At 51.6% G+C, this 57,671-nt stretch carries 51 protein-coding genes and 4 pseudogenes (2 of these 55 running past the window's edge); 42 read left to right on the forward strand and 13 right to left on the reverse strand.

The genetic code is table 11. From position 1 onward, the window contains the following. The 5 genes in view from IJ22_RS23335 to IJ22_RS23350 are tightly spaced (at most 32 nt apart) and all read left to right on the forward strand, a layout consistent with a single transcriptional unit that may run on beyond the window. Positions 1-2,785, forward strand: the 3' portion of a protein-coding gene (locus IJ22_RS23335; protein WP_235594203.1) for a DUF5704 domain-containing protein. 1,040 nt of this gene lie to the left of the window's left edge; the window shows 2,785 of its 3,825 coding nt (coding positions 1,041-3,825); its start codon lies beyond the left edge, outside the window; the stop codon is at positions 2,783-2,785. Between the two features lie 24 nt (positions 2,786-2,809). Then, positions 2,810-3,295 carry a hypothetical protein gene (locus tag IJ22_RS23340; RefSeq protein WP_062410483.1) on the forward strand — a complete coding sequence of 162 codons (486 nt, stop codon included), beginning with the start codon at positions 2,810-2,812 and terminating at the stop codon, positions 3,293-3,295. A gap of 9 nt (positions 3,296-3,304) precedes the next feature. After that, on the forward strand, positions 3,305-3,481 hold the full coding sequence (locus IJ22_RS26410) for a hypothetical protein (protein ID WP_160327402.1): 177 nt from the start codon (positions 3,305-3,307) through the stop codon (positions 3,479-3,481). Between the two features lie 32 nt (positions 3,482-3,513). Beyond that, positions 3,514-3,954, forward strand: a complete 441-nt coding sequence (locus IJ22_RS23345; RefSeq protein ID WP_062410484.1) for a hypothetical protein — start codon at positions 3,514-3,516, stop codon at positions 3,952-3,954. A 21-nt stretch (positions 3,955-3,975) separates the two neighbouring features. Next, a complete protein-coding gene (locus tag IJ22_RS23350; RefSeq protein ID WP_062410485.1) occupies positions 3,976-4,242 on the forward strand; it encodes a helix-turn-helix domain-containing protein in 267 nt (88 codons plus the stop codon). On the opposite strand, the gene IJ22_RS26855 is transcribed toward IJ22_RS23350, so the two are convergent. After that, entirely contained in the window at positions 4,184-5,047 is an 864-nt protein-coding gene (locus IJ22_RS26855) for a hypothetical protein (protein WP_235594204.1), read from the reverse strand. The genes IJ22_RS23350 and IJ22_RS26855 overlap by 59 nt on opposite strands. Before the next feature lie 64 nt (positions 5,048-5,111). Between IJ22_RS26855 and IJ22_RS26860 the strand changes: the two genes are divergently transcribed. From IJ22_RS26860 to IJ22_RS23415, 14 genes are all read left to right on the forward strand, one after another. Beyond that, positions 5,112-5,453 carry a TnpV protein gene (locus IJ22_RS26860; RefSeq protein ID WP_235594205.1) on the forward strand — a complete coding sequence of 114 codons (342 nt, stop codon included), beginning with the start codon at positions 5,112-5,114 and terminating at the stop codon, positions 5,451-5,453. 3,587 nt (positions 5,454-9,040) lie between these two features. After that, positions 9,041-11,539, forward strand: coding sequence for a DEAD/DEAH box helicase family protein (locus tag IJ22_RS26865; protein ID WP_235594376.1), 2,499 nt, complete (start codon positions 9,041-9,043; stop codon positions 11,537-11,539). Between the two features lie 181 nt (positions 11,540-11,720). After that, positions 11,721-12,005, forward strand: a complete 285-nt coding sequence (locus IJ22_RS23360) for a hypothetical protein (RefSeq protein ID WP_062410487.1) — start codon at positions 11,721-11,723, stop codon at positions 12,003-12,005. A gap of 49 nt (positions 12,006-12,054) precedes the next feature. After that, positions 12,055-13,005: a DUF3991 and TOPRIM domain-containing protein gene (locus tag IJ22_RS23365; protein ID WP_062410488.1), complete on the forward strand. Its 951-nt coding sequence runs from the start codon at positions 12,055-12,057 to the stop codon at positions 13,003-13,005. A 164-nt stretch (positions 13,006-13,169) separates the two neighbouring features. Beyond that, positions 13,170-13,460 carry a type II toxin-antitoxin system Phd/YefM family antitoxin gene (locus tag IJ22_RS23370; protein WP_041052551.1) on the forward strand — a complete coding sequence of 97 codons (291 nt, stop codon included), beginning with the start codon at positions 13,170-13,172 and terminating at the stop codon, positions 13,458-13,460. After that, positions 13,438-13,755, forward strand: coding sequence for a type II toxin-antitoxin system RelE/ParE family toxin (locus tag IJ22_RS23375; protein ID WP_062410489.1), 318 nt, complete (start codon positions 13,438-13,440; stop codon positions 13,753-13,755). The genes IJ22_RS23370 and IJ22_RS23375 overlap by 23 nt, the downstream gene beginning before the upstream one ends. Positions 13,756-14,036: 281 nt before the next feature. Then, positions 14,037-14,396 (forward strand): plasmid mobilization protein, encoded by a 360-nt coding sequence (locus IJ22_RS23380; RefSeq protein WP_062410490.1) that lies wholly within the window; start codon positions 14,037-14,039, stop codon positions 14,394-14,396. Positions 14,397-14,410: 14 nt separating this feature from the next. Beyond that, positions 14,411-15,826 carry a relaxase/mobilization nuclease domain-containing protein gene (locus IJ22_RS23385; protein ID WP_062410491.1) on the forward strand — a complete coding sequence of 472 codons (1,416 nt, stop codon included), beginning with the start codon at positions 14,411-14,413 and terminating at the stop codon, positions 15,824-15,826. Next, positions 15,744-16,640, forward strand: coding sequence for a PcfB family protein (locus IJ22_RS23390; RefSeq protein WP_062410492.1), 897 nt, complete (start codon positions 15,744-15,746; stop codon positions 16,638-16,640). The genes IJ22_RS23385 and IJ22_RS23390 overlap by 83 nt, the downstream gene beginning before the upstream one ends. After that, a complete protein-coding gene (locus IJ22_RS23395) occupies positions 16,637-17,542 on the forward strand; it encodes an ArdC-like ssDNA-binding domain-containing protein (protein WP_062410493.1) in 906 nt (301 codons plus the stop codon). Before IJ22_RS23390 ends, IJ22_RS23395 begins: the two co-directional genes overlap by 4 nt. A gap of 38 nt (positions 17,543-17,580) precedes the next feature. Then, complete coding sequence (locus IJ22_RS23400) at positions 17,581-17,772, forward strand: hypothetical protein (RefSeq protein WP_041052546.1); 192 nt, start codon at positions 17,581-17,583, stop codon at positions 17,770-17,772. Then, positions 17,759-19,528 carry a VirD4-like conjugal transfer protein, CD1115 family gene (locus tag IJ22_RS23405; RefSeq protein WP_062410494.1) on the forward strand — a complete coding sequence of 590 codons (1,770 nt, stop codon included), beginning with the start codon at positions 17,759-17,761 and terminating at the stop codon, positions 19,526-19,528. The genes IJ22_RS23400 and IJ22_RS23405 overlap by 14 nt, the downstream gene beginning before the upstream one ends. Positions 19,529-19,533: 5 nt before the next feature. After that, positions 19,534-19,833, forward strand: a complete 300-nt coding sequence (locus tag IJ22_RS23410; protein ID WP_425351434.1) for a glutamyl-tRNA amidotransferase — start codon at positions 19,534-19,536, stop codon at positions 19,831-19,833. A 67-nt stretch (positions 19,834-19,900) separates the two neighbouring features. Continuing rightward, entirely contained in the window at positions 19,901-20,740 is an 840-nt protein-coding gene (locus tag IJ22_RS23415; RefSeq protein WP_062410496.1) for a VirB6/TrbL-like conjugal transfer protein, CD1112 family, read from the forward strand. 2 nt (positions 20,741-20,742) lie between these two features. Here the strand turns inward: IJ22_RS23415 and IJ22_RS23420 are convergent, their stop codons facing one another. Continuing rightward, entirely contained in the window at positions 20,743-20,994 is a 252-nt protein-coding gene (locus IJ22_RS23420; protein ID WP_062410497.1) for a helix-turn-helix domain-containing protein, read from the reverse strand. Between the two features lie 143 nt (positions 20,995-21,137). Here IJ22_RS23420 and IJ22_RS23425 point away from each other — a divergent pair, with 143 nt between their 5' ends. The 15 genes from IJ22_RS23425 to IJ22_RS23500 all read left to right on the forward strand — a co-directional run bounded on the left by IJ22_RS23425 (position 21,138) and on the right by IJ22_RS23500 (position 41,040). Continuing rightward, positions 21,138-21,323, forward strand: a complete 186-nt coding sequence (locus IJ22_RS23425; RefSeq protein ID WP_062410498.1) for a hypothetical protein — start codon at positions 21,138-21,140, stop codon at positions 21,321-21,323. Between the two features lie 29 nt (positions 21,324-21,352). Continuing rightward, a complete protein-coding gene (locus IJ22_RS23430) occupies positions 21,353-21,700 on the forward strand; it encodes a hypothetical protein (protein ID WP_062410499.1) in 348 nt (115 codons plus the stop codon). 47 nt (positions 21,701-21,747) lie between these two features. Beyond that, positions 21,748-22,113, forward strand: a complete 366-nt coding sequence (locus IJ22_RS23435; RefSeq protein ID WP_062410500.1) for a PrgI family protein — start codon at positions 21,748-21,750, stop codon at positions 22,111-22,113. Further along, entirely contained in the window at positions 22,106-24,430 is a 2,325-nt protein-coding gene (locus IJ22_RS23440) for a VirB4-like conjugal transfer ATPase, CD1110 family (protein WP_062410501.1), read from the forward strand. The genes IJ22_RS23435 and IJ22_RS23440 overlap by 8 nt, the downstream gene beginning before the upstream one ends. Positions 24,431-24,597: 167 nt before the next feature. Beyond that, positions 24,598-25,725: a response regulator gene (locus IJ22_RS23445; protein ID WP_062410502.1), complete on the forward strand. Its 1,128-nt coding sequence runs from the start codon at positions 24,598-24,600 to the stop codon at positions 25,723-25,725. Then, positions 25,700-28,783: a hybrid sensor histidine kinase/response regulator gene (locus IJ22_RS23450; protein ID WP_235594206.1), complete on the forward strand. Its 3,084-nt coding sequence runs from the start codon at positions 25,700-25,702 to the stop codon at positions 28,781-28,783. Before IJ22_RS23445 ends, IJ22_RS23450 begins: the two co-directional genes overlap by 26 nt. Before the next feature lie 88 nt (positions 28,784-28,871). Beyond that, on the forward strand, positions 28,872-29,735 hold the full coding sequence (locus IJ22_RS23455; RefSeq protein ID WP_062410503.1) for a hypothetical protein: 864 nt from the start codon (positions 28,872-28,874) through the stop codon (positions 29,733-29,735). Then, positions 29,732-29,974, forward strand: a complete 243-nt coding sequence (locus IJ22_RS23460; protein WP_062410504.1) for a hypothetical protein — start codon at positions 29,732-29,734, stop codon at positions 29,972-29,974. The genes IJ22_RS23455 and IJ22_RS23460 overlap by 4 nt, the downstream gene beginning before the upstream one ends. Next, complete coding sequence (locus IJ22_RS23465; RefSeq protein ID WP_062410505.1) at positions 29,961-34,421, forward strand: NHL domain-containing protein; 4,461 nt, start codon at positions 29,961-29,963, stop codon at positions 34,419-34,421. Before IJ22_RS23460 ends, IJ22_RS23465 begins: the two co-directional genes overlap by 14 nt. Before the next feature lie 72 nt (positions 34,422-34,493). Beyond that, on the forward strand, positions 34,494-34,952 hold the full coding sequence (locus IJ22_RS23470) for an S-layer homology domain-containing protein (protein WP_256380607.1): 459 nt from the start codon (positions 34,494-34,496) through the stop codon (positions 34,950-34,952). 466 nt (positions 34,953-35,418) lie between these two features. Further along, positions 35,419-35,838 (forward strand): sigma factor-like helix-turn-helix DNA-binding protein, encoded by a 420-nt coding sequence (locus IJ22_RS23480; RefSeq protein ID WP_062410508.1) that lies wholly within the window; start codon positions 35,419-35,421, stop codon positions 35,836-35,838. A 118-nt stretch (positions 35,839-35,956) separates the two neighbouring features. Further along, entirely contained in the window at positions 35,957-36,364 is a 408-nt protein-coding gene (locus IJ22_RS23485) for a DUF6075 family protein (protein WP_062410509.1), read from the forward strand. 761 nt (positions 36,365-37,125) lie between these two features. After that, a complete protein-coding gene (locus IJ22_RS25880; RefSeq protein ID WP_201023573.1) occupies positions 37,126-38,361 on the forward strand; it encodes a C40 family peptidase in 1,236 nt (411 codons plus the stop codon). A gap of 589 nt (positions 38,362-38,950) precedes the next feature. Further along, positions 38,951-39,097 carry a hypothetical protein gene (locus IJ22_RS23495; protein WP_036628241.1) on the forward strand — a complete coding sequence of 49 codons (147 nt, stop codon included), beginning with the start codon at positions 38,951-38,953 and terminating at the stop codon, positions 39,095-39,097. A gap of 71 nt (positions 39,098-39,168) precedes the next feature. After that, positions 39,169-41,040: a recombinase family protein gene (locus tag IJ22_RS23500; RefSeq protein ID WP_082660928.1), complete on the forward strand. Its 1,872-nt coding sequence runs from the start codon at positions 39,169-39,171 to the stop codon at positions 41,038-41,040. Here the strand turns inward: IJ22_RS23500 and IJ22_RS23505 are convergent. Beyond that, positions 41,028-42,177: pseudogene (locus tag IJ22_RS23505) on the reverse strand (IS3 family transposase). The gene IJ22_RS23500 and the pseudogene IJ22_RS23505 sit on opposite strands and share 13 nt — an antisense overlap. A 139-nt stretch (positions 42,178-42,316) precedes the next feature. Here IJ22_RS23505 and IJ22_RS23515 point away from each other — a divergent pair. From IJ22_RS23515 to IJ22_RS23525, 3 genes are read left to right on the forward strand one after another with little or no spacing between them, the layout of a single operon-like run. Continuing rightward, on the forward strand, positions 42,317-42,700 hold the full coding sequence (locus IJ22_RS23515) for a GntR family transcriptional regulator (RefSeq protein WP_062410511.1): 384 nt from the start codon (positions 42,317-42,319) through the stop codon (positions 42,698-42,700). Then, entirely contained in the window at positions 42,697-43,560 is an 864-nt protein-coding gene (locus IJ22_RS23520) for an ABC transporter ATP-binding protein (RefSeq protein ID WP_062410512.1), read from the forward strand. The genes IJ22_RS23515 and IJ22_RS23520 overlap by 4 nt, the downstream gene beginning before the upstream one ends. Then, positions 43,561-44,202: an ABC-2 transporter permease gene (locus IJ22_RS23525; RefSeq protein WP_062410513.1), complete on the forward strand. Its 642-nt coding sequence runs from the start codon at positions 43,561-43,563 to the stop codon at positions 44,200-44,202. Between the two features lie 120 nt (positions 44,203-44,322). Here the strand turns inward: IJ22_RS23525 and IJ22_RS23530 are convergent, their stop codons facing one another. The 7 genes and pseudogenes from IJ22_RS23530 to IJ22_RS23565 all read right to left on the reverse strand — a co-directional run. Continuing rightward, a complete protein-coding gene (locus tag IJ22_RS23530) occupies positions 44,323-44,526 on the reverse strand; it encodes a hypothetical protein (RefSeq protein ID WP_062410514.1) in 204 nt (67 codons plus the stop codon). Between the two features lie 120 nt (positions 44,527-44,646). Continuing rightward, entirely contained in the window at positions 44,647-45,432 is a 786-nt protein-coding gene (istB, locus tag IJ22_RS23535) for an IS21-like element helper ATPase IstB (protein WP_062411126.1), read from the reverse strand. After that, the gene (istA, locus tag IJ22_RS23540; RefSeq protein ID WP_256380608.1) at positions 45,432-46,562 is read right to left on the reverse strand and encodes an IS21 family transposase; all 1,131 of its coding nucleotides are present in this window, start codon (positions 46,560-46,562) and stop codon (positions 45,432-45,434) included. Before istA ends, istB begins: the two co-directional genes overlap by 1 nt. Then, positions 46,563-46,649 carry a helix-turn-helix domain-containing protein gene (locus IJ22_RS27035; RefSeq protein ID WP_335338492.1) on the reverse strand — a complete coding sequence of 29 codons (87 nt, stop codon included), beginning with the start codon at positions 46,647-46,649 and terminating at the stop codon, positions 46,563-46,565. Positions 46,650-47,609: 960 nt separating this feature from the next. Continuing rightward, positions 47,610-47,756, reverse strand: a pseudogene (locus IJ22_RS26150) (IS256 family transposase); the annotation flags it as partial. Positions 47,757-47,818: 62 nt separating this feature from the next. Next, positions 47,819-48,968 (reverse strand): IS3 family transposase gene (locus IJ22_RS23555; RefSeq protein ID WP_306274286.1). Its coding sequence is split into 2 segments (ribosomal slippage): positions 47,819-48,698 and positions 48,697-48,968, totalling 1,152 coding nucleotides; the frame shifts between segments, so codons are not numbered across the junction. A gap of 55 nt (positions 48,969-49,023) precedes the next feature. After that, positions 49,024-49,401 (reverse strand): annotated as a pseudogene (locus tag IJ22_RS23565) (UPF0236 family transposase-like protein); the annotation flags it as partial. A gap of 408 nt (positions 49,402-49,809) precedes the next feature. Here IJ22_RS23565 and IJ22_RS23575 point away from each other — a divergent pair. From IJ22_RS23575 to IJ22_RS23600, 5 genes are all read left to right on the forward strand, one after another. Continuing rightward, complete coding sequence (locus IJ22_RS23575) at positions 49,810-50,148, forward strand: hypothetical protein (protein ID WP_062410521.1); 339 nt, start codon at positions 49,810-49,812, stop codon at positions 50,146-50,148. Positions 50,149-50,736: 588 nt separating this feature from the next. After that, a complete protein-coding gene (locus tag IJ22_RS23585; protein WP_145862562.1) occupies positions 50,737-50,916 on the forward strand; it encodes a hypothetical protein in 180 nt (59 codons plus the stop codon). A 126-nt stretch (positions 50,917-51,042) separates the two neighbouring features. Further along, complete coding sequence (locus tag IJ22_RS23590; protein WP_062410524.1) at positions 51,043-51,921, forward strand: Abi family protein; 879 nt, start codon at positions 51,043-51,045, stop codon at positions 51,919-51,921. A gap of 214 nt (positions 51,922-52,135) precedes the next feature. After that, positions 52,136-52,381: a hypothetical protein gene (locus tag IJ22_RS23595; RefSeq protein WP_062410525.1), complete on the forward strand. Its 246-nt coding sequence runs from the start codon at positions 52,136-52,138 to the stop codon at positions 52,379-52,381. A gap of 365 nt (positions 52,382-52,746) precedes the next feature. Next, positions 52,747-53,961: an S-layer homology domain-containing protein gene (locus IJ22_RS23600; RefSeq protein ID WP_062410526.1), complete on the forward strand. Its 1,215-nt coding sequence runs from the start codon at positions 52,747-52,749 to the stop codon at positions 53,959-53,961. A 118-nt stretch (positions 53,962-54,079) separates the two neighbouring features. Here the strand turns inward: IJ22_RS23600 and IJ22_RS23605 are convergent. The 3 genes and pseudogenes from IJ22_RS23605 to IJ22_RS23620 all read right to left on the reverse strand — a co-directional run. Continuing rightward, positions 54,080-55,198 (reverse strand): annotated as a pseudogene (locus IJ22_RS23605) (IS3 family transposase). Between the two features lie 478 nt (positions 55,199-55,676). Next, on the reverse strand, positions 55,677-57,404 hold the full coding sequence (locus tag IJ22_RS23615; protein WP_082660929.1) for a M56 family metallopeptidase: 1,728 nt from the start codon (positions 57,402-57,404) through the stop codon (positions 55,677-55,679). Between the two features lie 9 nt (positions 57,405-57,413). Next, on the reverse strand, positions 57,414-57,671 hold the 3' portion of the coding sequence (locus tag IJ22_RS23620; RefSeq protein WP_054820277.1) for a BlaI/MecI/CopY family transcriptional regulator. Its footprint extends 117 nt past the window's final position; 258 of the gene's 375 nt are visible here — the last part of the coding sequence; its start codon lies beyond the right edge, outside the window — the gene reads right to left on this strand; the stop codon is at positions 57,414-57,416.

Here is a 57,671-nt window from a genome sequence, read left to right on the forward strand (position 1 = left end):
CGAAAAGCTATTCATTCAGGAAAAAGGAGACGCGAAGCTCCGGGAACGATCTATCCTGGTCGGATCGGGCGGTTCCAATTTCGTAGGCATTTATAAAATCCCCTCTCCGGTTACGGTGACATCCCGAATCGAAGCGCCGGACAATGTCGCTTCCTCAGTCACGACGGTGGACGGGGATTTTGTTTTTGAAGCCAAGTCGCAGAAGTCGTTGAAATCCTATGAGATCACCAGCATCGAGAACGCAACATTGGCCGTGCCTAGTGACAAATCCGGAGCGCTCAGCGGACTGACGGCCAGCAAGTCGCTACCGATCAAAATTCCGTTCGCTTCCGGCTCCAGCGTGACCGTCAAAATAACGGTCATCGTGAAAGATACGGACGGGAATACCGGAGACTCCACTTCGGATCATACAGTACGGAAAGGAGACGGTGGCGGGGAACCGCAGCCTGGCGCTTCCCAGCAGGCCGAAGTGATGGAGCCAAGCGTTTCAGCCGTCATTCAGGCGGATTCGCGCGGCGCAGAAAAATTTGATGTGCTGCAAGGCATTCCGACTTCAGAGAGCCTGTATGTGAACGCCTTAGCCAAATCGTACTTGTATCGCAACACGTTCACGGAAACGACCGGCACGAAGCAATACCCGATTCAGGTGAGCAAAACGTACACCCTCACCTGGACGGAGACGCATCCCGGCCCGCCCGATGCAGATGGGAATCCGACGACCATTACCGTTCCGCGTTCAGATACACAGACGGTCACCAAAAACTATTCGATTGAACGCAAGTACAGCTTCTGGACGATTCAAAATCTCGAAGTGTACGGCATTCAAAAGGCGACGGTCTCCAATTATGCGCTTCCTTCGGGAACGGTTACGCTGGAGCCGAATGGCTATGCGCCGCCAACCGTTTCCGCTGCGCATGATGCGTCGCTCAGCGCGCATATTACCGATCCGGTCTATACGAATGTGACGCTTCCCGGGCAAACAATTTCCGGCGGTTCCAGCCGTCCTCCTGTTCCGAATGAGGACTGGAGGTCAACTGCAGAAAGCGCCATCGGCAAGATCAAGGTGAAAAACGACTCGTTCGTTTTTAACGGAAATACAATCATGGACAACCGGACCGTCGAGGAAAAAGCGCCGACGCCGGGGGCGATACCGGCCCCGCCGATGGTCGGGCAAGATGTGCTGTATAGCTCAGGCTATGTCATTGACGCTTCCAAAACGAACAAAGCGAATCAACCGAGCACCGGCACCATCTTTTATACGCTGGTCAAGGGCATTGGCGGCGGGGAAAACAAGAGCTATCCGATCGGCGGCATCAATCCGGTGACGGTGCATACGCCTGTCGTCAATTGGGCGTCCGTATCCGACGACCAGGCGCATAATCAGAAAACGCAGCCAACCGCCGGACGTGCTGCGCTCATTCTGGACCGGCCCTTTACCGTAACGATTCCGACAAGCGGCCCGCACAAGGACATCAAGGGCTACGGCAATCGGGATTATGCCAAGTATATGAGGGACAAGCAGGTACGCTTTCCGTTCGATGTGTACAAAGCGGATCGTACGACGTTCGTCCCCAAGGACACGTGGGTGTCCATCCCGGTCGGCCAGTTGCAGACGACCTTCTACTTGCCCGTTTGGGTGGACGAGGGCCATTACGACGTGTTATTCCGAACGTTTGCCGAGAACAGCCCGGCTACCTTCACGTCCCAAATGAATGCCAACCTGGACTTGTCCAACCATGTGGCTGCGCAAGCGGTTCCAGTGGAAGTGATCGGACGTCTCTATGATTTCCGCATCACCGACATTGCCGATTTTGCATGGGAATCGGTGTTCCGCACCCAAAAGGGCAGCGCGACGCCGACAGGAAACGCCTATTGGGTCGGAACGAAAGGCATTGACGGCGCACCGCGCGGCAATACCCCACCTTACGTGCTGCCGGTACGGCAAGGCAGTCATCCCGAGAGCGGCAAGAAAAACGTAGCGGTCAAAACGGGTTACCATTTCAAATTCGAAGTCATGACGAAAGGCAACATGTTCGGCTCGGGCGACGGCATCCTCATTACACCGACGTTTTATTTTGTGGACAGCAAGGGGAAGAACAGGCAAGAAGTCGATCTGTACTATCATTCAGGCAGTCGGCGGTTTATTCGTATCGGCTCCAGCGACGATGCGGAGAAACGTTATGTGACGCTCGACGCTCGCCTGCGCAATGTGCCGAAGCAGGAGTTGACCGACACCGCCGCAACGCTTTGGTCGCTAAACGGTTCGCCCGGAGACAGGCAGACGTTTATCGATCAATATGTAAAGGATGCGCAGAAGCCGACCTATGTGGGCGGCTACGATATCATGCTGCTGCCGCCTCAGCTTCGGACGTTTGTCGGAAGCACGCAGGTGCCCTCCGGCATCGGTGCGGCCCGCGCCAACGCTTCGGTTCAGCGATGGCGGGGGGACTACAGTTTGCCCGCCGCGCCGTACGTGGTGCCGAAAGGCTTCAATCTGGCCGAGTACGGCCGCACGCACCGGCTGGACGACCATGCGCCCGTATTTCTAAAGGATGGGTATATCATCGTCAATTTCAACATCGAAACGATCCGCGATCAAGACTTGAACCATCCGCATCTGCAATACAAAAACGCGCCGCTGGACAATCAGTGGCGGATGGAAGGGTTTCAGCGCAGCTTCGTCGATCCATACGGGGCAACGTTCTCCCTGCTGGACGGCGACGTCGTCTTTTATCATGCCAATTTGTCCAGCTACGACGACTTTGGGACGGGAGGCACCCATTAAATTCACCAGACGGGAGGGATAAACATGTTGGAAAAGCTGCAAAGTGCCGCGCCAGAGGATACGGCTTATTTTTATTCCGCTTCTGCCGCAGAGGAGATCGAACGTGGCTGCATCGGCCACCTGCGCGGCGATTTTGGGCGGTCGGGCGAGGAGTTCTGGGTAACCTGGTTTCCCCGGCGCTCTCCCTTTGAAACGACTGCTTTTAAAGAAGAATTGGGTAAGGTCTTTCAAGCTATCGGCGATCAGAAGGTGCTGAAAAGCCGCCAGCATATGTTACGATTTTGCAGCGAGCATCCGGAGGCGCGCATCGGCGGTGCTTGGAGCACGGATGTATACGGGTTTTGCATGCAAACGCAGGATCACCGCTACTATTTGCGCTGCTTTCCCTTTGCCGGGGATTACAACTTTTACTTGTACTGCTATGCCCGGCCGGAGCGCTTGGTGGAGCAGCAACAGCAAGCGCCTTCCACGCCTGCCGCACAGAAGAAAAAAACGGAAACGCAACGATAGGAGGACGCAATGAACGATCTCACTCGTTATCGGCTGCTGGACGGAGCCTCGCTTCCGCTTGCGGCCAAGCTGGTGTACTGCTATTTACTGGATTTGGCGGGCGGAAAAAACAGCCGCGTGTGGCTTTCCTCCCGTCGGCTTGTGGCAGATATCGAACTTTCCCCTTCTATGTGTGTCGCAACCTAGAGCGAACACCTACCAGCCGGGAGGAAAAGAATATGCTGGAAAAACTGCAAACGGCCGTGTCGGAAGATGCGGCCTATTTTTATTCCGCTTCAATAGAGAAGGATACGAAACGGGGTTGCATCGGGCATCTGCGCGGTTATTTTGGCAGCAGCGGCGAGACGTTCTGGGCAAACTGGTTCGAGCATTTGCCAGCGCTAAAAACGCCGGCTTTCCGGGCGGAACTGGATGCGGTTGTGCAGGCACTGACGGAGCAGGGATGGCTTCAAAGCCGCAGCCGAATGCATCAACTTTGCATGTCGCATCCGGAGGCCCGATTATCGGGGGCGTGGCATTCCGGTGTATACGGCTTTTGTTTTCAAACAGAGCGCCATCGGTACTACCTGCGTTGTTTCCCGCATGCGGGAGACTACAATTTCTATCTGTACTGCTACGTCCGGCCGGAGCGTTTGTCGGAACGATCGCCGGGGCGATAGCGTCTGCCGAGGAGGAAGTTTATGAATGATCTGACCCGGTATCAACTGCTGGCCAAAGCGAAGGTATCTCCTGCCGCAAAGCTATTGTACAGCTACCTGATGGACCGCGCGGGCGGGCGGCATGGTTCCATCGTGTTGTCCGGCAAAAAGCTGGCTTTGGAGGTGGGCATTTCCCCTTCCACTGTCCGCCGCAATCTGCACCTGTTGCAGCGTATCGGACTCCTTCGGATTACGGCCCGGTACTCCGAAGAAGGCATTCGCCTGACCAATCAAATAACGTTTCTGTAAGGGAGGTGCTCTCGTGACAGCCAAGTTGCAACGTATCGTCGAACTGGCTGCCAGCACGGCTCGCACGGTGACGAATCAGCCTGACCGCTGGGCGGATTTTTTGCGGACGGCGGCTTGGAACTATAAATATCCGTTTCAGGATCAACTGTTGATCTACGCACAACGTCCGGACGCGACGGCTTGCGCGCCGATTGACGTCTGGAACAAACGGCTGGATCGCTGGGTCAAACGCGGCGCAAAAGGGATTGCCCTGATCGAAGATCGGGGCAACCACTTGGGCCTGCGCCATGTGTTTGACGTATCGGATACCCAGAGCAGACGCCAGCCGCAGGTGTCGCTTTGGCGTTTGCAGGACAGCGATGCGGCTCATGTGATGGAGACGCTGGAAAATGCGTTCGGCGCGCCGGATGAGATTGAACCACGTGCGGATCTGCCTGCTGCGTTCCTTGCTGCTGCGCGGAATGCGGTGGATGACAACAGCGCCGATTATGTGGCGGAGTTGATGAAAGAGCGGGAGCACAGTTTGCTGGAAGACCTGGATATTTCGCATGTGGAGTTGTTGTTCAAGCAAACAGCCAGAACGGCCGTCGCTTACATGGCGATGATCCGTTGCGGACTCGATCCCGCACCTTACATCAGCATCGAGGATTTGTCCGGCATCGGTTATTTCAACACGCTTCCTGCGTTGTCCCACTTGGGCGCAGCGATCAGCGATGTGTCCGAGATGATGCTGCGGGAAATTGAATCGACCGTCCGGGCGTTGCGCCGGGATGCACAACGTGCGAATGAGGGGCAATCGTTTCATACCCTTGCAAGACCCGATTCCTTGCCGCACAATGAAGCTACTCGACAAGAAAGGAAGGATGAACATGGAGCTGACGTACACGCAGCAAGGGGATTATCTGCTGCCCAACCTGACGCTGAGCGAAGCGGGGACGACCATCGGGAAGTACGGGATGATGCGCAAGACGTTTCTGAAAACCGAGCGGAAGGGCATGTACGCCCATCTGATGTTGTCGGAGCAGTTGATCCGGCATCTGGCGGACATCGACCGGACGGCGCGGGAGCAGATCGACCGGACGATGCAGGAGATGCTCGCGTCTCACCCGGCACCGGACAAGGCGAGCGATCCGCTGGGCTGGACGGGACACATGAACAACCTGAAGCAGCAGGCGGAGGAACTGATTCTGGCGGAACTGATTTATCATTAAAATGGTTTGATCGGGAAACGGAGGACCGAAGTCTTCCGTTTTTTCACGACCATGCCATCATCAATGACATGCTCCGAGCCGCGCCGCTGCGGGAGAGCAAGTCGGACATTGCAGCGTTTTTCCTTGCTCATGAGGACGAGCGCGAGCGTGTGTTGTATGTGCGCGGTTTGTTTCCGGCAGGCATCACCGAACTGACGCTTGATGAAGGTGTGCAGGCCGGGTTTGAACCGTATCGCAACGTTTTGCATCTGTGGACGGGGACGGCGGATGAACGCACGGCGCAGGGCTTTTACGATTGGGGTGTCATCGCCGGGCATCTCGCCAGCATGATGCTGTTGAACGAATTTGACTTGTCGCGAAAGTTAGAACCCTCCATCGAGCAACAGACGCTGTGGATGGAACAAGCGGAGGACGCAAAAGCCTCCGCTTTTTTCATGCCGCAAGCGGTCATTGACGCCATTTTGCAAAACGGCAGCGGTATTGAGAACGGCAAGTATCGCATTGCGCTGCATTTCCAGCAGTCGCTGTCCGCACAGGAAAACGCCGATTTCCTGAAACGGGAATACGGAACCGGCGGGCGTCTTCCCGCGCTGATCGGCACGGATATTCACATGAATTATGACAGCAAAGGCATCACGCTGACCCGCGGCTCGATCCTAAACCCGGATACGCGAGTCGTGCTGCCGTGGATGAAGGTGCAGAAACGTATCGGCGAACTGCTGGCAGCGGGACGTTACTTGAACCGGCAGGAAGCCGAGCGGTTTCCTGCCTTTGCGGAGCAGCAGGAGGAAAAGCGGCGGGAGCAAATGGCGGAAATGGCCAGGCGCGAATTGCCGCAGCCGGATGTATCGCCCTCGGAGGGGTTTCCTCTACCGGACGCGCAAGCGGAACCGGAACACGCGCCGGTGAACCGGGAACGGGCGCACTACGGTTATGACGCAGGCAGCACGGTCTGGATCGGTGCGGACGAATATGAAATTGTGCAGCTGGAGCAACGAACAGTGGTGCTGCAAGACCGTCAGTTCCCGCTCTTCATCAAAGAGGTGAATCGCCGGGATTTTGAGCGAATGCTGCGCGAAAACCCGCTGAACGATCATCTGATTACCGGAGAGCAGGGGCCGGAACGGTTTGACGAAGCGGCATGGGAAACAGCGGAAGATGCGGTTTCACCGGAAGAGCCGGTGACGGAGGGGCGAGAGCCCATATTGCAGCCAGACACTTCCCTTTCCCCTGATCCTGTGGCCGGCCGCACCGCGCCAGCCCGTCCGTCTGTCCCGGCTGTCAACTACCGGATTACGGATGATGAGCTGGGGCATGGCGGCGCAAAAACGAAGTTCAAATGGAACATGGAAGCGATTCGGCTGCTGAACAAGCTGGAGCAGGAGCAGCGGCAAGCGACAGCGGACGAGCAGGCGGTGCTGGCCCGCTATGTCGGATGGGGCGGCATTCCGCAGGCATTTGACGAAGCGAACACGCAGTGGGCAGCCGAATATGCGGAACTGAAAAATGTGCTGGAGCCGGATGAATATGCGTCCGCTCGCGCGTCAACGCTGAATGCCCATTATACGTCTGTGACTGTCATCAAGGCGATGTACGACTGTCTGGAATCGATGGGCTTTCGCAGCGGCAATATTTTGGAGCCGTCCTGCGGCATCGGCAATTTCTTCGGTCTGGTGCCGGAGTCGTTCCAAGGCTCGCGGCTGTTTGGCGTGGAACTGGACAGCATTACCGGCCGTATTGCCAGGCAGCTATACCCGCAGGCGTCGATCGCGGTCAGCGGTTATGAACAGACGAATTTGCCGGACAGCTTCTTTGATCTCGCCATCGGGAACGTGCCGTTCGGCGGTTATGGCGTGGCGGATAAACGTTACGACAAGCACAAGTTTCTCATCCATGATTACTTTTTCGCCAAGACATTGGACAAAGTGCGTCCGGGCGGCATTATCGCCTTTATTACGTCCAAAGGAACGATGGACAAGCAGAACCCGGCGGTTCGCAAATATATTGCGGAACGCGCCGAACTGCTCGGAGCGGTGCGTCTGCCGAGCAATGCGTTTTTAGCCAATGCCGGAACCGAAGTAACCGCCGACATTATCTTTTTACAGAAACGGGATCGCATGGTTGCCGTTAGCGAGCAAACCGAAGCATGGCTATCCCTGTCCGAGACAGCGGACGGTGTACCGGTGAATCGCTATTTCGCGGACCATCCCGATATGGTGCTGGGCACAATGGTTTTTGACGACCGGATGTACGGCAACCGGCAGGAAACGTCCTGCAAGCCATTCCCGGACGCCAATCTGGATGAGCTGCTGCGCGAAGCGTTGTCGGGCATCCATGCCGAATGGGTGGAGCTGGAACGGGAAGACCAGCCGGAGGAAGAAGAACCTTCGCTCCCTGCCGATCCGTCTGTCCGCAATTTCAGCTTTGCGTTGGTGGATGGACACATCTACTATCGGGAGAACAGCCGAATGCGGCGTGTGGACACTTCTGCTACGGCGGCAGGCCGCATCAAGGGAATGATTCAGCTCAGGGACACCGTGCGCGAGCTGATCGAGTACCAAACCGAAGACTACAGCGATGAGATGATAGAGCAGCAGCAGCGCAAGCTGAATGCGCAGTATGACCGGTTTACGGCGCAATACGGCCTGATCAACAGCCGCGCCAACAACCTTGCTTTTTCGGACGACAGTTCTTACTTTCTTCTTTGCTCGCTGGAAATCATCGACGAGGAAGGGCGGCTGCTGCGCAAGGCGGATATGTTCACCAAACGCACCATCCGGCAGCGCATCCGCGTGGAACAGGTGGATACCGCTTCGGAGGCGCTTGCCGTTTCCATCGGCGCAAAAGCCCGTGTCGATCTGCCGTATATGGGGCAGCTAACCGGCTGGACGGAAGAACAACTGATAAAAGAGCTGCGCGGCGTCATCTTTCCCAATCCCGAAAATCTGGATGAGGAAGGTAAGCCGATCTACGAAACGGCGGATGCATACTTGTCCGGCAATGTGCGGGAGAAGCTGCGTGTGGCCAGACAGTTTGCCGCATACGATGCCGAACGTTACGGCGAAAACGTCAAAGCGCTTGAAGCGGTTCAGCCGAAAGACCTGGATGCCTCCGAAATTGATGTCCGCTTGGGCGCAACCTGGCTGCCGCCGGAAGACATTCGGCAATTCCTGTTTGAACTTGTGGACACGCCGCCGATGTACCAAACCTACATCAATGTCATGTATTCCGAATATACGGCTGCCTGGAACGTCAAAGGCAAAAGCGATGACCGCAGCAACAATATCAAGGCGAACGTCACGTACGGCACAAACCGCGTCAATGCGTACAAGATTCTCGAAGATACGCTGAATTTGCGGGACGTGCGCGTATTTGACACCGTGTATGAGGATGGCGTGGAAAAGCGTGTGCTGAACAAACAGGAAACGGCCATTGCCCAGCAAAAGCAGGAGATGATGAAAGAAGCGTTCCGCGACTGGATATGGAAAGACCCGCAGCGGCGTGAACGGCTGACACGGCTGTACAATGACCGGTTCAATGCCATCCGTCCTCGCGAATACGACGGAAGCCATATCCGATTCACCGGGATGAACCCGGAAATCCGGCTCCGCCAGCACCAGGTCAATGCGGTTGCCCGGGCGCTGTACGGCGGCAACTCCCTTTTCGCTCATTGTGTCGGCGCAGGAAAAACCTTTGCGATGACCGCCGCAGCGATGGAGAGCAAGCATTTGGGACTGTGCAACAAGAGCATGCTGGTCGTTCCGAACCATCTGACCGAACAGTGGGCGGCGGAGTTTTTGCAGCTTTATCCGTCGGCGAATATTCTGGTGGCGACCAAAAAAGATTTTGAAACGAAAAACCGCAAAACGTTTTGCGCGCGGATTGCTACCGGCGATTATGATGCGATCATCATCGGCCATTCGCAGTTTGAAAAAATTCCGATTTCTATGGAACGGCAGCGGCAGCAACTGTACGAACAGATTTCGGAAATTACAAGCGGCATCCGGGAACTCAAAGAAGCCAGAGGCGAGCGGTATGCGATCAAGCAGCTTGAAAAAACGAAAAAGACGCTGCAAATCAAGCTGGAGAAGCTGAACGACACGAGCCGGAAGGATGATGTCGTGACCTTTGAGGAATTGGGCGTAGACCGTCTATTCGTGGACGAAGCCGACTCGTACAAAAACCTGTTTCTTTATACGAAAATGCGCAATGTGGCCGGACTGTCGCAAACCGAAGCGCAAAAGTCGTCGGACATGTTTGCCAAATGCCGCTATCTGGACGAACTGACCGGAGGCCGGGGCATCATCTTTGCGACGGGGACGCCGATCTCCAACTCCATCACTGAGATGTATACGATGCAGCGCTATTTGCAATACGAGCGGCTCAAGCGGCAGGGATTGCAGCATTTTGACGCTTGGGCTTCGACATTTGGCGAAACCGTCACCGCGATCGAGCTTGCGCCGGAAGGAACGGGCTATCGGGCGAAAACCCGGTTTGCCCGTTTTTACAATTTGCCGGAACTGATGAATATGTTCAAAGAAGTGGCCGATATCCAGACGGCTGACATGCTCCAGCTTCCCGTGCCGAAAGCCCACTTCCATAATGTGGCCGTGCCGCCGAGCGACTTTCAGCGCGATATGGTCGCGGATCTTGCCCGCCGCGCCGAGCGGGTGCGGGCGAAGGAAGTAGAGCCGCATGAGGACAATATGCTGACGATCACCAATGACGGACGCAAACTGGCGCTCGATCAGCGGCTGGCTAATCCCCTGCTTCCCGACGACGAAGGCAGCAAAGTCAGCGCCTGCGCGGACAATGTCTTCCGGTATTGGGAGGAACATCAGGAGACGCGGTTGACCCAGTTGGTGTTTTGCGATTTGTCCATTCCGAAACAGGATGGTACCTTCAATGTGTACGACGAGCTGCGGCGCAAGCTGATGGAGAAAGGTGTCCCGGCTGACGAAATCGCCTTTATTCACGACGCTAATACCGAGATCAAGAAAAAGGAATTGTTCGCCAAAGTACGCAGCGGACAGGTTCGGATACTGCTTGGATCGACATTCAAAATGGGCGCGGGAACGAATGTACAAACGAAGCTGATTGCCCTTCACGACCTCGACTGCCCTTGGCGTCCGCGCGACCTGGAGCAGCGCAGCGGGCGCATTATCCGGCAAGGCAATCAGAACAGCGAGGTGCATATTTTTCGCTATGTGACGGAGAACACGTTCGACGCGTATTTGTACCAGACACTCGAAAACAAGCAGCGCTTCATTTCGCAGATCATGACCAGCAAATCGCCTGTCCGTTCCGCCGAGGATATTGACGAGACGGCTCTCTCCTATGCCGAGGTGAAGGCGCTGGCGACCGGCAACCCGTACATCAAAGAGAAAATGGACCTGGACATTCAGGTATCCAAATTGAAGCTGCTCAAAGCCAACCACTTGAGCCAGCGCTATGCGCTGGAGGACCGGCTGCTCAAAGTGCTGCCGCAGCAAATCAAGTCCACGGAGGAACGAATTGCCGGCTATGAACAGGACGTTGCTTTGTATACACGTTCTCTGGCATCCGAGGCGGATGGGGCAGATAAATTCCCCGGCATGACGGTCAAGGATTACACCTATTCGGAGAGGGCGGCGGCGGGCGCGGCTTTGCTCGACGCATGCAAGGGCATGACGTCGCCCGATCCGCAAGCAGCGGGAAGCTATCTTGGCTTTTCCTTGTGGCTGTCCTTTGACAGCTTCCATAAGGAGTACAAGGTCACGCTGCGCGGCGCACTGGGTCATACGGTGACGCTCGGAGCGGATGCAGGCGGCAACATAAGCCGCATCAACAATGCCTTGTCCGACTTGCCTGTAAAGCTGGAGCATGCCCGTGAGCAGCTTGCCACCTTGCGGCAGCAAATGGAATCGGCGAAGGAACAAATCGCGGCTCCATTTGAGAAGGAGCAGGAACTGCAAACGAAAGCGGCGCGGCTTGCGGAATTGAATGCGCTGCTCAACATGGACAAACGGGAAAACGAAGCCGTGGACAGCGTGCCTGACGATGAACCGGAAGCGCCGGAACGGCGGGTGGTGGGCCGTGAGCGATAACGGTCTGACACCGTCGTTCCTACCCCTGAAAGGGAACTTCTTGCTGACCATTACGGAAAAGAACATGGTATCGGTGCGAGCATTTCACAGATCGAAGATATGCCCGTCCGTTAAAGGTAAAATCACATGATGAATTGGACTCCAGCTTCGGGGTCCTTTTCTTATTTCCGGAGGAATGAACATGTTGTATGCCATCCCAAGCGGCGGATGCTTTTGTCCGATTTTGCCGCCTTTTGGTTACGGAACCGGCTTGATCGAGGAGGGAGAAACCGTGCCATCGTTGGAGTTGATATCCAAAGAGAAAAACGGATTTGGCGACACGTATTATTACATCCGCGACTCAAACGGGGTGACCAGTCAAGTTCATGAAGGCGATTTAGACGCATTCATGAAAAAGAAAGGCGTTACGAAGTTGAAGGAAGGCAGAGCTTATACGTACCCCAAAAAGAGGGGTAAGGCACGATGAACAATATACCCATCGGACGCTGCCTGGATTTCCAAAAGGAGCTGCGGCAATGAGCTACGTAAACAAGGAACAGATCGAACGCGCCAAAAGACTGGATTTGCTCACGTATTTGCAAATGTACGAGCCTTCGGAACTGATACGTTGCTCCCGCAATGTCTTCACCACCCGTACACACGACAGTTTGAAAATTTCCAACGGCAAATGGTACTGGTGGTCAAGGGGGATTGGCGGGCGCTCGGCGCTGGATTACCTGATCAAAGTGCGCGGCATGCCTTTTCCCGATGCGGTGCTGCAAATGGAAGGCGTTCATCCCGGCAACATGCTTACGGTTTCGCAATCGTGCCAACAACGCACATCTACGGCGCGGTTGGAGCTTCCAGAACCGTATGAAAACTCTCATCGCGTCATGGCTTATTTGAGCAAACGGGGCATCCACCGCTCGGTGATCGACTACTGTCTGGAAACGGGAAGGTTGTATGAAAGCCGACGCTATCACAACGCAGTATTCGTCGGATTTGACCAGGAAGGGACGCCGCGCTATGCGGCGATACGCGGTACGACAAGCACCCGTTATATGGGGGAAGCCGTTGGCAGCGACAAGCGGTATTCGTTTTCCATTCCGGCCTCGAAAAACAGTACGGAACTGCATCTGTTTGAGAGCGCTATTGATCTCTTATCCTACTGTACACTGGAACATCTCGCCGGCCGGGATTGGCGGCAGGCGCATAAGCTGTCGCTGGCCGGAATATACAGGCCCAGGACAAATGGGGAGGACTCTACTCCTCCGTCTGCCCTAACGCATTACTTGAAGTGCTTTCCCCAAGTAAATCGACTTGTTCTGCACCTGGATAATGATGAGCCGGGGCGATTGGCGGCAGCCACGATACAGAGGCTCCTCTCCCCCACCCTTCTCATATCCGATGAGCCGCCCAAGTTCGGAAAGGATGTAAACAACGAATTGATGGAATTCCGACGAAGACGCGGTGAACCATCCCGATAGCGGTAGATGCTGAACGGTTGGTGTCTTTTCTTTTGGGTTACGGAAAATTTTCGCAGCATGTGGATAAGATGTGAATAGATTGAGGATAAGCGCAACCGCATTGATTGTATAGCATGTAATAGGTATAATAAAATCAATATACAGCTATGCAAGGAGTGACCAAGATGATTATCAAGCCTTCCGCCAGTATCCGGCAAAACTATAATGAAATCGCCGATCTATGCAAATCGTCCGGGGAACCGGTTTATCTGACCAAGAACGGTGAAGGCGATCTCGTCGTGATGGACATTGAGACGTTTTCCCGTCGCGAGAAGATGTTAAAGCTGCGCGAAGAACTGCTCGCTGTGCAAGAGGATCGTTTGGCGGGCCGTGCTGGTGTGACGCCGGATGAACTGGACGCTTACCTGGAGGGCATTATTGACGAGGTTCAGCATGGAAAAGATGCCCCGATATAAGATCGTCGTTTCCGATCGCGCCTGCCAAATGCTGGCGGTTCATGTGCGATTCCTTGCGGAAAAAAATCCGGATGCCGCGCGAAAAACGAAAAACGAATTGCTGCATGCGATACGTTCCTTGGCGCAAATGCCGGAACGTTATCCTTTTCTCGAAGCGGAATTTATCCCGTCAAACAAGTATCACAAAATGTTCGTAGATAAATGGTATCTGGTGTTGTATCAGATTCAGGATGAAATCGTGTATGTCGATTTCATTGTAGACTGCCGCCAGGATTACCGCTGGTTGGTGCGATAACAAAAAAGTTCTGCGGAAGACGCCCGAGCGGATTGGCGTCTTTTTTGTGTTTTTGGGGTTCCCTCTTTTTCCCGGCAGGTGCTTTGAAGGCAACGTGAGACGAATGTCTCGTGTTGCAGCAAGCACTGAATTTGGCTAGCCAAATTCGCTTGTTAGGGGCGAAGCCCCTAAGACCCCCTCCGTTTCGACGCCATCTTTTTGATGACTGAATGGGATAAGATCGTGTTATTCGTGGCGACGAAAATCGCTTTAGGAAGCTTGGGTTTGAAAGGGGTGATCGGATGAGGAAGCGTTCCATTTCCGTTCTTGTACGCTTGAATGAAAAGGAGCGGCAGCACCTTGCCAGCCAAGTGAAAAAATCGGGACTTTCTCAGGAGGCGTTTATTCGCACGCTTATCAATGGTTATGTGCCCAAGGCGCTGCCGCCGCCGGATTATTACGCCATGATGCGCGAGCTTCACGCCATCGGCAACAATCTCAATCAACTGGCGGTGAAAGCGCATTCGACAGGTCATCTGGATCGGGCCACTTTTCAACAGGAGGCAGATCGGTTGCGCCTCGCCGTCCAACAGATTCAACAGGCCGTGACTGCGCCGGAACGAAGAACCAAGCAAGCGACCCCAAATGTTCATCCGCCGTAAAGGGGGCGTCACGTATGGCGACAACGGCGATATGGGATGTCACCGACCGATTGAAGCGCGTGATTGATTACGCCACCAATCCCGACAAAACAGCGCAAGATCGCGCCGTGAAGAATGAAGGCTTGCGGCAGGTGCTGGGATATGCAAAAGCGGATGCCAAAACGGAAGAACAGCTTTATGTGAGCGGAATCAATTGCGATCCGCTTACCGCTTACGAGCAAATGCAGCGCACCAAGCGTCAATTTCAAAAGATGGATGGCATCGTCGCGTTTCACGGATACCAAGCGTTTGCACCCGGCGAAACGACGCCGGAAATGGCGCACACCATCGGCGTCAAGCTGGCACAGGAGCTATGGGGAGATCGCTTTGAAGTCGTCGTATCGACCCATTTGGACAAAGAGCATTTGCACAATCACTTTGTGCTGAACTCCGTCTCCTTTATCGACGGTAAAAGGTACTACGACAACAAAGCTTCCTACGCCCTTCTGCGGAGAACATCCGACCGGTTATGCCGGGAACATGCATTGTCAGTAATTGAGCAGCCCGAGCCGGGCAAGGCCAAACACTACGGAGAATGGAAAGCGGATCAGGAAGGAAAGCCGACTTGGCGAGGATTGATTAGGACCGATGTAGATCAGGCGATTGCGGCATCGATGACATGGACCCAGTTTATCGCCGCGTTGCAGAAGCAAGGCTATGAAGTGAAAACGACCGTGAAGCATATGGCGGTTCGTCCACCGGGCAAGGAACGTTTCGTTCGTTTGCGCAGCTTGGGAGACGACTATACGGAAGATGCTCTGAAACAGCGGATTTTACGAAATCGCATTCCCCGTAAATCACAGCCTCTGCCCATGCCGCGACGCAGGCGCGCCGTTTGCAAAGGAACGCTTCGATCCGGCAGGAAGTTCAGCGGCTTACAAGCATTGTACTTGCGCTACTTATATGAGATGGGCATACTGCCTCATTTTCGCGCGTCCGTGAGAAGGACACATTTTTTATTGCGTGAAGACTTGCGGCATTTGGCGGTTATTACCGCGCAGACCAAGCTGCTCTGTCAGCACCGTATTTCCAGCAAGGATCAGCTTTTGGACTATGTATCTGTCACCCGGCAAGAGATGCGCTTGCTTTACGGCGAGCGCAAAGCGCTGTACAACCGTCTTCGCCGCTGCAAGGAGGAAAGCCAGATCGTTGCTTACAAAGAGCAAATAGCCGTACTATCCAAGCGGCTTGCCACGCTCCGAAAGGAGGTGAAGCTGTGTGCGGGTATCCTTGCCCGATCCGGTGAAATGATGACTGTACTTCGTGGCACCAGGCAAAATCAATCATTACGAAGGGAGGATTCCATCCATGAGCAGTGGAACCGAGGCGGCCGATCAGGTCGTCAATATGAGTCTGCGGGGCATCGAGGTGATGGCCAAGATTTCCGGTGAAGGCGCTAAGCATCTGGCCGTCTATTTGTTTGCCGCCCTGCAAGGGCAGAAGCGGACGAAGGGCAGCATCCGTCTGGAAAGCTTGCTTCGCAGCGGCAAGGAATTGAAAGTATTTGCCGTCAAAAACGAAGACTTACCCACGTTCTGCAAGGAAGCCAAACGTTACGGCGTCCTGTACTGTGCCCTGCGGGACAAAAAGAATGTCGATGGATTATGCGACGTGATGGTACGGGCCGAGGACGCGTCCAAAATTAATCGCATTGTCGAGCGCTTCAAACTGGCGACCGTGGATACGGTCAGCATTAAAAGCGAAATTGAGAAATCCCGCGCCGGGAATCAGCAGGACCAATCAACATCCGGGCAACACCGGCAACAAGCACCGGACCAAACCCGTCAGCAGATGGAGGAACAAAGAGCGGCGGTCAAGGGAACTTCTGCGGAGAAGAGCACCAACGATTTTTTGGACGAACTGATACAGAGGCCCGAATCGGCGCAGCCAACTTCCCCGGCGAACGGCAACCCAAACCCCGCGATGGCGACGACGGAGCCGCCCCATCCGTCCGAGCCTACCTCCGGGCGCAGCGAAGCATCCGCAAGGGGTACGATTGAACCGAAAGCCGAGACCGTGCAGCGGCGGCCATCGATCCGTGAACTGCTGCGCGAGATTCGGGAAGAAAATAGGAGAGCGGAGAAAGAGCGGCGTCAGATGGTCAAGGAACCGTCGCTGACCCAACGAAGCGAGCGAAATGCCGGTAAAGCGAAGACGGGGAAAACCAAATCCAACGGATCTCGAAAGAGAGGGAAAGCCAAATGAACAATCTGGACGATTTATTCCGTCAGGATGCAGCCAGTGGATCATCCACGAATCCGTACGAGCAACCTTTTGACAAGGAAGCGTGGGCACAGAAAAAGCAGGAACTCAGGCAATGGGCCTACGAGACGATTGATGCCGCTACGACCGCCATCGCGCAAAGCGGCGATGAATTTCAGCGATATCTGGATGTGCAAAGCCGTTTCGACCGCTACAGCGTATCCAATGCGCTTCTGATTCTCATGCAGCGTCCGGAGGCGACCCGCATCGCCGATTTTGATTCGTGGAAGGAACAAGGCGTGTTTATTCGCCGCAAGGAAACCGGCTTTTACATTTTGGAGCCGGGCGAGGAGTACCGGAGGGAAGACGGCAGCACCGGCATCAGTTATAACCTCAAAAAGATGTTCGACATCGCGCAAACGACGGCCAGCCAAAAGAGGGAACAGCCGACTTACCCGGACGACCGGATGCGGATCAAAGCGCTGATGGATCGCGCCCCTGTTCCGATCGTCATTAACGATGCGCTGCTGCCGGAAATGCATGCACTATACCAGCCGGACACGAGAATTATTGTCATCCGCCGCGGCCTGGATGCCGGGGATATTTTCCGGTCGCTTGCGCAGGAGCTGGCGCATGCGGAACTGGATCGCGGCGATGGCCGTTACAGCCGTTCCGATTTTACGTTCCATGCATATTGCGCCTCCTATATGCTGTGCAAACAGTTCGGCGTAGACACGTCTTCTTTTCGTTTTCATCGAGTGCCGGAGAAGTTGAAGGACATCGAGCCGCAGCAAATTCGCACCGAATTGACGGTGATGAAGGATACCGCGCATGACATGGCCCGCAGGATGAACCGGATGCTGGCACAGCAGCGGCAACAACAGCGGCCGGAACCGGCAAGGTAAGCGCCGTCAAGTTCTATTTTGCTCAGGGAGGGAGCGCTGTGAAGGAAGAAGAACGGATTCTCTGTTTGGATCATTACGAGCATGGCATTGTGGTGCATGCGCTGAATGCGCTGCGAAACGATTTGATCGGCGAGAAGCGCCCCACCGACGCCGTCGATGAACTGTTGCTCAAAACGATTGACGCCCCCTATCAAAAACATAAACGACGGAGCCATCATGAGGCGCGTTGAAACCGCAAGGAGTCATTTGATACTCTTTGCGATTTTTTTGATTCCCGTCGTTTGGGCGGCATTGCTCACCGCCCCTGCACTTTCCGGGGGGCTGCCGGCGATGGTAGAGCATCTCAGCGCGGCGATCAACCACCCGTTCGACATCCGATGGGTGGACGATACGCCGCGCTGTCTGCTCTTTTTTACGCTGGCTTATGGACTCGGCGTCGGCGTTTATCTGGCTTCTCCTCGAAACTACCGGCGTAGGGAGGAGCACGGCAGCGCCCGTTGGGGCCAGGCGAAAAGCATTTGCGCCAAATATCGAAGCAAGCAGCAGGAACAAAACAAAATTTTAACCAGGCAGGTTTGCATCGGACTCGACGGCCGCAAGCATCGCCGGAATGTGAATGTGCTTGTCGTAGGCGGTTCCGGCTCCGGCAAAACGCGCTTTTACGCCAAACCGAACGTCATGCAAGCGAACACGTCGTTCGTCGTTCTTGACCCGAAAGGCGAAATCTTGCGCGATACCGGCCATCTGCTCAAAGCCAAAGGGTATGACATCAAGGTGCTCGACCTGATCAATCCGCACCGCTCCCACGGCTACAACCCTTTCGCCTATTTGAACGACGACAAGGATGTGCTGAAACTGGTCACCAACCTGATTCGCAATACGACGCCGAAAGGCAGCAACACGAACGACCCGTTCTGGGAACGGTCCGAAACGGCGCTGCTGGAGGCGCTCGTTTTGTATTTGCTCTATGAAGCGCCGCCGGAAGAGCAGAATTTTCCCATGGTGATGGAGATGATCGCTGCCGCCGAGGTACGTGAAGAGGATGAAACGTATCAAAGTCCGCTGGACGAGTTGTTTGAACGGCTGGCGATGCGCGACCCGGAGCATTTGGCGGTCAAACAGTACAACATCTTCAAGCTGGCGGCAGGCAAAACGGCCAAATCGATTTTGATCGGCCTCGGCGTTCGGCTGGAGAAGTTCAACTTGCATACGATCGCCGGGATGAGCCTGGTCGATGAAATGGAATTGCCTGTCATGGGAGAAAAGAAGACGGCGCTGTTTGCCGTCATTCCCGACAACGACAGCAGCTTCAACTTCATCGTCGGGATGCTCTACACCCAGCTTTTCCAATGCCTGATGTACGAGGCCGATTACCGGCACGGCGGACGCCTGCCGGTGCACGTGCATTTTGTGATGGACGAATTTGCCAACGTCGCCTTGCCCGATGAATTCGACAAGCTGCTCTCCACCATGCGCAGCCGCGAGATTTCGGTTTCCATCATCCTGCAAAATCTGGCGCAGCTCAAAGCGCTGTACAAGGAGACCTGGGAATCAATCGTGGGGAACTGCGACGTGTTTTTGTACCTGGGCGGCAATGAACAATCCACCCACAAATACGTCTCGGAACTGCTGGGCAAGGAAACGATCGACACGAACACGTACGGCCAAAGCAAGGGACGCAGCGGCAGCTATTCGATCAACTATCAGTTGTCCGGCCGCGACTTGCTGACGCCCGATGAGGTGCGGCTCCTCGATAACCGCTATGCCTTGCTCTTTATTCGCGGCGAGCGTCCTGTTCAGGACGACAAATACGATTTGCTCAGGCATCCCCATGTCGTGCTCACGACGGATGGCAGCGGTCTCCCCTACCAGCATGGCGGCACGGAGCTTGCGCTCGATTGGCGAACCGTGACGCTTGATGAAAACGGAGAGTACGAGCTTCTGTCGGAAGAAGACATGGAGTCGCTATTTTTACGAGGGGAATGATGAAATTGAAAATCAAAAGGAAACGGCTGCTGGCGCTTTACATCATGCTGGTCTTAACGGGAACCGTGTTCGTCTCTACCGCTTATGCCGAGGGCGACCCGATGACGACGGTCAATAATTTGTCCACCTTCATATTCGGCTTAATCCGGGCCATCGGTATGATCATCCTCGGCTTCGGCATTGTCCAGATCGGATTGTCGCTCAAGTCTCATGACCCTTCCCAGCGGGCGAACGGGTTCCTGACGCTCGCCGGCGGGATTATCATTACCTTCACGAAGGAAATTCTTACCCTGATTGCCGGATAAACGGGAGCCGCAAATGAGGGGAACGGACGGTTTGTCTGTTCCCCGTCTACAGAAAAGGGGTGAGAATATGGCCAAAAACAGTTGGATCATTGACAATCTCGAACATGCGCTCGATACGTGGAACGAGAAAATGAACGAAATCTGGCAACTTGTTACCGAGTCGCCGTCCGACTTCAAAGGCGGCGGCGTGTGGCGCGTCATTACCGACATTCACGGCGCGTTGCAGGCGACGGGACTGGCGCTATTGGTCTTGTTTTTTGTGATTGGCGTGGTGAAGACGACCGGCAGTTTTGCAGAATTGAAGAAGCCGGAGATGGCCGTCAAGCTGTTTATTCGTTTTGTCCTGGCCAAAGCGGTCGTCACCTACGGGTTGGAGCTCATGATGGCGCTGTTTACCATTGTTCAGGGAATCATCTCCACGATGATGGGACGTTCCGGGTTCGGAAAGACGGAGGCCATGACCTTGCCGAACACCATTGCAAAAGCGATTGAAGACGTCGGCTTTTGGCAAAGCATTCCGCTGTGGGTCGTCTCCCTTTTGGGCAGTCTGTTCATCACGGTGTTGTCTTTTGTGATGATTCTCTCGGTGTACGGGCGGTTTTTTCGCATCTATTTATATACGGCGATCGCTCCCGTTCCGCTGTCCGCCTTTGCCGGGGAGCCGAGCCAAAATATCGGCAAATCGTTTCTCAAGGGGTATGCGGCCGCTTGTCTGGAGGGAGCGATTATCGTACTCGCCTGCATCATCTACTCCGCCTTTGCCTCTGCTCCCCCGGCGGTCGATGAAGGCGCAGGCGCGGTTACGATGGTGTGGACGTACATTGGCGAATTGATTTTCAACATGCTGGTACTCGTGGGGACGGTCAAAATGGCGGACCGGGTGGTGAGGGAAATGATGGGACTGTAGCTTCATTCCGATTCTTCGCCCAACAATTCCCGGACGGAAATATCCAGCGCTTTGGCAATCGCCACGACTTCGTAATCTTGGACAAGCCGATACTGCCCTTCCAGACGCGAAAGACTGGTAGGACTGATGTCAAGGCCAGCCGTTTGCAATCTGGCGAGAAACTCCTTCTGTTTCATCCCCTTTGCCTTGCGGATGGCAACGACTCTCACGCCGATTATATTTTTATCGCCTGGCGGTTCTTTTCGATGTTTCATTTGTATGCACCTCACATTACAAGCAAAATTGTACGTGAGTGCATCAAATGAAATAAACCGATTTTCGCAATAAAATGGAGAGATACTCTATCATTCAGACAGCCAGAAACGCCGATCTAATGAAGACACTGGGAGGCCGACCGATGACACGATTGCTTGGTCAATTGGAGGAGGAAAGAAGGAAGTTGAACGAACTCGGGAAAAAATCTCTTGAACAGGGAATTCCTCTGTTCGAGAATGAGGCGGTTCAGGCTCAAAGCCGGAAGGTGGACGAATGGATTGTCCAGTGGCTTCAAAGGAAGTCCGGACGAGAGCACCAGATGCGCTAGATCGCGTTCGCACAAGGAGGGTGATGTCAATGGTGGAGTTTCCGTTATGGTTTCAAAATGCGATCCAGCAGCGGCTGGACCACGTTTCAGCTCGGATCGAACGCGATCCCGAGTTGTGCACCTATCGTAAAGCAGAGTACACGGCTTTTCAAGCGATGTTTTCCTGCGTGGAGATGACGCAGTTGCCGGCGTTTATGGAATGGGAGGACAAGGTTCATTTTACGCGGGCTTTGGAGAATGATCGCTTGTATTTGCAAGGAATGAGAGACGGCGTACAGCTTGCGTTTGCGCTTCTCTTCGATCCCCTTCCATCCGGCGACGAGTTGTTGGCAAGAAACGAAAAAGACAGAGCCAACAACGGTTCAACCGGAAACTGAGGGCGAGTTATAGAGCATAGTGAACATCGTTAATGGGAGGACTTCAAATGGAAGTGAAAATCAACCGGGAAATCCGGGATTATACCGAAAGCTTATTCTTTGGACTGTCTTTGCGGCAGTTCTTTTTTTCTGTGCTGGCTGTCGGCGTGGCGATCGGACTTTATTTTGGACTGCGCGGCCGCTTTGGTTTGGAAACGCTCAGTTGGATGTGCATTTTGGGGGCCGCGCCTTGCGCAGCCTTGGGTTTCATCAGCTATCACGGCATGACGGCCGAGCAGCTGCTTTGGGCGTATTTGAAGTCGGAATTTCTGCTGCCAAGACGCTTCGTCTTCTATTCGACCAATATCTATGTTGAAGCGCTGAAAAAGAGCATGCATAGTCATGAACAAGAAAGGATGAAGCGCCGTGATTAAAACGCTCAGACGCATCATCAGGCAGGACAAGGAACGATTTGTTATCCCGAAAGGCGTTCAGCAAGTCATCCCGATTCGCGCCCTCTGGCCGGACGGGATTTTTTTTGTCGGCAACAAGTTCTCCAAATCATATCGGTTCGAGGACATCAACTACGCCGTCGCGTCCAGGGAAGACAAGGAAGCGATGTTTTTGTCTTATTCCGAGCTGCTCAATTCCTTTGACAGCGGAGCGACCACGAAGATCACGATCCATAACCGGCGTATGAATCGGGCCGATTTTGAAAGCTCGATTCTGATTCCGCTACGGCAGGACCATCTTGATGTGTACCGGCAGGAGTATAACGAGATGTTGCTCGCAAAGGCCACCGGCGCAAACGGAACGATTCAGGAAAAGTACGTTACCATTTCGGTCGTCAAGAAAAATGTGGAGGAAGCCCGTCAATATTTCGCGAGGGTCGGAACCGAATTGATGTCGCATTTTTCCCGTCTCGGTTCCAAATGTATCGAACTGGATGCAACTGACCGTCTGCGCATTTTCCATGATTTCTTTCGGATTGGCGAGGAAGCGGATTTTCGTTTCCATCTGTCCGAAACAATGCGCAAGGGGCATGATTTCAAGGACTTCATTTGCCCAGATACATTCGAGTTTGAAAAAGATCATTTTCGGATGGGCAATTTTTTTGGCCGCGTCATCTTTCTGCGGGAATACGCCAGCTATATTAAGGATAGCATGGTGTCCGAGCTTTGCGACCTGAACCGGAATTTGCTGCTGTCGCTGGATATTATTCCGATTCCTACCGACGAGGCCGTTCGCGAGGTGGAGAGCCGTTTGCTCGGCGTGGAGACGAACATCACCAATTGGCAGCGGCGACAAAACCGGAACAACAATTTTTCCGCCGTGGTCCCTTACGATATGGAGCAGCAACGCAAGGAGAGCAAAGAATTTCTGAACGACTTGACCACTCGCGATCAGCGGATGATGTTCGGCCTGCTGACGATGGTCCACATCGCAGACAGCAAGGAGCAGCTTGACAGCGATACGGAGGCGCTGCTCACCACCGCCCGCAAGCATTTGTGCCAGTTTTCTACGCTGACCTATCAGCAAATGGACGGTCTGAATACGGCGCTCCCCTACGGCTTGCGGAAGATTCACGCCTTGCGGACGTTAACGACGGAAAGCACGGCGGTCTTTATCCCATTCCGGGCGCAGGAAATTATACATCCGGGCGGCATTTACTATGGGCAAAATGTGATCAGCAAAAACATGATTATTGCCAATCGCAAGCAGCTGCTGAACGGAAACAGCTTTATTCTCGGCGTATCCGGTTCCGGCAAAAGCTTTACCGCGAAACGGGAAATCGTCAACCAGATGCTGGCCAGCGACGACGATATTATTTTGATCGACCCGGAACGGGAATACTCCGCGCTGGTGAACGCATTGGGCGGCGAGACGATTCATATATCCGCCACTTCGCCGAACCATATCAATGCGATGGATATGAATCGCCAATATGGCGACGGAGCTAATCCAATCATTCTCAAATCGGAATTCGTCCTTTCGCTTTGCGAGCAGTTGATTGGCGGATACCAGTTGGGAGCGAAGGAGAAGTCGCTCATTGACCGCTGCACCGCCAGCGTATACCGGAAGTTTTTGCAGAGCAACTATAAAGGGCAGCCGCCGACGTTGCAGGATTTCCGCGCGGAACTGATGAGGCAAGCGGAGCCGGAGGCGCAGGACATTGCGCTGGCGATCGAACTGTTTACGTCCGGCAGTCTGAACACGTTCGCCAAACCGACCAATGTCAATGTCCATAACCGGCTCATCTGCTACGACATTCTCGATTTGGGCAAACAACTCCTCCCGATCGGCATGCTGGTTGTCCTGGACAGCATCCTGAATCGGATAACACAAAATCGGGTTAAAGGCAAAAATACATTTATCATTATCGACGAAATCTATCTTCTGTTCCAGCATGAATACAGCGCCAACTTTCTGTTCACGCTCTGGAAGCGCGTCCGAAAGTATGGCGCTTTTTGTACGGGCATTACGCAGAACGTGGATGATTTGCTGCAAAGTCATACGGCCCGGACGATGCTCGCGAACAGCGAATTTATCGTCATGCTGAATCAAGCAGCTACCGACCGGGTAGAACTTGCCGGGCTTCTTAATATTTCGGAACTGCAACTCTCTTATATTACCAATGTTGACGCCGGGAATGGATTGATGAAGGTAGGCAGCTCCCTTGTGCCGTTTAGCGACAAGTTCCCGCGGCATACGAAGCTGTACAGCCTGATGACGACGAAGCCCGGGGAGTAATGAATGAAGTGAACGGAGGCGAAACCGTTTAATGGCAAGGAATTGAACCATTTCTGTCGAATATGTCCGTAATGTGGACATGAATGGCGAAGATTGCAAATGAATGGACGATTTTTTACTGTATGTAACAGGTATCTTTCTATAGGCGTGCGAAGGAGGCAAGTCCAATGATTCGTGTATTGCTCGTGGATGATGAAGAAGATGCGCTCAATCTGTTGGAGATTTTGCTTGGGCAAATAGGGGATGTCAAGGTCGTCGGAAGGTTTGTGAATCCGGTTCGGGCGATCGAAGCTTTGGACACGACGCCTGTGGACGCCGTTTTCCTGGATAACCAGATGCCGGGCATGACGGGGATGGAGGCGGCGAGGAAAATCAGGGCAATCCAGCCCCAAATGCCGATTGTGTTTACAACGGCGTACGCGGAGTATGCGGTGGAAGCGTTTGAAATTCAATCGACCGACTATCTGCTGAAGCCGATTACGATGAGCAGGCTGCAACATGCGGTATCGCGCATCAAGCAAACCGTATCCGCGATTCGGGCCCGCCCGGACGCCAGCGTCCGTCCTTTGATCCGATGCATGGGGGGCTTTTCCATTAGGCTTCCTCATGCCGATAATCAGCTGCTCCCCTGGAAAACGAACAAGGAAAAAGAGGTCTGCGCTTTTTTGATCCATCACGAAGGGACGCCCGCGGATACCGCGCTCATCATTGAGTCGATTTGGCCGGGGTACGATGTGAAAAAGGCGAAAACCTATTTGTATACTTGCCTGTCCTACTTGCGGAGAAGCTTGCAGGAGCATGACGTGCCCATAAACGTAGACAAAGCCGGAAACGGGTTCGCGATCCGGTTGGACGGGGCGGCGGCCGATGTGACGGCATTCGAGAGGATGCTGGACGACATGTTGTCGGCGGAGGAACCGGATGAGCGGTTGTACGACAAGATCAACGGTTTGTACAAAGGCGAATATATGGAGGGCTGCGATTATAGCTGGGCTTTGGCCAGGCAGGAGACAATCAAAGCGAAGTATATCCGTTCGCTGCGCCGCATGCACCGGCTTTTTCGCAAGCGGGGCCGCGCGGCGCTCGCGGCGGACAGTTTGCAGCGCGTGCTCGCGATTGCGCCGGATTCCGAGGCGGACGGACGTGAGCTCATCCGGCTGCATCTGGAAGCGGGAAACCGGAATGAGGCGCTGCGCGTCTATCGGCAGCTGGAGCAGGTCATTCGCGATCAGCTGGGGGTTGCGCTGGAAGAGGAGACGGTAAGGTTGCATGGGCAAATGGGATGGTCTGGGTGAGCGGACGATGAGAAAAAAGATTGCAGCGGCGATCGTAACGCTGACCATATTGGCCGCAACATACGGCCTGTTTCTCGTTTATTTCTCGCTGGGCGGGAAGCAGACGCCAAGAGCGGAAAACGGATTTCTCGATTTGACCGCGTGGCGGTTCGCGGACGATGGCGTCGTTCCATTGGACGGCGAATGGGAGTTTTACCCGGACAAGCTCCTCTCTCATGAAGATTTCGCATCCTCCTTCGCGCATGCAAGCGGCCTTTCACCGGAGCGAATCGAAGTGCCGGGATCGTGGTCGAATCGAATGAAGACGCTCGGCATGGCGACGTACCGTCTGCGGATCAAAGTCGGCGATTCTGCGTCCGTTTACGGGCTGAAAACATCGTCGATCCAAATGTCCAATCGCATCATCGTCAATGGCCAGGTCGCGGGCCAAAGCGGGAATCCGGCAGAAGGGCGGAACTATGAAGCGGTAAATCGGCCCTATGTCAGCTATTTTACGCTAAAGACCGGATGGAACGAAATCATTGTGCAGGTGGCCAACTTCGAGTTTCCCGCCAGCAGCGGCATCAACGAATCGATCTATCTGGGATCTGCAGCGCAAATTTCCGGGCTGCGCGACAAGGCCCTCGCCCATGATTGGATTACGTTCACAGCCTTTCTGATGATGGGGCTCTATTTCATCGGGCTGTATTCGCAGCGCAAGGACGATACTTCCCTGATTGTGTTCGGGATGGTATGCGTGTTTTTCGCCCTGTTCACCAGCACGCGCGGCGAAAGAGTGTTGTTCAGTCTGTTCGGCTCCGTTCCGTTCTGGCTTTATCTTCGCATTCAGATGGTTTCGGCGCTTGGCGCAGGCATGGGATTTCTCCTGTACGTGTATACGGCGTTCCGTCCGTTTTGCTCCCGATGGTTGATCCGGATCGGGGTGGTCGTCGGGACGGCTCTGGCGGTCTGGGCAATCGGCTTCATCCCCCGGTTCGCGACGGATCTGTTTCGGCAACTGGTCACGATCTACGCCACCTTCCCGCTGCTGTATGCGATTTATGTCTTCGTCCTGGCGGCATTCCGCAAAGTGGAGGGAAGCCTGTACCTGGCCGTCGCCGCGATCGCCCTGAACGTCTATGCGCTGGTGCAAAATCTGAACGTTTATTTCGCCGTACCGGTTGATTCGGTGCCGCCGTTCGAACCGTTCGTGTTCCTTCTGATGCTGGCTTTGCTCATGTCGCTCCGGTTCTCCAACGCGTTTCGGAAAATTGAAGAGCTCACCGTTCAATTGCTGAAAGCGGACAAGCTGAAAGACGACTTTCTGGCAAGAACGTCGCACGAGTTCAAGTCGCCGCTGCACGGCGTCATGCATATCTCCAGGTCGATGCTTGACAACGCCAATCATCCGCCCTCGGCGGAGCAGCGGGAAAAACTTCAATTAATCACGAGCATCACCGGCAGGCTTTCACAGCTTGTTTACGATATTCTGGATTTTTCCAGGCTGAAACAAGGCGAATTGTCCGTTGATCCGACGCCGATCGATGTCCGTTCGGCCGTCGAGATGCAGGTGCGCATCTATTCGTTTCTGTGCGCGGACCGCAACATTCGGCTCGAGAACCGCGTCCCCGAACATTTGCCCTATGCGCTTGCCGATGAAAGCCGGTTCAGCCAGATCGTCGGCAATCTGCTCGACAACGCGGTCAAGCATACGGAGAACGGAAGCATCGTCGTCACAGCGGCGGAGAATGGCGGCATGATTGAAGTCTCGGTCCGGGACACGGGCGAAGGCATCGAGGCGCAGCACATCCCGCACCTGTTCGAAGCGTTCCAATCGTTCGACGAGCGAGCGGAACGCCGCGGCTTCGGGCTCGGGCTGTCCATTGTCAAACAGCTGGTTGAGCTGCAGCATGGATCGATATCGGTAATCTCGACGAGAGGCGTCGGCACGACGTTCACGTTCACGCTGCCGATCGCAGGTGGCGGCGGGAAACCGGAAACGGCTTTCCGGGCAAGCGGACAACCGGTCAAAGCGCCGGAGTACACGTTCACGACGCCCCATTATCTGAATCAAAAAGGGAAGCATACGGTTCTGATCGTGGATGACCAATTCCTGAATCTGAAAGTATTGATGGACGCGCTGGAGCCCCTTGGCTATAACGTCATTGCCGTCAAAAACGGCTACGAGGCGCTGGAACAGATCGCCAAACCAAATAAAATTGATCTTGTCGTTCTCGACCTGATGATGCCGGGCCTGTCGGGGTACGAAGTGTGCCAGGAGATCCGCAAAAGCTGGACGCTGCCGGAGCTTCCCGTGCTGATGGTGACGGCGGCCATCGGGCCGCAGGACAAGGTGGCGGCGTTCGAGGCGGGTGCGAACGATTTTCTGCCGAAGCCGTTCGACCTGGCGGAGCTGAAGGCGAGAATCGGCAGCTTGCTCGCGATGAAGGAGTCGCTTGCCAAGGCGGTCGATCTGGAGGTGGCGTTTCTGCAATCGCAGATCAAGCCGCATTTTTTGTACAACGTCTTGAACAGCATTGTCGCCTCAAGTTATACGGATGCGGAACGTTCGCGAAAAATGACGACGGATCTGGCCGATTATTTGCGCGGCAGCTTCCGGTTCAGCAATGCGGAGCATCGGATCACCTTTGAGGAAGAGTTCAGCCTGATCCGGACTTACGTCGAAATTGAAAAAGCGCGCTTCAAGGATCGTTTGCGTTTCGAAGTTGACATTGCGGAAGGGATGTTCCAGGTGAGCCTCCCTCCCCTGTTGCTGCAACCGCTCATCGAAAATGCGATTCGGCACGGGATCGGCCATCGGGTCGAAGGCGGAACGGTAAAATTAACGGCTTATGAGGCGGAGGGCGAGTACCGGTTTGTGATTGAGGATAACGGCGTCGGCATCGAGAGCAAGCTGCCGGGTGAGCTGTCGGTTTCCGGATCGGACAAGCGTCAGGGCGTCGGTCTTTTGAACATCAACAAGCGGTTGAAATACGAATACGGCACGGAGCTGCGGATGGAAAGCGAGCCGGGCCGGGGAACGAAAGTGACGGTGCGGATTCCGGCGGAGTCGGCGTGAACGGATGTTTTTAAGGTTTTTTTAAGGTGACGTTTTGTATAATCCAAAATGACACAGTCTCTGTCGAATTTTGGAGGTGCGAAACAAAGTGAGCAACAACTTTGTACAACGAATTTTATGGTCGGCATGGGGGCGTATATCGCTGGCGACTTTGATCGCCATCAGCGGAATGTTCCCGGTGCTGCAGACGATGCGGGTGCAGGCTTCGTCAGATCCGGTTGTCTTCTATGTGTCGGTAACCGGCGGCGTTTACTCGCAGGACGGGCTAAGCTGGGAAACGGCGTATCCGGGTACGATGCTGCAACCTGTGATCAACAATGTACCGGATAATTCGCAAATATGGGTCGCAAAAGGGACGTATTATTCTACGGAAGACATTGATTATGAAGAAAATCCAAGCGACCCCCGAACGAAGACGTTCCATTTGCGGAACGGCATCGCCGTGTACGGCGGTTTTGCGGGGACGGAGGACAGCCTCGCGCAGCGCGATTTGACCAACGAAGAGAATGCGACGATACTTAGCGGAAACTTGGGGGACCCGGATTCGGATGCGGACAACGCGTATCATGTGTTCTATCATTCGGTGCTCGACTCTACCGCGGTATTGGATGGTGTCACGATCACGGGCGGGAATGCGAATGGTTCAATCCCCAATGATACTGATTCCGGCGGCGGGATGTACAACAAGAATGCCAGCCTGACACTGACCCATGTAACGATCGGCGGAAATACGGCATTAATCTTTGGGGGTGGGATTTATAACGAAGGCGACGAAGGCGGAAGTCCGATACTGACGGATGTAGTCGTTCAAAATAACTCCTCAACAGATAATCTTTCTGTCGGCGGCGGGATCTATAACAAGGGCGGCAGCCCGATGCTGACGCATGTGACGATTGAAGGGAATCGATCCGCTACCGGCGGCGGGATTGTAATGCCACCGGAAGCAGCATGAATTTAGATAATGTGATCATCAAAGAAAATACCGCTTTTCTCTATATGGGTGGCGGAATCGCGAGTCAGCAGTCCGGATTAACCCTGGCAAATGTGACGATCAGCGGAAATACGGCAGCTTCTTTCGGCGGTGGCGGGATATTCAGTCTGGGCGACAATTTATCCATGACGGACGTAACGGTCAGCGAGAATATAGCCACTTTTAAATTAATGAGAGGTGTTACATATGAAAGAGAATAAGATTTATGGCAAGAGATTTAGCCTGTTCATGATGATAGCGTATTTGATGACGCTATTGGTCCCTGGTGAGGTGTTTGCAACAAGCGGTGGTACGATCAGCACGGTGGCGGGGAACGGAATCGGAAGCTATTCCGGAGACGGAGGAGCGGCGGCATCGGCTCAGTTAAATTACCCGTTTGGAGTGGCGGTGGACAGCGGCGGAATTCTCTATATCGTGGATACCAACAACTGCCGGATTCGGAAAGTGGATGCGTCCGGGAACATCAGCACGGTGGCGGGGACCGGAACGGCAGGCTATTCCGGAGACGGCGGAGCGGCGACGTCGGCTCAGTTAAACAAACCGTATGGAGTGGCGGTGGACAGCGCCGGGAATCTCTATATCGCGGATACTTTGAACCACCGGGTTCGGAAAGTGGATGCGTCCGGGAACGTCAGCACGGTGGCGGGGACCGGAACGGCTGGCTCTTCCGGAGACGGAGGAGCGGCGGCATCGGCTCAGCTAAATAAACCGTTTGGAGTGGCGGTGGACAGCGGCGGAAACCTCTATATCGCGGATACCTTTAACCATCGGATTCGGAAAGTGGATGCGTCCGGGAACATCAGCACGGTGGCAGGGACCGGAACGGCAGGCAATCCCGGAGAAGGCGAGTTCGCAACATCGGCTAATATAAAGTATCCGTATGGAGTGGCGGTGGACAGCGGCGGGAATCTTTTTTATGTCGCGGATGATGGTAGCAGCCGGGTTCGGAAAGTGGATGCGTCCGGGAAAATCAGCACGGTGGCGGGGAACGGAACGGCTGGCTCTTCCGGAGACGGAGGAGCGGCGGCGTTGGCTCAGTTATATCTCCCGTATGGAGTGGCGGTGGACAGCGGCGGAAATCTCTATATCGCGGATACCTTTAACCACCGGGTTCGGAAAGTGGATACGTCCGGGAACATCAGCACGGTGGCGGGGAACGGAACGGCTGGCTCTTCCGGAGACGGAGGAGCGGCGGCATCGGCTCAGTTAAATTATCCGTATGGAGTGGCGGTGGACAGCGGCGGAAATCTCTATATCGCGGATACTTATAACCAACGGGTTCGGAAAGTCGCTGCCGAACCGGTGCCTGCCAGCGGACTGACGGTCACGGCCAGCGACGTGATGGGACCGGGAACGGATGGCAAAACCCAATTGAGCGTGACGCCGGGGGCTGATACAGGGAACAAGCTGGTCTACAAGAACATAGGAACCGGCACGGTGACCGTGCCGAACGTCGGCGACACCTTGAGCGGTTATACCGATCTGCCTGCGGACGGCATCATCGCGGCGGCGAACGACGACAAGATTGCCGTGGCGGAAGTGGACGGCAGCGGCAAGGTCGTGAAGTTTGGCCAGACGACGGCGGTGGTGGTGGCCGAGCCGGTGCCCGCCAGTGGGCTGACGGTCACATCCAGCGACGTGACGGGAGCCGGAACGGACGGCAAGACGAAAATCAGCATCGCGGAGACGGTGGGAACAGGCCATAAATTCGTCTATAAAAACTTTGAAAGAGCGGCAGTGAGCGTACCGAACGTCGGCGACACCTTGAGCGGTTATACCGATCTGCCTGCGGACGGCATCATCGCGGCGGCGAACGACGACAAGATTGCCGTGGCGGAAGTGGACGGCAGCGGCAAGGTCGTGAAGTTTGGCCAGACGACGGCGGTGGTGGTGGCCGAGCCGGTGCCCGCCAGTGGGCTGACGGTCACATCCAGCGACGTGACGGGAGCCGGAACGGACGGCAAGACGAAAATCAGCGTCGCGGAGACGGTGGGAACAGGCCATAAATTCGTCTATAAAAACTTTGAAAGAGCGGCAGTGAGCATACCGAACGTCGGCGACACCTTGAGCGGTTATACCGATCTGCCTGCGGACGGCATCATCGCGGCGGCGAACGACGACAAGATTGCCGTGGCGGAAGTGGACGGCAACGGCAAGGTCGTGAAGTTTGGCCAGACGACGGCGGTAGTGGTGGCCGAGCCGGTGCCCGCCAGTGGGCTGACGGTCACGTCCAGCGACGTGACGGGAGCCGGAACGGACGGCAAGACGAAAATCAGCGTCGCGGAGACGGTGGGAACAGGCCATAAATTCGTCTATAAAAACTTTGAAGGAGCGGCAGTGAGCGTACCGAACGTCGGCGACACCTTGAGCGGTTATACCGATCTGCCTGCGGACGGCATCATCGCGGCGGCGAACGACGACAAGATTGCCGTGGCGGAAGTGGACGGCAGCGGCAAGGTCGTGAAGTTTGGCCAGACGACGGCGGTGGTGGAAGCAAATCCTGCTTCGCCACCGACCTTAACAGCAGACAGCACCAACAATTACACGACGTTTGCCATCGAGATCACTTTCATCGACGATGCGGCATGGCGAAGCGCGATCACGGCAGTGAAAGACGGCAGCAAGACTCTGAATACAACGGACTATCGCATAACAGCAGGCAAGATCACCATTAACGCGGGCGTACTCAGCGCGGGTTTCCACACCGTCACGGTCGTGGCAACCGGTTATGCGGATGCCGTCGTGACGCAGAACGTGAATCTGCAGGATCGGCCTGCCAACCCGCAGAATCTGACTGCGACTGCGGGCAATCGTTTGGTTAACTTGAACTGGAATACAGTGACGGGCGCAACTTACTATAACGTGTATATGTCTGAAATACCAAATGCATACGGCGAAACTGCGCTTGCGACCGTAACCGGGGCGACCTACCAGGTGCAAAATCTGACGAATGGCATGACGTATTATTTTGTGGTAAAAGCAGGCAACCCGGGAGGGTTGAGTGCGGAATCCAACGAAGTCCATGCAACGCCGGCCACCGTACCTGCGGCTCCTACAAATGTTGCGGCTACAGCGGGAAACGGCAGTGCAACGATTACCTTTACCGCTCCAGATGACAACGGCGGAAGCGCGATCACCGGATATGAAGTGTTCGATTCTAATGGAAACAAAGTCGCGACAGGAAGTGCGGACGCAACTTCGATTACGATTACCGGATTAACCAACGGCACCACGTACACATTCACCGTGAAAGCCAAAAATGCAACAGGCTCCAGTGATCCATCGACACCTTCAAACGCAGTCACACCGCGAGCGCCATCGAACAATCATCATGATGACGATGAGGAGACTGGATCGCCGTCTCAACCGGCATCGCCAGTACCGCAACCTGCGAATGCGGGAGTAGATGTACTTGTGAACGGAAAGACCGAGAACACGGGGACTTTAGCGACCGCTGAAGTGAATGGCCAACGTGTGACAACCGTTGCAGTCGATGAAGAAAAACTGCAACAACGCCTTGCGGCCGAAGGAGCAGGAGCTGTAGTCACGATTCCCGTTACGTTGGACAGCGATGTTGTCGTGGGCGAATTAAACGGCCGAATGATTAAAAATATGGAGAACCTGCAAGCGGTAGTGGAGCTTCGCACCGAGAAAGCGACTTATACATTGCCTGCGGAGCGAATCAATATCGATGCGATTGCCGAGCGATTCGGCCAAAATCTCGCTCTGCAAGACATCAAGGTGAAGATTGAAATTGCGCAGCCTGACACAGATATCGTTCGCATCGTCGAGAATGCGGCCAATCGTGAAGGATTTGCGCTTGTCGTGCCGCCGCTGGACTTCAAAGTGACCGCCGTCTATGGCGATCAAACGGAAGAAGTGGCGAGATTCAGCGCCTATGTTGAGCGCACGATTGCGATTCCGGAAGGTATCGATCCACAGCGAATTACTACGGGTGTGGTCATCGAACCGGATGGTTCGACGCGGCACGTACCGACCAAGGTGATTCAGATCGACGGCAAATATTACGCCAAAATCAACAGCCTGACGAATAGCACGTACTCGGTCGTATGGCATCCGCTCGAATTTGACGATGTGGCAAACCATTGGGCGAAAGATGCGGTCAACGACATGGGATCGCGCATGGTCATCGAAGGCATCGGAAACGGCCTGTTCGATCCCGACCGGGACATTACCCGCGCGGAATTTGCAGCGATCATCGTCCGTGCATTGGGACTCAAGCTGCAGAGCGGAACGAGCTTCTTCTCGGACGTGAAAGAATCGGATTGGTACAGCAGTGCGGTTCGCACCGCTTATGCGTATCATTTGGTGGGCGGGTTTGAAGACGGCACCTTCCGGCCGAATGACATGATCACTCGCGAACAAGCGATGGTCATCCTTTCCAAAGCGATGACGATTACGAACTTGAAAGCCAGACTTCCTGTCCAAACCGCAGACGTAACACTTCATACGTTTGGTGATGCAGCTGAAGTATCCGCATGGGCGCAAAGCAGCGTTGCGGACAGTGTTCAGGCTGGCATAGTATCTGGAAGAAGCGGTACTGCGCTTGCCCCGAAGGATTACATGACCAGGGCTGAGGTTGCAACAATTATTCAGAGACTATTACAAAAATCTGGTCTGATTTAAGTTGGAATCGGGTTCATTTATCAATAAACGTTCGGAATATGAATATGTTACCTAATTCCATCGTTCACCGGCATCGCCGGTCATTGGGGCGAGTGCTCAATCATTCGCGCAGCGACGCAAAAGTTGGTGAGCGGCTACCCGGATGGAACGTTCAGGCCAAACAACTCGGTCACACGTGCCGAATTTACGGCTATGCTGGTTGGGGCGCTTAAACTGGACGGCACAGGCGTGGCGCTTGATTTTACGGATCAGGCCAAGATCGGGGCTTGGGCGAAACGAGCGGTTGCTCTCGCCGTGCAAACGGGGATCGTCAGCGAGTGCGAGGACGGCAGCTTCCGGCCTGATGCGCAGATCACCCGCGCGGAGATGGCGTCGATGATTGCCAATGCGCTGAAGGTGCCTTTTGACGCGAATGCACAAACCGGCTTTGCCGATGACGAAGACATTCCGAACTGGGCGAAATGCGCGGTCGGAAGCGGTAGTCATGCTACTCAGAATGCTGGAAGTTCGGGAGCAAGAATAAATCAATAAACATCAAGGGCAGACCTAACATGATTTTACTCGGTTGGGTCTGCCCTTTCTTTTGAAGTCGCAGAGCAATCCATTTATGAGACTGTTCCAACGAATGTGGTCATCGCTTTCGAAGGGATGGCCCTTTTTCATCTTAATAAATATTCTTCATTACTTTTGTATGACAGCACCATCATAATAACAGATTGGCTTTCTTCTCGCAGCGGTGTTGCCATGTGAGGATGGAGCTGATATTTATGTATCCCCATTTGCCTATATTGTTAGGCCGCAATCATTTTATGAATTTGTTCTACGGCTTTTAATACGAACACATTCGGACTTTGCCGCAATGGAGAGTTGGCATGCTCTGCGGCAAGGTCTTTTTTGTTTTTTTCAGCTATTGCACGTATGCATAAAAGGTAGCGCTGGCTGTCGTTCTCCCCCCCTCTGTTTTGGTTTGCCAACAAACCAAAATGGAGGGACATGAATGAAAAAGATGAATTTGCGGGATATGTATCCTTTTTTTAAGACGGATGTATGGGTTGATGTAGATGAAGAAGTTGTCCATGAAATCCGCCGCTTCGACTTGGAAGAAAGCGCCTACAGGCTGCGAACGTATCGCCATCGGGCCTATTATTCGCTCGATCGCAACGATGGGATTGAGCAGCATGTTTTATTTCTTTCGATTTCACCGGAGGAGTATTACGAGCGCAAACTTTCACGGCAGCAACTTTATGAAGCTATGTGCCAGTTGCCGGTGAAATCCGCCAGACGGATTTACGCCCATTATTTCTTGGGTATGGGCAAAGTCGCTATTGCCAGAGCCGAGCATGTCGATGAGCGGGCGGTTCGTAAATCTATCCAAAGAGGCTTGAAACAAATGGAATACTTGCTCAAAAACATGTAATCGTTTCGTTGGAGGGTCCGATTTTCCTGCCAAAATGAACGGTTATATAGAGGACCATGTTCAGACAGCGGCTGGTTGCAACCAGCCGCTGCATTCTCCATGAAAGGGGTATGTGACGATGCATCCGATTCGATTTCGAGATGAGGAACACGAGAGGTTTTACGTTCAGATGCTGGTTGAAGGGAAATGCAGCGATGGCTACCACCGGGCGCTATTCTATACATTGGGCATTTCCCGAGAAACCAGGAGTCATATCCGCGATTTGTATGATTTTTCTAATGGCGGCATTAAGCCCGAAGGTCTTTCGGCCCCTTGGCAAACCGGCAGTACCATTCGAGTGTGTCGGCTCGCCTTTAATCTGTGGAACGGCTGGACCGAAGCAGGCGGCGAACGTTACTCTACTCCCCACGAATTATTCGATTGCAGCTATGCTCCCTACTTTTTTGAAGCGATTCGACTTCGTTACCCCGAATATTGCCGAAGTCACGAGAGAACGATCAAACGGTTGGCCGAACAAATTCGCTGAATGGCTGCCAGCGACGGGAGTGGAATGGGACGATGAAGGAAATTAAAACGAGGAATGTTGTGAAGGACATCAAACGTTTGGACAGATTCCCAAACGTGTTGCATCGTGTAAAGCGTTCAAGCGCTCGTGCCAAGCGGCAAGTTGATCATGACAAGACGACTTCCTCGTCTCCAGTTGAATATGCGCAGCGCCATTCCGCAGCGGCTACGAAAAAAACGATACGTGCTCAAATGGGGATGAGTGTGCTTATCAACAAGAGATTGATCCGGCACATTCTAAAAAGGCAGTCATTGCCAGATGATGATTTTGTCACAAGTCAGAACCCGATTGATGTCAATGCGGAGTCTTCGATTACGCGTACACCGCGACTTGCCCGTAGCATACGTCTCCGTAAGCCGGTTGATGGAAAATACGTCTTGTCTTCTGGTTCGCATTCAGGAAAACAACGATTTATACGGAGCCGGGTCAATGCCCGGCTTCTGCATCGTTCTCGAACAGGTAGCTATCCTGAGCGGATGCAGAAACGGGATATCGGTCCTCCAAAACCGGTCGGGAAGAAGGAAACATTCTCCGCCGCGGTATCTCGTTCAGCAAATGGACGCGTGAAATCGTTAACCCGAGTCCCCTCTGCTATATCAAAACAATCAGGTTATACGATCAAACGGAAAGTACGAAATTTCAAGACGTTATCGCCATTTATAAAAAATGGGCATCGGCTAGAGCACGCTAACAATCATTCGGATGCTCAAACTGAAGGGAAAATGAATGCCGTCAAGGAAGCTCAGCGGGCTGCGCAGATGGCGATGTCTGCCCGCCGATCCATTCAAACCGCGCGAGCTGCCGCGAGATTGAATCGCCTCATCGTTAAAATGGTTGAAAGAGCCACCACCTTGCTTGTCAAGGGATTGACGGCGCTTTTGGGATTCAGCGGTACGGTAATTGTAGTTCTATGCATTGTTATGGCGATAGCTGCTGTCATTTCCTCTCCGTTCGGTATCTTTGTGTCCGGTGAAAATACGGATGCTGATGTCAAGCCGCTTTCCCAAATCGTTCAAGAGCTGGACGCTGAATTTGCCGCCCGACTGGTAGAGATACAGCAATCCGCTGGCAATGTAGACCAAGTGGAATATCATTATCCTGGCAGCGCGGACAATACACGAATCGATAACTGGATGGACATTATCGCCGTCTTTGCCGTGAAGACCGTCACGGATGCTGAAAACGGAATGGATGTGGCCACGCTTGATGCAACAAGAATCGGTATCATTCGATCGGTATTTTGGGATATGAATTCGCTGGAATCTCGTGTTGAAACGATAGAACATAAGGAAACGGTTACGGTCGAACAGGAGGACGGGAGCACCAGCGAAGAGACGATTACCCGATATGAGCGCATTTTGCATATTACGGTCATTAGCCAAACTGCGGAGCAACAGGCAGATATATACCGCTTTACAAATGAACAGATGGAATTAATGAAGGAAATGCTGTCCGAGGAGTTTCGCCCGCTCATGTATGCAATACTTGGAAAAGATGCGGATATTGGTTTGACGCCGGAGCAACTTGATTTGGTTCAACAGCATTTGCCCGATGGTGAACTGGGCAGTGAAGCCGTCAAATTGGCGCTGACTCGTCTAGGCGATCCGTACAGCCAACCGAAGGCCGGTCAGGACAACTATACGGATTGCAGCTATCTCGTCCAATGGGTGTATCGTCAGTTAGGCATTAGCTTGCCGCGAACCGCCGCGGAGCAGGCCAGATTTTGCGTGGAGAATGGCCTGACCGTAAGCGCGGCGGATTTGATTCCTGGCGATCTCGTGTTTTGGAGTTACGAACGGAACGGTAGATTTATGGATATTACCCATGTTGGGATTTATGCGGGAGACGGCAAAGTAGTGGACGCTTCCTCCACTCGGGGACAAGTGGTATACCGGAATCTGTTCGACACGGAAAAGCAGGTGCTGTTTGGAAGGCCGCATCTTTCAAGTGCTAATTGAACTTTCAAAGAGATAAGGCTCAGTTCAAGGCCTTATTCTCGTTTATCGCCTTCCCTCCTCTCTCCCCTCTTCTTTCGTTTTTGATCGATAGATTTGGCAATTCAGGGTCCGATTTTGCCTCAAAAATGAAATGAATAATAGAGGGACATGTTCGCTCCCCTCAACGGACCTTTGAAAATTTCATACAATCTTATCCGGTACGTTCCCCGCATGGCCTGGAAGGATAGCCAAATTGCAGGCGCGCCACGACCATTTTGCCGATTCTTATTTTCGCATGTTTTTTCATCAGAAACGGTAAACTGCGAGCGATTTTGCCCATGCAATCCATAAATGGTGGTTCCATTTAAGGCGAAGACCCATGCGGAGGGATAATGATACTTCCGTCCAGCCACAGTTCAGCGCAATGGGGGCGGCTTGCAGCGATCCTGGAAGAGGTTTGAAGCCTATGAGGACGGCTAACCACTGTCCGCTGGATAAGATTTTTGAGAGAAGCAACCAAAACAGAGGCGGAAACAGAGATGCGCACACGCGGTTATGTTTGTTGCGCATCTCTGTTTTTCAGCTTTTCTGGATTGATGGGAGGTTTTTTATGAACCATAAACTCATCCGGTACAGCATGCAAATCGCTATGATAAAACAACTGCTGGCATTATCTTTGATTACCGAAAACGAATTTCATTTGATAAAGAACAAAACGATGCGGGATTACGGCATCATTTCGGACCTTACTTCTTGATTCGCACATTTGTCGGTCCGCCCATCTCTTATTAAACTGATGGCAAGTAAATAAGAATGGAGGACAACACCATGGCTCTTGAAGTAGAAGTAATTAAAGCAAGTAGGAAAATATCCGATCGCAATGCCGGAAAGTTATCGGATGTTCTTCGCGTCGCCCCTTATGCCCGCGTAAGTACCGACACTGAGGAGCAATTGAACAGCTACAAGTCGCAAGTCGCCTATTATACAGATCTCGTAAGCAAACGCAGCGACTGGGTGCTGGTCGATATTTATGCGGATGAAGCCATAACAGGTACACAGGTAACGAAGCGCGAGGATTTTCAACGCATGATTAAGGATTGCATGGACGGGAAAATTGATATGATCATCACGAAGTCTATCTCCAGGTTTGCAAGAAACACGCTGGATACGTTGAAATACGTTCGAATGTTGAAAGAAAAAAACATCGCCGTATTTTTTGAAGACGAGAATATCAATACGCTGACGATGGACGGCGAATTGTTGCTTGTCATTCTAAGTTCCGTAGCGCAGCAGGAAGTGGAGAACATCTCCGCCAACGTAAAAAAAGGTTTGAAAATGAAAATGAAGCGCGGCGAACTGGTAGGTTTTCAAAGCTGTCTGGGATACGATTACGATGTGAATACGAAACAGATCACCGTTAATCAAGAAGAAGCCAAAATCGTCCGCTATATTTTTGAACGATATACATCGGGGATCGGCGCTTACGTTATTGCAAAGGAACTGACTGAGGCTGGACATAAAACCAAGTACGGAAGAGTCGAATGGCAGGACACAACCATTCTTGGTATCATAAAGAATGAGAAGTACAAAGGCGACTTGTTGCAAGGAAAGACATTTACCGTCGATCCCATTTCCAAGAGAAGACTGGACAATTACGGCGAGGAAGATCAGTTTTATGTCAAAAATCATCATGAGCCGATTGTCAGCGAGGAAGTATTTGAAAAGGCGCAGGACATATTGCATCGAAGAGGCGAGAATCGCCGCCGCGGCGCGAGAGGCAAGCGGGACAAGTACAGCAGAAAATTTGCTTTCAGCAGTAAGTTGGAATGTGCTTTCTGCGGAAGCAACCTCTCGCGGCGGAACTGGCACAGCGGAACCCCGCATGAAAAGGTGATTTGGCAGTGCGTGACAGCCACGAAGAAAGGGAAGAAATACTGCTCTCACAGCAAAGCTTTGGAGGAAAAGCTGATTGAGGGTGCTTTTGTCGAATCGTACAAATTGGTGTGCCGCAATAATTCGGATGTGCTGGACGAGCTTATGAAAAGAATGGAGTCCCTGTTTAGCGATCAGAATAATCAAAAGCGGCTGAACAAAATTATTAGCGATATTGAGGCCTTGGAGCGAAAACGTTGCAGACTGATTGATTTGTGCCTGGATGAGAAAATAGACAGGGCTACTTACGAACAGAAGTATGCGGAACTCGATACTTCGCTTACTAAATTACTTGAAGAAAAGGAACAGTTGGAGCAATCCGCGCAAGAAGAAATTGATTTGGGAAAACGGCTTGAACATTTTCGCAAAGTGCTTCAAACGAATGAGGTTCTGACCGCATTCGACCGGAACGTATTCGAAAGCATTGTCGATAAAGTTATTATTGGGGAGAACACCGATCAAGGTAGCCCCGAGCCGTACAAACTGACCTTCGTCTATAAAACCGGCTTTCACAACAGCATCCAAAGCAAGATGGATAAGCAAAAAAAGTCCTTGCGAAGTGAAAGGGGGAAAGTGCCTTCCTATTCCGAGAACGACACATGTGGAGTGTCTAATATTGATGACTTTGAAAGAATAATTGAGATGTGGCAGTATTGCTCAGATATATTATCGCTAGTGGTAAGACGGAAAGTTGAGTTGAGTGTTGAAGCGGCATGGACCTCTGTCAATAGATTGGACAGCCAGAATCGAGAAAATTACGCAATTTGACCGTACATTTGTTCGTATTGAAAAGGTGTAAGATACCCGATAGCGGAATGTACGCGTTTCCGGTTGTAGAAAAACTCGATGTATTCAAAAATCCGACTTTGGGCTTCCTTGCGGGTTCTGAACTTCTCCAGATAGACGAGTTCCTTTTTGAGCACGCTGTGGAACGATTCGATGCAGGCATTGTCATAGCAGTTGCCCTTGCGGCTCATGCTGCATTTCATCCCGTATTTCAAGAGCCGTTTTTGGTACTCATGAGATGCGTATTGGCTGCCGCGATCGGAATGATGCAGGACTTCGCCTTTCGGCCGTTGACGGTTGTAAGCCTGATCCAGAGCTTGCAGGACCAATTCCTTGGTCATTCGCTCATCGGCGTACCAGCCTACGATTTTGCGCGTGTACAAGTCCGTCACGCTCGCGACATAGAGCCATCCCTCGTCTGTCGGAACGTAAGTGATGTCCGCCATCCAGACTTGATTGGGAGCTTGTGCCCTGAACTGCTGGTTCAGCACATTGTCATGCACTGGCAGATTGTGGTTCGAGTTCGTCGTCGCCTTGTATTTCTTGACGGTGCGCGACTTAAGCCCCAGTTCCTTCATGATGCGGGCGACCGTTTTTTCGGATACCCGAACACCTTGCTGGCGCAAGACTTGAGCGATCTTCGGGCTGCCGTACAGGCGACGCGAGTCCACAAAGATACGGCTAATCTGTTGTTCCAGTTCTCGGCGACGTTTCTTTTGCTCGCTTTCCTGGCGCCTGGTCCATTGATAATACCACTCCGGGATACGTTCAAAACCTTGCACATCTCCGATACCGGATACTTGGAGCGGTGTTTGTGGATAAACGCAAAGATCAGTTCCGGTCTTTTGCGAAGATGTGCATCGCCTTTTTTAAAATTTCGTTCTCCATCTCGAGTTGGCGGATTCGTTTCTGCATTTCGAGAAGGGTTTTTTCCTCGATTTTCAGGTTGCCGCTGCCGCGAAACGCATTGACCGGATCCTGTTTGAATTCGTTGATCCAGCGGTACAGAGTATTGTCGGATACGCCCAATTCTCGGGCGACCTGCGCCACCGGCTTCCCCTGTTCCTGAATCATTTTTACGGTTTGGATTTTGAACTCTTTGTCATATTTCTGACTCATCTTCGGACACCTCGATTTTGCTAGGTTTATTGTCGCATTCTCGATTCTCGGTGTCCACTATTTAGTCTAGCATCAATGTGTTTTATTGTAATATAATGTACTGGTACGATAAGTACACTTGATGGGAAGTGACTTTAATTTGGAAATCATCATCAGCAATAATTCGAGCAAGCCCATCTATGAGCAAATCTCAAGCCAGATCAAAGCATTGGTGATGAGTGGAAAGCTGCAACCCGGTGACCCCATTCCCTCCATGCGTTCACTCGCTAAGATGATACATGTCAGCGTCATCACCGTGCAAAGGGCCTATGAGGATTTGCAACGTGATGGATTTATCGAAACGACTGTAGGCCGTGGAAGCTTTATATCCGCGCATCATCGCAATGTGATTCATGAAGAACACCGGAGGAAGATGCATGAACACTTGCGGTTGGCTGTGGAAGCCGCTCGTATGAGCGGAACCACCACATTAGACGAGCTGACAAGGTTATTAGTGATGTGTTACGAGGAGGACTGCCAATGAAATATAGTTTGGAAGTAAGCAATCTGACAAAGGCTTATCCGGGGTCAGATTTCCGTCTGGATAATGTATCGTTCGCCGTTCCGCAAGGGAGCATCATGGGATTCGTAGGCGAGAATGGCTCAGGGAAAACGACGACGATCAGTTGCATTTTGAATACCCTCAAACCGGACAGTGGCGTGATCAAAATCTTCGGTGAGGAAATGACGGAAGAACGTACGGATATCCGCGATCACATCGGAGTTGTATTTGATGCCATCAATTTCCCCGAGGCGCTCACGGCCAACAAGCTGGCGTCGGTGTTTAAAGATATTTACCAGCATTGGGACGGAGGGCTTTTCCAGCATCTGCTTCAAAGGTTGCAGGTTCCGGCTGATACCAGAATCAAAGATCTGTCCCGGGGAATGACGATGAAGTTGGCTACAGCGGTAGCTCTATCCCATGGGGCGAAGCTGTTGTTGTTGGATGAGGCTACATCCGGCCTTGACCCGGTTGTCCGGGAAGAGATGTTAGATCTGTTTCTGGAGTTTGTAGAAGACGAAGAACATTCGATTCTCATCTCCTCGCATATAACCAGCGATCTGGAGAAAATCGCGGATTATATCACTTTTATACACAGCGGCAGAATCATCCTGACGGAAGACAAGGATATCTTGCTATACCAATACGGCATAGCCCGCTGCACGGCGGATCAGTTCCAAAGTCTTGATAAATCGGAATATCTATCATCCCGGAAGAGAGGATTTCAGGTTGACGTATTGATCTCGGATAAAGAAAGCTTCTCCAGGCAACACCGAGACATTACCGTCGATAACACCACCATTGATGAGATTATGCTCTTGCTGGTTAAGGGGGATCAATAGATGAGGGGACTTGTCCGAAACAACTTTTATTCCATGTCAAGCAACATCTATCTGTCTTTCATCATCGCAGCGGTTTTGGCCCTCGTGTCGGTCATCTTTCGGGAAGCCCTGTTGACATCGATGATATTGGCGGTGCAGATTTTTATTTTCGTTGTTAATACGGGAGCCTCGTTAAGGGTAGATGAAACATCGAAATGGAGCAAATTTGAACTGACGCTGCCTATCCGACGACACACCATCGTCAGCGCGAAGTACGTGTCCTTCGCACTCCTCATACTTATGGGGATCTTGTCGAGTCTACTTACCCTCGCGGCATGTTACGTTACGGGACTGTCGCTTGATCCGTCAATTGTCACATTCAGCTACGGATTCGGGCTGACCTTAGCGATCACATCAGTAGCCCTCATGTATCCCATCATGCTGAAGATCGGTACGGAGAAGAATGAGCTGATTGTGTTCTTTTCCGGGTTTGTAGCGATAGGGATCATGCTGCTGCTGGCCGCGCTTCTCGCTCCGTTTACAGGAGGCATGCAGTTCCGTCATCCGCTGGTCAGCATCGTGTCTGCTTGTACGTCGATGCTGCTGTTTATCATTTCCTACCTCGTGTCCGTTCGCATTCATCGCACGAAAGAGTTCAGGTAATCGGCCTTTCATGGAAGGGCTTCGTCGAATTCAGCCTCAGTTTGAAAGTAATTGGCCATAATAGAACAGGGCGATCTGGCTGCCAGAACCAGATCGCCTTTTATCTTAATCATGGTTCCGTCAATGAACATGCTCCGCTAATTTTGATAACTCGGCAAATAATAGCGCGTCGATGGCTGCTTGCTCTTGGGTGGTGTAGATGATAACAAAGTTATTGCTTTGCGCCAATTGCATGTATTTGCTGATTTTTTGCTGCACTTCATGATCATCAAAGAATAAATGCTTCTCAGTTGGACGCGATAAGACCCGATTCTTGACTGTCATCAAATCGGCTGCGGCTAAGATGTGTCAACATCAATTGAAAATTACCCAAAATAATCAATCGAAAATTCCCCAAAATCAGCAATGAAAAAGTTCCCTTATGGGAGCCGCGGCGACACTTCGTCAAGAAGTCGGCTTGGACAAATTTCCTCCCTCCAATTTGAAAAATCCCGCCTTTTTCTTTTCCTTAATGCGATAGCTTTCCCCCTTGATATTAATCGTGGTGGAATGATGAAGCAGCCGATCCAAGATAGCCGTAGCTAAGACGGAATCCCCAAAAATCTCTCCCCAAGCACCGTAGGATTTGTTCGAGGTCAGGATGATGGAACCTCTCTCATATCGTTCCGAGATGATTTGAAAGAAAAAGTGAGCAGCGGTTTCGTCCATCTTCCGATAACCAATTTCGTCAATAATCAAAAGATGCGGCTTCGTGTAGGTTTTTATCTTTTGTTTGACGGTGTGCGTTTGGTGCGCTTCTTGCAACGTCTGAATCATGTCATGAGCGGTGGTAAAGTAAACGATATACCGCTGTTTTAGAGCCTCCATCGCCAGGGCGACGGCCAGGTGCGTTTTACCGACACCCGGCGGTCCCAGAAAAATCAAATTTTCCTGATTTTCAATAAAACGCAATGTGGCCAGATCCCGAATCCGTCTTTCATCAATGGAGGGCTGGAACGAAAAATCGAACTGATCCAGGGTTTTGTGAAACGGCAGGCGAGCCAATCGCGTGCGCATCCGAATAAAACGATCCTGCTTGGCCGCCAATTCTTCTTGCAACAGCTTGTCCAGAAATTCCAGGTACGATATATTATGTTTGGCCGCTTCTTCGGCATGGGTATGCAGGACTTCGGGAATCCGGCTCCATCCCAACTGCCGGAAAGCGTTCTGGAGGCGTTCGTTCAATGCGATCATTGAAGGGTCACCGCCTCATTCAGGAAATGTTCGTAGATGGATAAATCACGCTCCATCACTTCGGGGGCTGGTTGACGAACCCGTTTGGGCATCGGTTGGGGGACCGGATGCGGCCCAACGGTTCGCAATCCCTCGAAGTGTTTTTTATTGACGACGACTTGGTGTCTACCGGTGGCTTTCCCATGTTCGGCCAACAATTGGTGGCCGTGATAGATGCAAATCCGGCCGTTTTTCAAATCCACCACTTCGACGGTTTGGCCAACCAAGGTATAAGGCACGGAATACCGATTGTTTTCAAAGGACACGAACCCGTCCAAAGACACCTTTCGGGAATGCCGGTCCACTTCGAAGAAAGGCGTTGAATTGATGGGCTTTAAATTCTCTTTTTTCAACCTTTCAAATGGAATCTCATGCGTGGTTCCATGGATGCGAACATTCGCAACCGTATTGAGCCATTCCCGTGCCTGACGATTCAGATCGTCCAAACCGGTAAATGTTCGAACCCGCGGCCAAAAATTTTTGCGCACATATTTGATACCACTCTCCACTTTCCCCTTGGTTCGCGCCCGGTAGGGTTGGCAGCGCTGAAGCAGAAATCCATGATGGTCGGCAAAACGGGAAAACCGTTCATTCCACACCGCATGGCCGCGTTCATCCACCCGGGTAATGATCGTTTTCATATTGTCGTACAGGATCATTTCCGGCCGGCCTCCAAAGTATTCAAAAGCCCGCAAATGACAGCCGATTAGGGTGTCCAGTTTTTCGTCTTCGGTAAATTCCAAGTACATGGTTCGCGAGTATCCCAGAACCATCACGAAGGCGTAGATTCGTTTTTCTTCTCCGTCCCATTGCACATAGAATCGTCCCCAGTCCATTTGGGCCTGATACCCCGGTGGCGTTTCGAAACGCAACGTCGCCTTTTCCATAATTGCCGGCCGCAGAGGCTTCATGAACATGCGCAAGAGTGTAATTCCGCCGGTATATCCTTTTGCCACAATTTCATCGTAGAGCACCGTGGCGTTAAGGCATCCTTCTTCCATCCGTTGTTTGACGTATGCTTTGAATGGTTCCAGTTTGCTGGGATGAGTAAGTCGTCTTTGGTAAGGCTTGGGTTCTGATGCTGCCAGTCATTTCGAAATGGTTTTCCGATCTCTGCCCAGTTCGTTGGCGATTTGTGAGATGTTCATGCCTCGGTTTTTCATGTCGTGGATCATATAAAACTCCCCATTCTTGATCAATTTTCCTCTCCTCCAAGAGGAGAGTTTTTGATGAAAATGGGGAATTTTCAACTGATTTTTTTGAGGATTTTAACATTGATTTTTACAATGGCCAAATCAGGTTGAATAAAACGTTCTGAGATACTCTGAATAATGGGGTCGCTGCAACAAATATTCCCTGTATACGTATACCGGTCGCACAGCACCCACTCCCCGCGCTTGAGTGCTGGGATGACCTCTTCATTCAGGGTTATGAGCCGATCGCCCGACACCAATACATTCATGCTTAATGCATCTATTGCTGTCCTTTCCTCATGGTTGTGGCTTTCGTGAGTTTTTCTGAACGCCTCCATTGTTCTAATTCGATGGCTGGGCATCTTAAATTGCAGTATATTTGATTTGTTTCTGATCCAAGTACAAGCGAGTTTTCTCTAATAATGTGGTTTTCCCAGCACCATCGACTCCTTCAAAGACGATAAGCTTCCCCGGATAGTCGTTCGTTGTTGGTGCGAACATAGCATGATTGATCCGCATTTACCTGTATGAAAAAACCGTCGGTATCACTGCTGCGTGGGTTGACAAGGGCGGAAGCTGCGGCGGTTCATCAGCGGTTTTTGCAAACGGAGAATGAGGGAATGTTCCGGTGGATGTATGATGAATAAGACGATCGAGAGTTAGTTATTTTGGAAGCAGCTTCCAGATCGCCCCCGATAGCGAAGATAAAATATCGTTATCTTTTTTGGAAGGCGACTACAATTTGGGTTGTGTGGAAAATAGGGTGGTCGGACACGTCTTATTCGGCGGTTTTGCGAGAAGGAGCGAAAATAAGAAAGATTCGAACGCGTGATTTGGCAGCAAGGAATGAGCTTTTTTGGAGACTCATTTTACACAATGATACGGACTCGCCTCTCCAGATCAAGTCCAAAATTATGTGTAAAATCCCTCAGCTAGAATGGGCTACATGATTCGGGTTACTTTCGAGACAGATTTTGGTCGGCTTTCACGCCACTCTAGGTATTCGACCATATCGAGGTACTTCTTGCCGGAAGCCCATTTCTCGTCCTGTTCCATGAGTAGCGCACCGATGAGTCGAATGACGGATTGTAATGCTCCCCAAAGTCAAGACATGATTTTTTAGAAAATAAGTTATGTCCTCCTTCCGGTATTTAGGATGCGATTTGCCTTACTTCATGGGCGTAGAACTGAATGGGGCGCGCTTCGCCGAGTGACTGGTGCGGGCGTTCCTCATTGTAAAATTGGACATAGCGAGCCAGCCCTTTACGCAACGCGCGAGGGTCCTCGAATTCGTTTATGTAGATGCATTCGTACTTGAGCGAACGGAAGAATCGCTCCGTGCGGCTGTTGTCCGTGGCTCGGCCTTTGCCGTCCATCGAAACTTTGACGCCTTCCTTCTCCAGCAGCTCCAGGTAGTCCTTGTTCGTAAAGTGAGAGCCCTGGTCGCTGTTCATGATCTCCGGCTTGCAGCTGCCAAATGCCCGTTTGAGACAGCGGAGCACAAAGCCTTTCTCCAGCGTGCTGGAGAGCTCATCATCGATGACTTTGCGGCTGTACCAGTCGATGATGAGGAACAGGTACATAAAGCCTTTGCCCATCCGTAAATAGGTGATGTCGATTCCCCAGACTTGGTTTGGCCGGTCGATCGTCAAGCCGCGGAGCAAGTAGGGACGCGTGTAGGTCGCATGCAGGCGCTTGCTCAGATTCGGCTTGGGATAAACGGCCTCAAGCCCCATGATCCGCATCAGACGGCGTATGCGCTTGCGATTGACCTCAAAACCTTGATCGCGAAGAATTCGTGTCATGCGGCGGTAGCCATAGTAGGGATGCTTCATATAGATTTCGTCGATCCGGTGCATGAGCAGCACATTCTCTTCGCTCTCGCGCTGCTCCTTGGCCGGTCGGTAGATGCTGGTACGATTCACAGACAGCAGTTCAGCTTGGCGCTTGAGCGTGATCGTCGTTGCGTTGTCCGGCTCCACCATCGTTTTACGCGATTCGAGAGATTCATTTGAGGCCAGATTTTTTTTTGAGCCAGTCGACCTCAACCGTAAGTTGACCGACCAGCTTCTCCAAGCGCTCCTGCTTGGCTTCGTATTCCTTTTTCATTTTTTCTGTTTCGCTCGTCTTCTTCTCGAATACGGTCGAGGCGCGCTCCAGGAACTCTGCTTTCCACCGGCTGATCATCACCGGGCTAAGTTCGTATTTCGATGCAATCTCGTTGACGGTCTGCTCCTCGCGGAGCACCTCCAGCACAACCTTCGTCTTGAATTCTGAGGTATATCGGTTCCGTTTTTCCATGATCTCATTATAACTTATTTTTCACGCTCCCGTGTCTCAGCCTATGGGAGCATTATAGTTGCTCCAGCCGTTTCGCGCTGTCGCGGTAGGACGGACCTTGGCTTGCGAATACAATAGCCGTCTCTTCCAAATACGGACTTACTTTCCCGCGCCCTTCGAATTGAAGCATTCGATCCAGCAAATACACATACTTGCCGCTCTGTCGGTCATGGTACAATCTCCGCTTGAAGCGTATGTTCCCAAACACGGTATTGACACTTGCTTCTCGCTCTTCTTTCACTCGGTAACGCTCACGATCTCGTTGCTCCAGAATCTGCTGATCCAGCATCTCCAGCACCTTTTTCATGGCACTGGCGAACTCCTCCTGCATTTTCCGAAATATCCATTGCTCAAGCTCTTTCATCGTCGGCATTATTGTGGTAAAGTGGCTCACAGGAACTTCCTCCTTCTTGGTGCGTGTTTCGGCAAACTCACTTTACCAAAGGAGAAGCTCTTTTTCTATGTTCGCTTTTTCCAATTCCTACACCCACGGAGATTTTACACTATGGAATCGCACCAGCCCGTTTCTCCCTCCTGCTGGGCGTTGAAGAATTCGGTTATATCTTTGGTGAAGTTTCTGGAGAAAAACTGAGAGAAAATTCGAGATAAAATTGAAATGCGTAAAAACGCCGGGATCGCGCGCGGTGTTTGGAATGCAGGAATCGCCCCCAGCCAGACTATATCTCTCACGTGCGGGGGTAAGCAATCTGAGCTCATCTTTTTTTCTCCAATGTCCTCTTGCGACACACTTTCGTCAGAGTTACGATGGAGCACAACCAAAAAGCAAAGAGGTGAGACCCAGGTGAAGGATTTTCCGGACTGGCTTCAGGAGGCGCTGCGGGCTCGGTTCGATGAGCAAGCTCTTCATTCGTTGCAGCTTCCTCCGATCAAGAACTTGCGGGAACAGGCAAAAGTATCGTCCGAGCAATTTCGGCGAAAAATCAGCGAGGCTAACAGAGCCGAATTTCTCCTGTGGGAAGAAGAATGCAATTACCTGCACGCACAGGAATTGGAATGGCTGTACATGCAGGGCGTGAAAGACGGAGCGCAAATTTTGTTCAGCTTGCTGTGCAGCCAATACAAAGGATATGGACTGCCCGCGACAATGGCAACGTGCGGCAACGAGGAGCTAAGCGGGTAGTTCTTCCCCTCCCCATCGTTTTTTCGCCAACATGAGGGCACGTGAACGGCGACAAAGGTAAGCGATGTACGCAACTCCACCAAGGTAAGGAGAAGATACGATGGGCATGACTGTAAGGGAGATTGCTCATGGGACAGGCACCAACCTGACTCACTTCGAAATTCATACGGGCAATTTTTTGGATGAGTTTTATCGGAGTGGTCGGGAGAAGCGCCAACAAATGGTTGAACAAGAGCCGGATCATTACGATCATTTGCCCGTTCACCTGCTGCCTTTTCTGGCGGGATGGTGTATAAGCTTTGCAATGATTACGACTTGGACTGCCCGGATTGGGTGCATAAAGACAAGTATTTTTTGCCGGAACCTCATTTCGCATACAATGCCAAAGGAAACTTGCGTTTGATCTTGTTGGTGGAAAGTCCGGTTGAATTCAAAATCCGCAACATCTTTACAACCGCAAACGCCTTGAGCCGCGTATAACAACCTCTATGTCGCAACGGTTGCCGGACTGGCATCTCTTCTGTTTTAGCTCTGGTATAATGGGATTAAGTAATACATTGTTGGCGCAATGGAAAGGCGGTAAACGAGTTGAATGCAGACCGGGAAGAACTCGAACAAACCGCATCGCTTGCGGAGGATGCTGACCTCTTTCGACAAGCACAACAAAGCCGCGAAGATCGCGAGTATGGACGCATATACGGTAAAGAAGCAGGACTTGAATTTTTACATACCAAGATCAAGGAATTTAAGCATGGACAAAACGTATAGCGTTGGTGTTTCCTATAAATTGTTTGACGATGTCATACAATTCCTGTAAAATGAGATCAACAGATCCCACCACGCCTCTTAACAATGCGTACCAAGGTGGGCCTTTTTATTTAACGGAGGATATATATGGAGCAGCGGTCACCGATTACGATTAAGCCACCTGCTACATTTGAGGAACAGCTTCAAATTTTGAAAAGACGTGGTCTCATTGTTGAAGATGAGGATTTCGCTATCCGCGCTTTACAACGAATCAACTATTACCGGCTAAGTGCATACGGGTTGAGTCTAAAACACAACGATCAATATCATCAAGGCGCGACCTTTGCACAAATACACGCCCTATATGAATTTGATCATCGCTTTCGTTATTTGATTATGGAAATGACCGAGCAAGTTGAAATTGCTTTTCGTACTCATATTTCTTACCACATTGCTCATACCTATGGTCCTTTGGGGCACCTTGAATCAACGAATTATGAATATGCAGCTTACCATGCAGCTTTTTTAGCAGAGCTAGACAAGGAGATAAATCGATCACAAGAAATTTTTATCAAGCATCACTTTGAAAAATATGAGGGTGTAATTCCTGTCTGGGTAGCCATTGAAGTGTTGTCATTTGGAGCTTTGTCAAAATTATATGCCAACTTGAAAAACGAAGATAAAAACCATATCGCTAAAAGCTATTATCAAGTCCCTGCCATTTATCTTGAAAGTTGGCTTAAATGTTTGTCCTATGTTCGGAATATTTGCGCCCATTATGGCAGACTGTACAACAGACCGCTAACAAGTAAACCGAGATTGCATCCAAAAGCAAAAAAACTAGGAATACGACAAGATCGAATCTTTGCCCATCTATACATCCTGAAGCAACTGATATCTGACCGCAATAAATGGAATAACAGCTTTATTATCCAATTTCAGTCTTTACTAGCTGAGTTTGAACATGTCGTCGAACTAGAACGCATAGGTTTTCCGGAAGATTGGGAGAAATTATTAAGGAAGTGAAAAGGAAGATCCGTAGACCGATCCTTGCTGGACGGTCTTTTTTGCTGTCTGTTTTTGCAGCACGGAATGTATAGAACAAAAAGATAGACATTATTTTTTTTCGGAAGACAATTTACCTGCCTTCTTTTTATGCACTCATTTACGGATAGGAGCGTGGAAGAATGGAGATGGTGAATCGGCAGGAAAAAATTATAAACATATTTAGGAGGCTCTTATGAAAAATCATATTCATAATGCCCGTGTAACTTTAACGCCAAGCGAAGAACAGAAAACAAGAATGCTGAAAGAAATCCATGCGCAAATAGATGCATCCCAAAGAAATGACAGAATGGATTCACCGATTCAGCGTAGGATGTTTGTCCCTGCTGCAGCTATGGTCATGATGCTGGTTCTTTCCGCAACAGCATATGCATCCATAGATGGCAACGTAGTCTCGTTAATAAAAAATGGGTATTCGTAAAAGTGTATTGAAAAAGGGTCATAACAACCCCTCCTCGAATACGTCTGATTAGAGTTGAAATGTCCGCTCTGAGAATGACGGTTTGTTCCTCATTTTCGTTAAGCTGCGAATGCGAATATGATCCCTTGGGGTCACCAAAAGCGAAGCACGCTTCTTGCCGGAAGGCATTTAGTGTGTTTTTTGCTTTTCCGAAAGGAGGTTTAATCTATTGGATTTGCACCATTTCTATATCGAGGGCATTCAATTACGCCGATATAAATTTATGTGTGGCGAAATCCTTAGCACTTTGATTATAAGATAGAGACAGAAGATAAGTGCGAGGAAGGAATTGCTACTTAATCAATTAATGTCTGGAGGAGATATGAATGAAAAAGGTTTTGCTTTCTACACTGGCTGCAGCTACACTCCTGGCCGGCAACTTCACTGGAACAACGCCGAAAGCGGAAGCGGGTGCTGTGGATACCGCAAAAAATATTATCACAGCGGTTGTTGCAAAGTTCAAAGATGTGAGTGGTCATTGGGCTGAGAGTGTAATCGCTAAGGCCTATGATCTGAAATTGATTTCCGGATACGAGGACGGAACATTCAGACCAAACGGCCAAATCACAAGGGCTGAGTTTGCTGCTATCCTCAGCCGTGCCACCAAACTTCCTACGGCTACCGGCAGCGACCCGTTCAATGACATGAAGGGACATTGGGCAGAATCGGCAGTTACGCAGTTGGTTGCTCAAGGTTTCATCAATCCGAGTGACTATCCTAACGGCTTTAATCCGAATACTCAGTTGACCCGTTACGAGATGATGAAGTGGATCGCTAATGGGTTGATGAAATCCAATGCATCCTTTAAGCAAGCATTCGAGGACACCAAGAACACTTTGCTTCCGACACCTGAAGCAGTTAAGGGCCAAATCAGCGCTGATAAGGTTCCATATATGGCCTTAGTTCGTGGCACTGACATTATTACCGGATTTGAAGATGGGTCTCTTCGTCCGCAAAATACCACAACAAGAGCCGAAGTCGCCGCGATTCTTCTGCGTTACATGGATGTTGAAGGAAAAGACGCAAGTTCTTATCAAGCTCTCAATGAGTTGCGTGAGGTTGGAACCACTGGAACCAATCTTACTTCGATCAGTAATTATCATTACTCAAATGGGTCGGCAAAAATCCCCGATCTGTCTAAGATCACGTCGAGTGCTGGCGTACTTAAGATTAATCGACTGATTGTTGTTGACGCACGTACAGATACACCTAAAGGCGTTTATGCGCCGCTTTTCCTTGCCGAAGGGTATAAGACCGGAGCATATCGAACCTTTGTTGATGTCTCCTTCACATCTAACCTTCCTGAAGCAGACATCATTACGATTAACAAGGGTTTTGCCAATTCCCTTGTAACCTTTAACAGATTGAATCGTTCACTTGCGGAAGAGCACGGTTTGGTAACCCTTCCTGGCAATCCACGGGACTTCCTTCAGAAAGGGAAGGAAAAACGCTTTTGGATCACTTCATCATTGAGAGCAGATGGATGGGGATATTTCCTTCAATCGGATACAGGCGGAAATTTTAGTATTCAAAATAAATAATAAGCCGGTGGTGAAAGGAAGGTATGAGTAGAAGAAATAATCGAATTGCAAGTTTTTTCCTAACGGCCGTTCTTCTTACAACCACTGTGTTTGGTAGTAGTGGATTGTCAACAGTAAATCAGACAATTTTTTTAAGGACTTCTTGGCGATACTGAACAGGCGTCATATAGCCTAAGGTTCCATGAATGCGATACTTGTTAAACCAGTTTACGCAATCGTATAATTCCAACTCCAGATGACGAAGACTCTGGAAATTCATCTGATTCACAAACTCTGTTTTCATGATCTTGTAGGTGGCTTCAGCGACAGCGTTGTCGTACGGACAGCCTTTCATACTCAGCGATCGGCCAATTTCAAACGTCTTCAAAAGCTCGTCCATCTTTTGATTTTTGAATTCGCTACCACGGTCGGTATGAAACCATTGAAGCTGGCATAAATCGCCTTGTACCGTGGCAAAAGCGCGGGAAATCAGAGCAGCGTCCTTGTTTGGACCTGCACTATGCCCAATGATCTCTCGATTGAACAAATCGACCAGCACACAAATGTAATACCATCGGTTCTTGACCTTCACATAAGTGAGATCGCTGACGACGAAGCGTTTGACTTCCTCCTGCTCGAACTCTCGGTTCAGAACACTCCGTCATGGCTTCATTACAAGCGGTTTTGCGGGGCCTATATTGAGCCACGGTGTAGGTAGAAACGAGTCCTTGCTCTTTCATGATTCGACCAATTCTACGTCTGGAGACGACGAATCCGCGATCCTGGAGTTTGACTTTGATCTTTCGTGTACCGTAAGTTTTTCGATTCTTATGGAAAATATCCACAATTGCTTCAGTTACATTGTCTTCGTTCGGTTGTTCTTTCGTTTCATAGTAAAACGTACTTCTTGCGATTTGCAGGACGTCGCACATTGCTGATACCGAGTATTTATCAAGGTTGTTCTGGATGATAGCTACTTTCGTCCCATGATCAGCGCGGCTTGCTTTAAAATGTCCACCTCCATTTTCAGACGCTGGTTCTCTTTTCGTAAAGCGATCAGTTCATTTTCTTCTGATGAGCGATTGTCCTTCTCCTTGAAGGAGCACGTTGTCTGAGCTTGCTTGATCCAGCGGTCTAAAACGGAGGCAGTGAGGTCATATTCCTCCACAATCGCTGCTCTGGATTTCCCGTTTTCATAGAGTTCCACCATTTGTTTTTTAAATTCTGAGGTAAAGGTACGTCGTTGGTGTTTTGGCATTGTAGAGATCCGCTCCTTAGGATGATAGGTTTATTCTACATGCCCTTATTTTTTCTGTCCAACTTAGTATAGCCGATCCAGTTACCGTGCCAATTAATAAGGATGGGAACCAAGGAGCAAACGTAGGCCATGCATTTATTCCATCTCCAGATAGATATGTATTAATATACGTAGGGGACTTGCCTGGCACTATGCCATCCGTTAATTTAAGCATTCAAAGTCAAACCAACAGCAATGTCCAGTGGTGGAGATCGAATATTAAGGGCAATTCGCTGGTTGTTATTGACACAGGCAGTTACAGCAACCACACTTTCCAAATCAAAACAAGCACGAATGGAGGCAAATTCAAGAAGTACATATTTTGAATGGACTACCTCTAGCACTAATTAAGGTGTTATCCATAATCTCAAAGAAGCACTGCCCCCCGGCAGTGCTTCTTCATGTTAGAAAGCAAACTTTTCTCTTGAGTTCGTTGTTTTTAGTCCTCAAATTCAGCCTGTTCTTCAGGGGACAGCAAGGCTCTTGCCGCGAGCTCTCTTTCCTTGAATTCAGCGCTTTCTTCAGGTGTCAATTTCCTTATTGTAATGGAGGTTCCCGGTGGTATTGAGTCTGGACGCAGCCCATAATCGTCTTCTTCAAATTCAGCCTGTTCTTCAGGAGACAACAAAGCTCTTGCTGCAAGTTCTCTATCTTTAAATTCAGCACTTTCTTCAGGAGTTAATTTTCTTATTGTAATAGAAGTTCCCGGAGGAATGTCGCCTGAATGAGAATTGTCATTACGGCTATCTTTATCCGGAGCTGGTTCTGGGATTAGCCGAAGTTCAGGGCCGAATAGTCCCGGTTTATCTTCCTCTTTAGGTACCATCGTGGTTGATGGAGTTTGGATGGCACTTAATCCGTTGTTAGCCGAAGATTCGACGGGAGCAGTGACGGATGGAGCTTTCGTGCTACTTTTTTTAGGTTTGGGCTCGGTTGCAGGCTCGGGATCCAGTGTAGGTACGGGTTGAGGTTCTTTGACTTGGACTTCCTCATCCGATTCATTCTCCGCTACAAGTGTAGCAGGAGCTTGACTTGGCTGTGCCTCAGCAGGGTTGGGTTCCTTCTCAATTACCGCACCAGCAGGGGCCGCTTTCGGAATTTGCTCGCTTGGTCGAACCTCAGCCTGACCTTCCTCATATGGAATGACTTCTGGCGAATAGTGAGCAGCCCATACCGCTGCGGATGTGCTAATTGCGGCAACGGAAAATACAGCTGTTATCGTCAGATATAATGTTTTCTTTCTTAGTTTCTTTACATTCAGCATCATCATTAATCTCCTTTTCAATTGTTGGCCATCACCCGATAAGGAGGCGCAAAATCGCACGGGTAAATGCCTTGTTCCCGCCATGACGTTCAAAATCGTCTCCCCGTACCGTTTTCGCTCGGCATGGGACATCTCTCTGACAACTTCTTCATCGCAAGACAGCTCGCTCCAGGTGTGAATATCCTTACGGAGAATGTGTATGAAGGGGTTAAACCAATGCAAGGCTGACGCTCCCAGGGTGAAGGCCTTGACCCATAAATCTTTCCGTTTCAGATGGATCAGCTCATGACGCATGACCATGTCCATATTCACGTTAACGATATTCTCTTTAGGAAGATAGATGGTCGGTTTCCATAACCCGATAAGAACAGGGCTCCGAAGAGCAGAGCTGTAAGCAAGCCGAACGTTGCGCTTCAATCCAAGAGGTTCTTTAATCAAGGAGAGTTGTTCAACTGCCTGGCTGTCTCTCGGAACGGCGGTGCGTGAATGTTCTAGTGTCCTTACAAATTTGCGATAGCAGTACAGCTGCCATGTTGCAAAAACGATCACGCCGGTTGCCCATACGATAATAAGGAATAGAGCTGCTTGAGCTGTAATGGTCTGCCCCGTAATAAGCGGTTCCGGACTGAACCCTGAATAAGTTCCGGATAGCCCTTGTTCCACTGTTGAAGGCTGCCCGCCGATAGCCGGGACGGTAGCTGCCGCGTTGAAAGTCAGCGATACGATCCACTGAATACCTAGGACTACGGGGAATAGAAAAAAGCCTACGGCCATTTTGCTAAGTCCATAACGCCATTTGGTCGGGAAGGCGCCGGCGGGCAAGAGCCGCAATATAAGAATACAAGCTACGACGACGCTTCCGGTGGCATTCAGCGTAATCAGTAGTTCAAGAATGGTATTCATGGGCTGCACCTACTTTCCGGAAAACCATTGCTTCAGCTCTTTAATATCTTCATCCGAAAGCTTGTCGCCGTCATATAAGGCAGCGATTAGGTTCTTCACCGATCCCTGGTATAATCCGTCCAGTACATGCTGCGTCTCGGCCAGCTTGTAATCTTCCGGTGAGATCAGGGGCGTATACATGTTCGTTCGGCCATGCCTTGTGGCTTCCAGTGCCCCTTTATCCACCAGACGCGACAGGAAGGTAGAGATCGTCTGGGCCTTCCACGC

This window comes from Paenibacillus naphthalenovorans (assembly GCF_001465255.1).
GTDB classification, from domain to species: Bacteria; Bacillota; Bacilli; order Paenibacillales; family NBRC-103111; genus Paenibacillus_G; species Paenibacillus_G naphthalenovorans.

Bases quoted from the DNA above. Each gene is read 5' to 3' on its own strand.
- IJ22_RS23340 (WP_062410483.1), top strand. From the start codon at position 2,810: ATGTTGGAAAAGCTGCAAAGTGCCGCGCCAGAGGATACGGCTTATTTT.
- IJ22_RS26410 (WP_160327402.1), top strand. From the start codon at position 3,305: ATGAACGATCTCACTCGTTATCGGCTGCTGGACGGAGCCTCGCTTCCG.
- IJ22_RS23345 (WP_062410484.1), top strand. From the start codon at position 3,514: ATGCTGGAAAAACTGCAAACGGCCGTGTCGGAAGATGCGGCCTATTTT.
- IJ22_RS23350 (WP_062410485.1), top strand. From the start codon at position 3,976: ATGAATGATCTGACCCGGTATCAACTGCTGGCCAAAGCGAAGGTATCT.
- IJ22_RS26855 (WP_235594204.1), bottom strand. From the start codon at position 5,047: ATGAAACGATTGCCCCTCATTCGCACGTTGTGCATCCCGGCGCAACGC.
- IJ22_RS26860 (WP_235594205.1), top strand. From the start codon at position 5,112: ATGGAGCTGACGTACACGCAGCAAGGGGATTATCTGCTGCCCAACCTG.
- IJ22_RS26865 (WP_235594376.1), top strand. From the start codon at position 9,041: ATGAACCCGGAAATCCGGCTCCGCCAGCACCAGGTCAATGCGGTTGCC.
- IJ22_RS23360 (WP_062410487.1), top strand. From the start codon at position 11,721: ATGTTGTATGCCATCCCAAGCGGCGGATGCTTTTGTCCGATTTTGCCG.
- IJ22_RS23365 (WP_062410488.1), top strand. From the start codon at position 12,055: ATGAGCTACGTAAACAAGGAACAGATCGAACGCGCCAAAAGACTGGAT.
- IJ22_RS23370 (WP_041052551.1), top strand. From the start codon at position 13,170: ATGATTATCAAGCCTTCCGCCAGTATCCGGCAAAACTATAATGAAATC.
- IJ22_RS23375 (WP_062410489.1), top strand. From the start codon at position 13,438: ATGGAAAAGATGCCCCGATATAAGATCGTCGTTTCCGATCGCGCCTGC.
- IJ22_RS23380 (WP_062410490.1), top strand. From the start codon at position 14,037: ATGAGGAAGCGTTCCATTTCCGTTCTTGTACGCTTGAATGAAAAGGAG.
- IJ22_RS23385 (WP_062410491.1), top strand. From the start codon at position 14,411: ATGGCGACAACGGCGATATGGGATGTCACCGACCGATTGAAGCGCGTG.
- IJ22_RS23390 (WP_062410492.1), top strand. From the start codon at position 15,744: ATGAGCAGTGGAACCGAGGCGGCCGATCAGGTCGTCAATATGAGTCTG.
- IJ22_RS23395 (WP_062410493.1), top strand. From the start codon at position 16,637: ATGAACAATCTGGACGATTTATTCCGTCAGGATGCAGCCAGTGGATCA.
- IJ22_RS23405 (WP_062410494.1), top strand. From the start codon at position 17,759: ATGAGGCGCGTTGAAACCGCAAGGAGTCATTTGATACTCTTTGCGATT.
- IJ22_RS23415 (WP_062410496.1), top strand. From the start codon at position 19,901: ATGGCCAAAAACAGTTGGATCATTGACAATCTCGAACATGCGCTCGAT.
- IJ22_RS23420 (WP_062410497.1), bottom strand. From the start codon at position 20,994: ATGAAACATCGAAAAGAACCGCCAGGCGATAAAAATATAATCGGCGTG.
- IJ22_RS23425 (WP_062410498.1), top strand. From the start codon at position 21,138: ATGACACGATTGCTTGGTCAATTGGAGGAGGAAAGAAGGAAGTTGAAC.
- IJ22_RS23430 (WP_062410499.1), top strand. From the start codon at position 21,353: ATGGTGGAGTTTCCGTTATGGTTTCAAAATGCGATCCAGCAGCGGCTG.
- IJ22_RS23435 (WP_062410500.1), top strand. From the start codon at position 21,748: ATGGAAGTGAAAATCAACCGGGAAATCCGGGATTATACCGAAAGCTTA.
- IJ22_RS23445 (WP_062410502.1), top strand. From the start codon at position 24,598: ATGATTCGTGTATTGCTCGTGGATGATGAAGAAGATGCGCTCAATCTG.
- IJ22_RS23450 (WP_235594206.1), top strand. From the start codon at position 25,700: ATGGGCAAATGGGATGGTCTGGGTGAGCGGACGATGAGAAAAAAGATT.
- IJ22_RS23460 (WP_062410504.1), top strand. From the start codon at position 29,732: ATGAATTTAGATAATGTGATCATCAAAGAAAATACCGCTTTTCTCTAT.
- IJ22_RS23465 (WP_062410505.1), top strand. From the start codon at position 29,961: ATGAAAGAGAATAAGATTTATGGCAAGAGATTTAGCCTGTTCATGATG.
- IJ22_RS23480 (WP_062410508.1), top strand. From the start codon at position 35,419: ATGAAAAAGATGAATTTGCGGGATATGTATCCTTTTTTTAAGACGGAT.
- IJ22_RS23485 (WP_062410509.1), top strand. From the start codon at position 35,957: ATGCATCCGATTCGATTTCGAGATGAGGAACACGAGAGGTTTTACGTT.
- IJ22_RS25880 (WP_201023573.1), top strand. From the start codon at position 37,126: ATGAATGCCGTCAAGGAAGCTCAGCGGGCTGCGCAGATGGCGATGTCT.
- IJ22_RS23495 (WP_036628241.1), top strand. From the start codon at position 38,951: ATGAACCATAAACTCATCCGGTACAGCATGCAAATCGCTATGATAAAA.
- IJ22_RS23500 (WP_082660928.1), top strand. From the start codon at position 39,169: ATGGCTCTTGAAGTAGAAGTAATTAAAGCAAGTAGGAAAATATCCGAT.
- IJ22_RS23520 (WP_062410512.1), top strand. From the start codon at position 42,697: ATGAAATATAGTTTGGAAGTAAGCAATCTGACAAAGGCTTATCCGGGG.
- IJ22_RS23525 (WP_062410513.1), top strand. From the start codon at position 43,561: ATGAGGGGACTTGTCCGAAACAACTTTTATTCCATGTCAAGCAACATC.
- IJ22_RS23530 (WP_062410514.1), bottom strand. From the start codon at position 44,526: ATGACAGTCAAGAATCGGGTCTTATCGCGTCCAACTGAGAAGCATTTA.
- IJ22_RS27035 (WP_335338492.1), bottom strand. From the start codon at position 46,649: ATGATCCACGACATGAAAAACCGAGGCATGAACATCTCACAAATCGCC.
- IJ22_RS23590 (WP_062410524.1), top strand. From the start codon at position 51,043: ATGGAGCAGCGGTCACCGATTACGATTAAGCCACCTGCTACATTTGAG.
- IJ22_RS23595 (WP_062410525.1), top strand. From the start codon at position 52,136: ATGAAAAATCATATTCATAATGCCCGTGTAACTTTAACGCCAAGCGAA.
- IJ22_RS23600 (WP_062410526.1), top strand. From the start codon at position 52,747: ATGAAAAAGGTTTTGCTTTCTACACTGGCTGCAGCTACACTCCTGGCC.
- IJ22_RS23615 (WP_082660929.1), bottom strand. From the start codon at position 57,404: ATGAATACCATTCTTGAACTACTGATTACGCTGAATGCCACCGGAAGC.